Origin of the sequence: Eikenella sp. HMSC071B05 (assembly GCF_001811325.1) — a bacterium.
GTDB classification, from domain to species: Bacteria; Pseudomonadota; Gammaproteobacteria; order Burkholderiales; family Neisseriaceae; genus Eikenella; species Eikenella corrodens.
Genome location: NZ_KV804539.1, coordinates 172,362 through 229,286, shown reverse-complemented (window position 1 = coordinate 229,286; position 56,925 = coordinate 172,362). Strand labels below are relative to the sequence as shown.

Here is a 56,925-nt window from a genome sequence, read left to right as displayed (position 1 = left end):
ATGCACATCAGCCCCAGCCGGGTGTCGGCATCGCGCGAGAAGAGCACCAGCACGAAGGCGAGGAAGGCGAGGCATACCCACACCATGGCGGTACCACCGGGCAGCTTATAGATGGATTTTTCGTGCAGATGCGGGCGGGTTTTGCGGTATTTGAGGTAAGCCAGCAGGATAATCGCCCACACGAAAATGAAGCCGATACTGGAGAGGGTGGTGACCACGGTGAACATGGCCATAATGTCTCCCTCCTGATACAGCAGGAATACGGCCACAATCAGGTAGAGGCAGGAATAGAGCAGGCCGGTGGCAGGCACGCCGTTGCGGTTGAGGCGGCTGAACATGCGCGGAGCCACGCCGGCTTCAGAGAGGCCGTAGAGCATGCGGCCGGTGGAGAACATGCCGCCGTTGGCAGAAGAAAGGGCGGACGTGAGCACCACGAGGTTGACCAACCCGGCGGCAATCGGAATGCCGATAAGGGTAAACATATTTACAAACGGGCTCTTAGCGGGGTCGATTTCGTCCCAGGGCGTTACCACCATAATTACGCTCAAGGCCAGCACGTAGAAAATAATCACGCGCACGGGAATGCGGTTGATGGCTTTGGGCAGGTTGATTTCCGGGTCTTTGGTTTCGGCGGCAGCCGTGCCCACCAACTCAATGCCCACAAAGGCGAACACGGCAATCTGAAAGGCGGAGAAGAAGCCGCCGATGCCGTTGGGGAAAAGACCGCCATGATTCCAGAAGTGGCTGAGCGAAGCTTTTTCGCCGGAGGTGGGATCAACAAAACCGCTGACCACCAAAAAGCAGCCCACGGCAATCAGGGCAACAATGGCCACGATTTTCACCAGGGCAAACCAAAATTCCATTTCGCCAAAGAGTTTTACCGTGAGCAAATTCATACTGGCCATGAGGATGATGCACAACAGCCCGGGCAGCCACAGCGGCACATCCGGCCACCAGAATTGGGTATAGCCCGTAATGGCGATGATGTCGGCCATGCCGATTACTACCCAACAAAACCAATAGGTCCAGCCCACAAAAAAACCAGCAGCCGGCCCGAGCAAGTCGTGGGTGAAATCGGTGAAGGATTTGTATTCGAGGTTGGAAAGCAGCAGCTCGCCCATGGCGCGCATGATGAAAAACAGGAAAGCGCCGATGATGATGTAGGCGAGAATAACGGAAGGGCCGGCCAGATGGATGGTTTTGCCCGAGCCCATAAACAGGCCGGTGCCGATGGCGCCGCCGATAGCGATAAGTTGCAGGTGGCGGTTTTTCAGGTTGCGTTGCAGGCTATGCGGGGTTTCTTGGTTAGTGCTCACGGGTATTCCTTTGTACTTCCTATCGCGGATGAAGTTTGCACTTAATCCGCTCTAACTTAATCGGTCGCCGCAGCATTGCGGCAGCCAGAAGCGGAATATACTCCAGCAAATAGCGCACAGGCAACTGATTTTTATAGATAATATCAAATTATCGCTGTTTAAAAACCCTTTCCAACCCGTTTTTTGGTATTCATTTCCCCTAAAAAATATAATTTCGCATGAAAAATGCCGACCAGAATCACTGGTCGGCAGGGATTTTCAATGCTTAGCTTAATTTGTTAAGCAATCCGTTTGAGCAAATCCAGCAAAATGCGCCAGCACTCCTCCACGGTATCAATCTGCACCCGCTCTTTGGGCGAGTGAGCGCCTTTGATGGTGGGGCCGAAGGAAATCATTTCGGTGTGCGGCAGGTGTTTTTGCATCAGGCCGCATTCCAGGCCGGCGTGTACTACTTCGATTTGCGGCTGCTGCCCGCGTACGGCGGCAAAGGATTCGATGGTTTTTTGCAGCAATGCAGACGACATATGCGGCTCCCAGCCGGTGTAGTCCTGTTCGGTTTGCAGCGTGGCGCCGGAGAGGCGTGCGATTGAGCCGAGCAGGCGGCAGAAGTCGTCTTTCGGCCGTTCGCGCAGCGAACGCAACAGCATAGAGGCGGTAAATTTGCCGTCTTTCGTGTGCACCACGCTTAAGCAGTTGGAGGTGTCCACCACGCCGTCGAACTCTTCGCTCCATTTAAGCACGCCGCTGGGAACGGCAGCGAGCAAATCAATCATGCGGCGGCTGTCGGCATGGCTGGCAGCTTGTGCACCCTGGCCGAGCGGGGCTACCTGAATCGCCAATTTATCGGCAAATTTGCCCAATTCGTTTTGCGTTTCAGCGCGCACGGTATCGGCCAGTTCGGTCAGCGCACCAACAAATGCCTGGGGCAGCACGATTTCAGCTTCTGCCTCGGAGGGAATCACGTTGCGCAACGCACCGCTGTGGAAAGCAGCCAGCCGCCAGCCGCTTTCTTCCGGCAGGCGTGCCAACAGGTCGGTCAACACCTTGATGGCGTTGCCGTGGCCGCGGTGAATATCGATGCCGGAATGCCCGCCCAGCAAACCGGACACGGTAATGCGCACATGCTGGCCTTCGGCGGCTTCGGTGGCAAAAGGCAGGCGCAAATCGGCATCGCGACCGCCGGCACAACCCACATACACGCAACCGGCTTCTTCGGTATCCAAGTTGATCAAATAGCGGCCTTGCAGCAAATCACCACGCATTTGGCGCGCGCCATCCATACCGATTTCTTCTTCCACCGTGAGCAACACTTCCAAGGGCGGGTGCTCGATATCGTCGGCAAAAGCCACAGCCAAACCCATGGCCGAACCGAGGCCGTTATCTGCACCCAGCGTGGTTTGCGTGGCGTGTACCCAGCCGTCGATGATTTGCGGCCGGATGGGGTCGGTGGCGAAATTGTGCGGCGAATCGGGAGTCTTTTGCGCCACCATATCGATGTGCCCCTGCAAAATCACGCCGGGCTTATCGGCCATGCCCGCACCATGCGCCGGCTTGCGGATATAAATATTGCCCTTTTCGTCTTGCTGCACCGCCAGGCCTTTTTCCTTGGCGCGGGAAACAATCATTTCGGCCAGCGCGGCTTCTTGATAAGTGGGGTGTGGAATGGCGCAAATATCGGCAAACCACTGCCAAACAGCCTGCGGCTGCAAAGAATGAAGCGGATTCATGGGGTCTCCTTTGGGGAATGATGGGCTACCTGAAAATGTAGCCGAAGCAAGAGCCGATACCATTTGGCAAACGCATCGGCGCGAATAAACAGCTTGAGTTTAAACCTGCAGCGCACGGCAGGCAAGCCGACAAAAGGCTACCTGAAACCGATGTTTTACCCAAGCCAAGGCTGAGTTTCTGCACAGCTAAAGCATAAATTTCAGCGAAATAAGCAATATCTTGGCGCTACTACGCCTGCGTTTCTATGCAGTTAAAACCCCAGCGCCAACACCATGAACCCATTTGGGCTTTTAATCTCGTTCGAGCCCATGCTTTCAGGTAGCCTTCCCGCCATTGGCTTGCCCGCCCCCTTTTCCATTACAATACTGCCCAAACCGCTCCAACCCATCCCTAACGCCATCCCCATGCGCACCCTCGTTTTCTTCCTCTTCCGCACCCTGGCCGCACTGCCGCTGGCCACGCTGCACTTCATTGCCAACTGCGCCGGCGGCCTGCTTTATTGTTTCGCCCACGCCGACCGCGAACGCATCCGCAACCACCTGCACACCGCCGGCCTGCCCAACGATGCTGCCCACATCCGCGCCGTGTTCCGCGAAACTGCCAAAGGCGCGCTCGAGCTGCCGCTGGCCTTTTTCCGCAGCCCCGAGCAGGTGGCCGCTCTATTCGTGGAAACCCACGGCTGGGAACACATCCAGGCCGCCCTCGATGCCGGCAAAGGCCTGCTGCTCATCACCCCCCACATCGGCAACTACGACCTCGCCGGCCGCTACATTAGCCACCGCCTGCCCTTCCCGCTCACCGCCATGTATAAGCCGCCGAAAATCAAAATCCTCGACAACATCATGCAGGCCGGCCGCGTGCGCGACAAAGGCCGCACCGCCCCCACCAACCTGCACGGCGTGAAGCAAATCATCCAAGCCCTGCGCCAGGGCGAAGCCACCATCGTCCTGCCCGACCACGTGCCCGACGAACACGGCGACGGCGTATGGGCGCCCTTCTTCGGCCGCCCCGCCTACACCATGACCCTGGCCGGCCGCCTCGCGCAAGTAAAAAACGTACGCCCCCTGTTTTTCGCCGGCATCAGGCTACCTGAAAACCGCGGCTTCGCCCTGCACATCGAGCCCGTGGAAGGCAGCTTCAACGGCGACAAAGCCCACGACGCGGAAACCATCAACCGCAACGTGGAAAACTGGGTGCGCCGCTTCCCCGAACAATACCTGTTTGCGTACAACCGCTACAAACATCCCGCCGGCGCCCCGTTGCCGCCGCAGGAATAATCAACGCCTTCGGCCTGCCATACAAAAAGGCTACCTGAAAAACCTTTTCTGTTTTCAGGTAGCCTTTCTCTATTTTCAATTTATTGTTTCTAACCAAAGAAACCCATGCGCACTTGAATCAGTTTTTCCAACTCGCTCACCACGCGGCGGCGAGCCACGAACAAGATGATGTGGTCACCGTCGGCCAGCTGCACGTCTTGATGCCCCATAAACACTTCTTCATCGCGCACTACGGCAGCAACGTGGCAGCCGTTGGGCCAGCGCACGGCACTCACGCGGCGGCCGACCAGCTTGGACGTGTCTTTGTCGCCGTGTACCACGATTTCGATGGCTTCGGAATTGCCGCCACGCAGGGGGTGGACGGCTTCCACATCGCCGCGCCGGATGTGCGCCAGAATCGAGCCGATGGTCACCAAGTGGGGCGATACGGCGATGTCGATGGTATTACCTTGCAGCAAATCCACATAGCTGGAACGGTTAACGATGGCGATAACGCGTTTCGCACCGAGGCTTTTGGCCAGCATGCCGGCCATGATGTTGTTTTCGTCGTCGTTAGTGAGCGCGCAGAATACGTCGATTTCGTCGATGTATTCGCCTTCCAGCAGGCTTTCGTCGGCGGCGGAGCCGTGCAGCACCAGGGTGCTGTTGAGGTTTTCCGAAAGCCATTCGGCGCGTTTTTCGTTGATTTCGATGATTTTCACATCGAAGCGGTCTTCCAGCTGGCGGCTGAGGCGGAAGCCGATTTGGCCGCCGCCGGCAATCATCACACGCCGCGTGGGCTGCTGCTGCGGGCGCAATTCGCGCAACACTTCGGCCACTTGCGAAGTGGCGGCCGCCACGAATACTTCGTCGCCCTGCTGAATCACGGTTTGCGGTGTGGGCATAATCAGCTTGTTGTTGCGGTAGATGGCGCAGATTTGGCAGTCGGTGCCTTCGGGCAGGTGTTCGTGGATGGTGTGGATGGGCTGCCCCAACAGCCGCCCGCCGCTTTGCGCACGCACCACGAGCATGCGCACTTTATCTTCGGCAAAGGTGAGCACCTGCAAGGCGCTGGGGTGGCAGAGCAAATCAGCCAGCCGCTCGGTAACCAGCTGTTCTGGGCAGATGGATTCGCTCACGCCGAACAAATCGAGCGTGCCACGGCCGTCGTTATCTTCTTCGGCGTCGGGACCGGTGAATTCCAAATAATCGGAAAGGCGCACGCGGGCGATGCGGTTGGGGATGTTGAACAGGCTGGAAGCCAGTTTGCAGGCGGCCAGATTGGTTTCGTCGTGGCGGGTGAGGGCGAGCAGCAGGTCGGTGTCGTAGGCGCCGCCTTCGGCCATCACGGCGGGAGAAGAGCCGTTGCCCAGCAGGGTTTGCACATCGAGCTTGCTGCCGATGTTGCGCAGGGCTTCGGGATCGTTGTCGATAATGGTCACGTCGTGGTTGGGGATTTCCACCAAATTCTGTGCCACGGCAGTGCCCACTTGGCCGCTACCTAAGATGAGGATTTTCATATTGGAAAATTGGGCTTGGCAAGCATAGTTTCAGGTAGCCTGCCAAGCGGTTGGGAAATAAAGATAAATCCAGGATGCCGCTTTAAACCACAGCAGGCTGGAGGCCGGAAGCCAGCTGCTTGAGCCGCTCGGGCTTGAGCAGGCGGATATGTTTGTATTCCACTTCAATCAGCCCTTCTTGGCTGAATTTGGAGAGCGTGCGGCTCACTGTTTCCAGCTTCAGCCCCAAATAGCTGCCGATTTCCTCGCGCGACATGCGCAAAATAAAATCATTGGCCGAGAGGCCGCGTTTTTTCAGCCGTTGCGACAAATTCAGCAAAAACGCCGCCAGCCGCTCTTCGGCGCGCATATTGCCCAAAAGCAGCATCACATTTTGATCGCGCACAATTTCCTGGCTAAACAAGCGGTAGAAATGCAGCTGCAATTCCGGCACCGCCGCACAAAGCTCCTCCATGCTGGCATAGGGCAGCTCGCACACTTCCGTGTCTTCCAGCGCCACCGCATCGCAGTAGTGTATTTGGTTGCAGATGCCGTCCATGCCCACCAGTTCGCCCGACATAAAAAAACCGGTAACCTGATCGCGCCCGTCGTGGCTGGCGATAACCGTTTTCAGGAAACCGGTGCGCACCACAAACAGCGAATCAAACCCGTCGCCGTTGCGAAACAGGAAATCGCCCTTTTTCAGGCGGCGGCTGCGTTTGATAACCGCATCAACACGCTCTACCACCACCGCAATCGCGGCATTGGGCTGGCATAGCTCTTTAAAAACGCAGCGCGAGCAAGTTGTGGAGTGGGGCATGGCTTTCATGTGTGTGCTAACTTTCTAAGCAATCTGAGCTTATGAAGCGGCGGCAATTATCGTTTATACTTACCGCCCGGCAATAGTCGGAGCAATTTGCCAAACACCGGCATTTTACCCGATTTCACAAACAAAACCTATTACCGCATATTTATCAAAAAATAACAGCAATCTAACCACTACCATGTCTGCCAACCGTACCCAAGAAATCATCTTCGACCGCAAGCTTATCGCCTCCCTGCCTGCCAACGGCCCGCGCTACACCTCCTACCCCACCGCCGACCGCTTCCACACAGGCTTTACCGCCGAAGACTACATCCAAGCCGTGCAAAACCGCACGCCCGGCCCCCTCTCGCTCTATATCCACATCCCCTTCTGCAACACCATCTGCTACTACTGCGGCTGCAACAAAATCATCACCAAAGACACCACCCGCGCCGATCAATACCTAGGCTACCTGAAAAAAGAATTCGCCCTGCAGGCCGAACTCCTGCAAGGCAAGCCCGAATTGGCGCAGCTGCACTTCGGCGGCGGCACCCCCACCTTCCTCTCCGATGCCCAGCTCAATTTCGTATTCAGCCTTATCCGCGAGCACTTCACCCTGATGCCGCAAGGCGAATACTCCATCGAAATCGACCCGCGCAAAGTAAGCCGCGAAACCGTGCTGTTTCTCGGCTCGCTCGGCTTCAACCGCATGAGCGTGGGCATTCAGGATTTCGACCAGCAAGTGCAGCAAGCCGTAAACCGCATCCAGAGCGAAGAAGAAACCCGTGTGGTGATCGATGCCGCCCGCGAAGCCGGCTTCCAATCCGTGAGCGTCGATTTGATTTACGGCCTGCCGCACCAAACCCCCGCCACCATGCAGCAAACGCTGGATAAAGTGCTCGCCCTCGCCCCCGACCGGCTGGCAGTTTACCACTACGCCCACCTGCCGCACATCTTCAAACCCCAGCGCCGCATCGACACCAATGCCGTGCCCGACAGCAACACCAAGCTCGACATGCTCCAGCAAATCGTGCAGCGGCTGGGCAGCGAAGGCTACGTCTTCATCGGCATGGACCATTTCGCCAAGCCCCAAGACGAACTCGCCGTTGCCCTGCGCGAAGGCCGCCTGCAACGCAACTTCCAAGGCTATTCCACTCACGCCGATTGCGACCTCATCGCCGTCGGCCTCTCCTCCATCGGCAAAATCGGCCGCATCTACAGCCAAAACCAGCGCCAGCTCGAAGCCTACTATGCCGACCTCGATGCCGGCCGGCTGCCCTTGTTCCGCGGCTACCTGCTCGACGAAGACGACCTGCTGCGCCGCCGCCTCATCCAAGACCTCATGTGCCGCTTCGGCCTCGAGTTTGCCGATTACGAAGCCGAATGCCGCCAGCCCTTCGCCCAATATTTCGCCGCCGAGCTGGCCGATATGACCACCCTCGCCGCCAAAGGCCTGGTTGAGCTCCATGCAACCGGCCTAACCGTCACCCCAAAAGGCCGCTTCCTCATCCGCAACATCGCCATGGTGTTCGACTGCCACCTACGTTCCCGCGACACCGCCGCCAAGTATTCGCAAACCGTGTAAATAAGGTTTCAGGTAGCCTTTATCTGGTAAACAAAGGCTACCTGAAAACATAAGCTGCAAGGCAAGCAAAGCATAGTGGATAAAACGAATGGGCTAGGCAGCGAGCCGCAGGCAGGCCAGCCGGTATGGCAAGGCAGCAGCATCCTTATTTTCATTCGCTATAATCCGCCACTTTTCAGGTAGCCTCTCGCAAACCGCATAGAGGCTACCTGAAAATCATCTATTGCCTGCGCCGCACCGCCAAACCCGATATAATCCCGCCATCATGAGCAAACCCACCGCCAAACCCCGCAAGATCCCGAAGCCCGATCCGCGCCGCGCCCGGGCCGGCGAAGAGCTGCAACGCCATCTCGGCCACAGCTTCCAAAATCCCCGCCTCTTCGAGCAGGCGCTTACTCACCGCAGCTACAGCGCCCAAAACAACGAACGCTTCGAGTTTGTCGGCGACGCCATCCTAGATTACAGCGTGGCCAAAATGCTGTTCGACGCCTTCCCCGGCTATAGCGAAGGCGAACTCTCCCGCCTGCGCGCCAATTTGGTCAACCAAGACGTGCTCGCCGAAATCGCCCGCAGCATGGGCGTGGGCGACGCGCTTTATTTGGGCGTGGGCGAACTCAAAAGCGGCGGTTTCGACCGCCCCTCCATCCTGGCCGACGCCGTGGAAGCCCTGCTGGCCGCCATCAGCTTCGATGCCGATTTCGCCGCCGCCGAGCAAACCGTGCGCCGCCTGTTTGCCCGGCGCATTGCCAACATCGACTTAAGCAACCAGGGCAAAGACCCGAAAACCCTGCTTCAAGAAGCCCTGCAAGCCCGCCGCCTGCCCCTGCCCAAATACCGCATTGAACACCAGTCCGGCGAGGGCTGTGATGCCCGTTTCGATATCGCCTGCGATCTGGGCGAACTCGCCCACATCACCCGCGCCCAAGCCGCCAGCCGCCGCGCCGCCGAACAAGCTGCGGCCAAAGAGGCGCTGGATTGGCTGCAGGAACATCACCCCCTGCCCGGCAAAAACAAAAAACACCGCCAATCCCGTGCCTGAATCGCTGCTGATGCCGCTATCATTCAGGCCAATAATATTTGAGCTAATACAAACAAGCCTTACAGGCAGGATTTACCGACAGAAAACGGCATGCTATATATTAGCCACTCATTTTCAACTTAATAAAGGATTCAATCATGGTTTTTGTGTTCAGCGTCTTATTCGGCGCATTTATCGGCATTTTCTTCCTATGGTTCTCCTCCAAAAACGCGGTAAAAGACTATCCCGAGCTGCGCATCCACGTGCCGGAAGGTGCGGAAAACTCACCCGAATGGCAAGCTTGGGCACAGGAGAACGGCTATAAACTGAACGACAAAGGCGTGTGGGCCAAAGGCACCGGCATGCTCACCAGCGCCACCGAAATCCGCTTTGAAGGCAACGATATGTTGGTGCAGGAGTGCATCAACTTCCTGCTCGGCATCAACCGCTTCGCCATCAACGCCCCCATTCTGGCCGGCAAACCCGTGCGCATGGTGAAAATCAAAGCGCTGAACAAACTCATGGCACAGTGGAATCTGCCCGAAATCGTGTTCGGCAACCCAGAAGACAAAGTTCGCATTAAAAACTAAGCCGCTACATTTTAGCTTTGTTGAAGCCCACGTTTTCAGGTAGCCTATTGAGCATTCCGCACAGGCTACCTGAAAATATATCCATATGAACAACATGAATTATTCCAACACCAAACATCCAACCGCCTTCCGCTGCGGCTTCGTGGCCATCGTTGGCCGGCCGAACGTGGGCAAATCCACGCTGATGAACCACCTCATCGGCCAGAAAATCAGCATCACCAGCAAGAAGGCCCAAACCACTCGCCACAAAATCACCGGCGTTTATACCGATGAGCGCAGCCAGTTCATCTTCGTGGACACCCCCGGCTTCCAAACCCGCCACCGCAACGCGCTCAACGACCGGCTCAACCAAAACGTTACCGAAGCCATCGGCGGCGTAGATGTGGTGGCTTTCGTGGTGGAAGCCATGCGTTTCAGCGAAGCCGACCGCGCCGTGATCCGCCTGCTGCCCAAACACCTGCCCGTGATTTTGGTGGTAAACAAAATCGACCGCGCCAAAAGCAAAGCCGAGCTCGACGACTTTATCCAGCAGCTGCAGCAAGAATTCAATTTTGCCGGCGTAGAAGCCGTGAGCGCCAAACACGGCCTGCGCATCGGCGAGCTGCTCACCATCCTGCGCCCCCATCTGCCCGAGGGCGTGCCGCTCTACCCCGAAGACGCGGTAACCGACCGTTCCGCCCGCTTCCTGGCCGCCGAAATCGTGCGCGAAAAACTGTTCCGCCACCTCGGCGAAGAGCTGCCCTATGCCGCCAACGTGGCAGTGGAACAGTTTGAAGAAGAAGACGGGCTATACCGCATCTACATCGCCGTGTTGGTGGATAAAGACGGCCAAAAAGCCATCATCATCGGCAAAGGCGGCGAAAAACTGAAAAAAATCTCCACCGAAGCCCGGCTAGATATGGAAAAACTGTTTGAAACCAAGGTATTCCTCAAGGTTTGGGTGAAGGTGAAGTCCGGCTGGGCGGATGATGCCCGCTTCCTGCAGGAATTCGGGCTGTAGAGCTGCTTCGTTGAAGCGCACGCTTTCAGGTAGCCTCAACATTTCTGCCCGCCCGCCGCCCATATCAACCAAACACCGCCATTTCATCCTACCATCCCCACCGGAGGCAATATGTCGAACCCCATCACTCTCGAAGCTGCTCAAGAGCGCATCGACCGCATCCAAGCCCTCTACCGCGAATGGGAGCACCTGCTGCCCGAGTTGGAAGCCGCTCAGGAGCAATGGCAGCACGCCATGCAGCTGATGCGCGAAATGTCTGATTTTTACGACCGTGAATACATGCCGCTGCACCAAGCCATCGAAGGCGGCCTGCCCGTTTCCCTCGCCACCGAAGGCGAATTCAGCATCATGAGCGAAGACGCCCTGTGGAACGCCTTCCAGCAGCAACACGACCTATCCTGGGCCTGGCTGCGCGCCGCCACCCACGAGCTCGATCCGCAAAACCGTTTCCGCTACGACCCGGCAACAACCGAGGAATAAACAAAGGCTACCTGAAATTTCAGGTAGCCTTTTTGTTGATTGCCAGCAATCGGCCTTAAATCCGCTTGGCCAGCTCTTCCGCTTTGCCCACATACAGCGCAGGAGTGAGCGTAAGCAGGCGCTCTTTGGCTTCTTCGGGGATGTCTAGGCGGCGGATGAAGGATTGGAGGGTGGCGGGCGTGATGCCGTCTTGACCGCGGGTGAGGGCTTTGAGCTGCTCGTAGGCCTGCGGCACGGCGTGGCGGCGCATCACGGTTTGGATGGGCTCGGCCAGGAGCTCCCAGGTGGCGTCGAGGTCGGCCTGCATGGCGGCGGGATTGGCTTCGAGTTTGTTCAGGCCGCGCAGATGGGAGGCCCAGCCGAGCAGGGTGTAGCCGGCGCCCACGCCCATGTTGCGCAGCACGGTGCTGTCGGTCAGGTCGCGCTGCCAGCGGGATACGGGCAGTTTCTCGGCCATGAAGCCGAGGATGGCGTTGGCGGTGCCGAGGTTGCCTTCGGAGTTTTCAAAATCGATGGGGTTCACTTTGTGCGGCATGGTGGAGGAACCGACTTCGCCGGCCTTCACTTTTTGTTTGAAATAGCCGAGCGAAATATAGCCCCACACGTCGCGGTTGAAATCGATGAGGATGGTATTGATGCGGCTGAGGGTTTGGAAAAACTCGGCCATGTAGTCGTGCGGCTCGATTTGGATGGTGTAGGGGTTGAAGGTGAGCCCGAGCGACTGTTCGACAAAGCGGCGGCAATGCGCTTCCCAATCTATATTGGGATAAGCGGAGAGATGGGCGTTGTAGTTGCCCACGGCGCCGTTGATTTTGCCCAAAAACTCCTGCTTCTCCAGCTGGGCGGTTTGGCGCTGCAAACGGGCGAGCACATTGGCGATTTCTTTGCCCAAGGTGGTGGGGGTGGCAGGCTGGCCGTGGGTGCGGCTCATCATGGGTTGGGCGGCCAGGCTGTGTGCCATTTGGCGCAGTTTGGCGGCGATTTCGGCCAGTTTGGGCAGCAGCACGCTATCGCGGGCTTCGCGCAGCATCAGGGCGTGGGAGAGGTTGTTGATGTCTTCGCTGGTGCAGGCAAAGTGGATAAATTCGTTTGCCTTTTGGATTTCAGGTAGCCTTTCGAAGCGCTGTTTGAGCCAGTATTCCACGGCTTTCACGTCGTGGTTGGTGGTGGCTTCGATGGCTTTCACTTCGGCGGCGTGTTCGGGCGAAAAACCGGCAATCACGGCATCGATTTCGGCCAAGGTGGCGGCAGAAAAAGGCGGCACTTCGCTAATTTCGGGCGCGGCCGCCAGCGATTTGAGCCATTCCAGCTCCACGCGCACGCGGGCGCGAATGAGGCCGTATTCGGAAAAAACGGGGCGCAGGGCTTCAACGGCGGCGGCATAGCGGCCGTCGAGCGGGGACAGGGCAAGCAGGGCAGACATGTGGTTTCCTATGAAAAAAGGCCGACAAAACGACGGTATTCTACCCGAAAAGCGGAAAGGCTACCTGAAAGCGATGGTTTGGCGCATTCTGCGAGGCTTAAAGCGGTAGAATACGTTTTCACTTGATGCTTTCAGGTAGCCTCACACATGAGCCGCTTTATCCGCCAAACCCTAACCAGCCCGGATGCCCTCGCCATCAGCGTGGATTTATCCCGCATCAAAACCCCGCACAACCTGATGCAGCGCATGCAGGAAGCCTTCGAGCTGCCCGCCTATTTTAGCGGCGGCCTCGATTCGCTCAACGACTGTATGCGCGACTTGGGCTGGCTGCCGCAACGCGAAATCCACATCTCCTTTTGCGGCCTGGCCGACCTCAAGCAACGCCAGCCCAAACTGTTTGCCAGCATTGCCGACTGCTTGGAACTGTACCGCGATTATTGGCACGGCAACCCGCAGGAGCATAAAATCGTGCGGATTTCGATAGCGGATTAAACCGCCGCCTGCTCCCCATTAATTAACTTCATTGAAGCTCACGCTTTAGCGCCCAAACACCGTTTTTCAGGTAGCCTGTTATGACCTTTACCCTCCCCATCCTGCTTATCGCCTGCTTCGCCGCCGCCCTACTGTGCGCACTCATCGTTTGGCTGTGGCAAAACGCCCGCCACCAAGCCGCGCAACACCGCCACCAGCAAGAAGCCAACCGCCTGCAACATCAGCTCACCCTACAACAGCAAGTCTGTCAGCAAAACGAACAGCAACTCGGCCACACCGCCCAAAGCCTGGCCGACAGCCAACAGCAGCTTTCTGCCGCCCGCCAAGCCGCACAGGATTACCAAACCCGCGCCGCCGCCGCCGAGCAATCAGTGCAACATTTCACCAACCGCCTAACCGAAGCGGCCGAACGGCAGCAGCAGCTATTGCGCGAGCTCGCCGCCGCCAAGCAGCAATCCGCCGCCGGGCAGGAAGAAGCCCAAAGCTGGCAAACCCGCGCCGTAGCTGCCGAACAGTCCAAACAACACCTCGACCGCAGCTTGGCCGAAGCCGCCGAGCGTCAACAGCAACAGCAGCAAGAGCTGGCCGCGGCCAAGCAGCAGCTCGTCGCCGAACAGGAAGAAAGCCAAAGCTGGCAAACCCGTGCCGCCGCCGCCGAAAAATCCGTGCAACACCTCAACAGCCAACTGGCCGAAGCCGCCGAACGGCAACAGCAGCTCCAACAGCGCTACGAAACCGCCCGCCAAGAGCTGGCCGCCAGCCGCCTGCAACACGAGCGCGTGCAAACCCAAATCGAACAGCAGCAGCAAGCCCACGCCGAACAAATCGCCCTGCTCAACCAAGCCCGCCAAAACTTGGGCGAACAATTCCAAAACCTCGCCAACCAAATCCTCGAAGAAAAAAGCCGCCGTTTTTCCGAGCAAAACCGCCAAGAGCTCGACCAACTGCTCAATCCCTTGAGCGAAAAACTGCAAGGCTTCAGCCAACTCGTACAAAATACCTACGAAAAAGAAGCCAAAGAGCGGCTCACGCTGGAAAACGAGCTCAAACGCCTGCAACAGCTCAACGCCCGCCTGCACCAAGACGCCCAAGCCCTCACCCAAGCCCTCACCGGCAGTCGCAACAAAAGCCAGGGCAACTGGGGCGAGATGATTCTGGAAAAAGTGCTGGAAAACTCCGGCCTGGTGAAAGGGCGCGAATACTTCGTGCAAAGCGGCGGCCGCCAAACCGACAGCGACGGTGAAAGCCGCTACCTCCAGCCCGACGTGCTCATCAACCTGCCCGACAACAAACAAATCATCGTCGATTCCAAAGTATCGCTTACCGCCTACGTGCGCTACACCCGCGCCGAAAGCCCCGAAGCCGCCGAAGCCGATCTCGCCGCCCACCTCGCCTCGGTACACCAGCACATCAAAGAGCTCGCCGCCAAACGCTACGATGAAATCCAAGGCCTGGTATCGCTCGATTTCGTCTTCATGTTCGTGCCCGTAGAGCCCGCCTACCTGCTCGCCCTGCAGCAAGACCCCGAGCTCTTCCAAACCTGTTTTGACCAACGCATCATCCTAGTCGGCCCCAGCACGCTGCTGGCCACCCTGCGCACCGTGGCCAACATCTGGCGGCACGAATACCAAAACCGCCACGCCCTGCAGATTGCCAGCGAAGGCGGCAAACTCTACGACAAATTCGTCGGCTTCGTGGAAACGCTGGAAAAAGTGGGCAAAAACCTCCAGCAGGCGCAAGATAGCTACCAAACCGCCTACAAACAGCTTTACAGCGGCCGCGGCAACCTGGTCGACCGCGTGGAAAAACTGCGCCAAATGGGCGTGAAAGCCGGCAAACGGCTCGACGCGCAGCTGGTGGAGCAAGCCGACAGCGACGGGGCGGAGATGCTGGCAGACAAAACAGATGGCGGGCAGTAAGAGGCTCCCTGAAAAATATAATCCTATAGGGAGGACACGATTTGGCTATCCACCTCTTTCTCCTATCCTGACAGACATCACATGCAGCGCGGGAACAGTTAGCAGTATTGTTGGGAAGTTAATAGCTGAAAAATGACTTCAACAGATAATAGAAGGAAAATAAGAAAGCATTGAATGAATAAGAGAATGATTGTATTTATAAGTACTCTTGGTAGCTGTTATTTTTGCATACTAATTCCAATTATAATTGGGGCAATTTTTATTATTTTTTTGGATATTTTAAATGGCCAACTTGGGATTGATACCATTATTGATATATTTTCATTTTTTAAAGACCCTTGGGTATATAAGATGATACTTATAGGAGTTCCTTTTATTTCTATTGTTATGGCTATACTTAATACGGATTAGTATATATTTATAGATAGAAAATCCGCGTAAAGCAGACATTTTCAGGTAGCCCCTCAGCGGTACATAAAGGCTACCTGAAAAAGCAACAATGTCTTGGCAAAGCCAACGCGCAAGCTGCAACGGAGCGAAAACAATCCCATCCGATTTTCAGGTAGCCTTTTGCCCCTTTTGTTAAAATCCCGTTTTTTCCACCGTTTCCCGCCTCATCATGAAACTCCTCGCCGTCATCCCCCACTACCGACATCTCGGCACGCTGCCGCAGGTGGTTTCCGCCCTGCGAGATTGCGGCCTGCCCGTTTTGGTGGTGGACGACGGCTCGGGCGAAGACTGCCGCGCCGGTTTGGAGGCCTTGCGCGGCGAGGGCGTTCAGGTAGCCTTCCGCCCGGTGAACGGCGGCAAGGGCAGTGCGATGAAATGGGGTTTCAAATTGGCGGCGGAGCAAGGTTTCAGCCACGTTTTGCAGATTGATGCCGACGCGCAGCACAGCTTTGCCGACATCCCGCGCTTTGTCGAAACCGCGCAGTCGCAGCCGCAGGCGGTAGTGTGCGGGCGGCCGGTGTACGGCGGCGACGTGCCCAAATCGCGGCTCTACGGCCGCAAAATCACCGATTTTTGGAACGTACTGCACACTTGGTCGTTCGACATCAAAGACGGCATGTGCGGCTTCCGCGTTTATCCGCTGGATGCCGTGCTGCCCATCCAATACGGCGGTGCCGTCATCGGCGAGCGCATGGATTTCGACAACGAAATCCTCATCCGCCTGCATTGGGCGGGTACGCCTTTCATCTGGCTGGACACGCCCGTGCGCTACGAAGCAGGCGGCGTGTCGCACTTCAACCTGCGCCGCGACAACCTGCTCATCAGTAAAATGCACGCCCGCCTGTTTTGCGGCATGGTTGCCCGCCGCATCGGCCGCCTGTTCAAACGGCCTCAAACGGCACCAACCGAACAGGCGCATTGGTCGGCACAGCGCGAACGCGGCCACCGCCTCTTCCTCAAAATTACCGAATGGCTGGTGCGCTACCTGCCCCTGTGGCCGGTGCACGGCATTGCCGCCCTCGTTGCCGCCTATTTCTACCTCACCTCTGCCGCCCAACGCCGCAGCGTACGCCAATATCAAGGCTACCTGAAAAACAGTTTTCCCGCCGCACCGCTGCCCGCGCGTTTCCCCGTATACCGCCAATTCGCGGCCTTCGGCCAAGCCGTGGCCGACCGCTTCGCCGTGTGGCAGCATAAAATCACCGTGCCCGACCTCGTGGTGGAAGACCCCGACAACCTGTATGCGGATGTGGATAACCACAACGCACGCGGCCAAATCCTCATCTGCTCGCATCTGGGCAACATCGAAGTGTGCCGAGCCCTCGTCTCCCACCATCAAGGCTTCAAACTCAACGTGCTGGTGCACAACGCCCACGCCGAAGATTTCAACCGTGCCCTCAAAGCCGCCGGTGCCAGCGATTTGCAGCTGATTCAGGTAGCCGACCTCGACGCGGCAAAAATGCTCCAACTCTCGCAAAAACTCGATGCCGGCGAATGGCTCGCCATTGCCGCCGACCGCACCCCCGTGCGCGGCAACAAAACCGTGCCCGTGCAATTCCTCGGCCACACCGCCCATCTGCCGCAAGGCCCCTGGCTGCTCGCCGGCCTCTTACGCGCGCCCACCAACACTGTCTTCGTGTTAAAAGAACAAGGCCGTTATCATTTATGCCTGAAGCGTTTTCAGACGGCCCCAAGCTGGACGGCCGCCACGCGCAAACAAGTGATTGAAAATATGGCGCAACAGTATGCCGACGTTTTGGCCACCCACGCCGCCCGCGCGCCGCTGCAATGGTTCAACTTCTATGACTTCTGGAGCAACACCCCTCATGGCTAAACACATCTACTGCCGCCACCACACCGAGATCGAAGTCCCCTTTTTCGACGTAGACGTGATGCAGATCGTCTGGCACGGCCACTATGTCAAATACCTCGAAATTGCCCGCTGCGCCCTGCTCGACGCCATCGGCTACAACTACACCGTCATGCTCAAACACGGCCATGCCTGGCCAGTGGTGAAGCTCGATCTCAAATACATCCGCCCCGCCCGCTTCGGCCAGAAAATCCGCGTGGAGATGGCCGTCACCGAATACGAAAGCTGCCTGCGCATCGACTACATCCTGCGCGACGCAGAAAGCGGCACCAAACTCACCCAAGCCCACACCACCCAAGTCGCCCAACGCATCGACAACGGCGAAATGCAATTCCAAACCCCCGCAAGCTGGCAACAGGCCGTGCGGCAGTTTGCAGGGTTTGCGCCCTTGGCCAAGGATTGAGGCTACCTGAAAGGCTATTAAAATAATGGTTTCTGCTATAGAAAACAGGCGATGACAGAAAGTCATCGCCTGTTTTGTTGGCCAATCGCCAATTAAGCGTTGCCGGCAGCCGGAGCGTTGGCGGCGGCTTGTTGCTGTTCGTACATGGCTTCGAAGTTGATCGGCATCAATACCACGGGCGGGAAGCCGGCGCGGGTGATGCAAGAAGACACAGCTTCGCGGGCGTAGGGGTAGAGGATGTTCGGGCAAGCAATGCCGAGCAATACTTTCACGTCTTGCTCGGGAATGTTTGCCAAACGGAAAATGCCACTCTGCGCCACTTCGTTCAAGAATAATACCTTGCCATCAGGCAGTTTGGCGGTAACGGTTACGGTAACGGTTACTTCGTGGTGTTCTTCTTCCAGTTTCTTAGAATCGGTGTGTACTTGGATTTCCACGTTCGGAGCATCCTGGCTGAGGAATACTTCCGGTGCGTGCGGTACTTCCAAAGACAAATCTTTTACATACAGTCTTTCTACATTGAAAATCGGTTGCTGTTGTTCTTGTTCGCTCATGGTTTACTCCTGCGAAAGGGGTGGAAAAATCAAAATGGAGATCTGGCGGATTGATCCGCTATAAACTGCATTAGGCTACCTGAAAATGCTTCGCTTTGCCAGCTTTTCCTTGAGGGATAAGGTATTCGGCAGCTTTCCCGCTGCATTGCCGATTATTGGGCGGGTACGGTTTGAACGTTATCCAATCTATCGGCATCGTGCACAATCCGGCGCACCATGGCATCCATATCGGGCAGGTAGCCGCCGGAACGGTGGCTGTTAATAATCACCACCACGGCCAGCTTGCGCCCATTGGGTGGCAGCCAGTAGCCGGCCAATGCACGCACATCGCGCAGGGTGCCGGTTTTCATGCGCAGCGAGCGGCCGAGCTGGCGGAATCGGCCGCGCAGAGTACCGTCGGTGCCGGCAATCGGCAGGGTGTGGATGAAGGTGTCTCGGAAAGGAGAGCGGTAGGCCTGAAACAGCATACTGCCGAGAAAACGGGCGGTAAGCCGCTCGCGGCGGGAAAGGCCGGAGCCGTTTTCCAATACCAGCGCTTCGTCGTCCAATCCGGCAGAAACCAGCTGCCGCCGCACAGCGGCCTCGGCATTTTGTACGCTGTGCGGTCCGTTTGCTTGGTGGCCAAGAGTGAGAAAAACGCTGCGTGCAATCAGATTATTGGAATGCTTGTTCATATCGGTCAGCACTTCGCCCAGCGGCTTGGAAAAGTGCGTGGCCAAAATGCGGCTATTGCTGGGGGCTGCTCCCCGGCCAAAGCCATAGAGGCCACCCAAGCCCTGTGTAAGCCAATAGCCGCGAAAACTTTCTTCGGCAAAGCGTGGAGCATCGAACAAATTGATGAACATTTTCTCGCCCATACATGCAGCTGGCAGGCGGCCACGAAACACCAGCACGCCGTTTTCAAATTTGGCGGAAACGTGATTGGAAAGTTTACCGCAGCGGCCGTCTGTTTCGGCAAGTTGGCTGAGATCGGTTTGAATGCCGTAGAGTGGCGGGTTGAGCAAAAAAGCAGGCTGCCCAGTCTCATTGCGGGCGGCAGTAATCCAAAGGGCTTTGTAGGCAATCATGTGGGGGTCTGGCGGCACAACAAAGCTTTCGTCAGCATCGTTTTCAAAACCTTCTGCGCTGGCAAGACCGCCCCAAACGCGCCGATCCAGCACCACTTTACCGTTTAATGACACAATGCCCTGCCGGATCAGCTGTTGCTGCATATCCAGTAGATCGGGCTGGTCGAAGGCAGGATCACCGCTACCCACCCAATATAAATCGCCTTGCAGTGCACCATTAGCCACGGTACCGCTGCTGCGCCACTGGGTTTGCCAGCGGTAATCACCACCCAACCCACGTAAGGCAGCGAAAGTGGTCACTAACTTCATGGTGGAAGCGGGATTCATAGAAACATCGGCTCGATGCGCAAGCAACACTTCGCCGCTGTCGAGGTCTTGCACATAAACCGCAGCCTCATCCGGCTGAATACGGCCGAAATCGATAGCAAAGGCTACCTGAAAATAGAAGAAGAGCGCGAATGCTAATAGCAGGCGAGAACAGTATTGGCAGAGAAGTAGAAGTTTTTCCAGCATAAGATTATTTTTAATAAAATATTTTCCAGCAGGCGAATTTTGCGCCATCGCACCTGTATAGGCAATGGGAAATGTAGTTCAAGCAGCTATTTCTTTATGTTACCTCTAGCTACAAGTAGTACGCACGAAAAAACCGGACTTTGTATAAAGTCCGGTTTCTCAGTATTGAACGCTAATCAGTTAGCGATTACTGAGCAGGCTGTTCAACCAGAGTGCGGATGCGAACGTCTACACGACGATCCGGCTCGATACATGCAATCAGAGCGCTACGTTTGCGAGCGGCAGAAACGCGACGACCCAAGTTGCGAACTTCTTGCTGACACTGTTCAGTCATCTTAGCTTGAGATTCGCCCAAGCCAACGGCAGAGATTTTCTCAGCCGGTACGCCACGGCCAACCAAGTACTCGCTAACAGTGTTAGCACGACGCTCAGACAGGCGTTGGTTGTAGGCATCGCTACCCATGAAGTCAGTGTTACCTTCAACACGTACAGATTGTACGTTGCTGCCGGTCAGGCGCTGAGCCAGCTCATCCAAAGTGGTGCGAGCTTCAGGGCGCAGATTGAATTTGTCAAAACCAAACAGGAAGTTGGATGACAGAGATACCAGCTCTTCGCGTACTTGCGGTTCAGCAGGAGCAGGAGCTTCTGCCTGACGGTCACCACACTCTACCAAGCCCAAGCGATCTACTTCAGCGTTCAGGAAGCTGTTTTCCCAGCATTCGTGAGCACCTTTAGGCTCATAGTTAGAGCGAACCACTTCGCGAGACTGCTGGCTAATGGTGTAGCCGTATTTTTCATTGTTGAAGCTGCTGTCCGCCATGGCGGCACCGGAAGCAACCAAGGCCAAGAACAAAGCGCCTAATTTAAGCTGTTTGGTCATGTTATTCCCTCATCAAAAAGTTTGTTATGCGCAGACTTGGCAAGCTTTGCAGCATGCCGGCCTTCACAAAAATCACCATATACGGACCGCCCAAATACTGCGGTAATCCAAATATATTCGGGGTACCACTATAAAAAACCGTGCCCGAACTGTCAATAAGGAATTGGTTACCCGCTGCACGGGCACCTCCGTTTCCTACGTGCCCAATCATGCCCAAAATTACCCTAACTGTCAGCAGGATAATGGCAAAAGAAAGGGATATTCCCCTATAAGTTGCTAAAAAACAACAAATCCTGCCGCAAATTACCGGCATGCGGCAAAATAACGATGGCGGGCTATGATACCATCCAGCCCTCACTGGTTTCAGGCGAAGCCGGTGATTTCGACGGCACTTTGGCGGTTGGCCTGTCGCATAAATCCGACAAATATCACTTGGATGCATCATGAAACTGCAACAGCTGCGCTATTTTTTGGAAGTTTACCGCTGCAATCTGAATATTTCGGAGGCAGCGGAAATTTTGTTTACGTCCCAACCGGGCATTTCCAAACAGATAAAACTGTTGGAAGACGAGCTGGGTGTGCAGCTGTTTGTACGGCACGGTAAACGTATTGTGGCGGTTACCCCGCCGGGGCAGGCTGTGCTGGAAATTGCCGAGCGCATCTTCCGCGATGTACAGAGCATTCGCAACATCGGCACCGAATTTGCCGAACAGGACAGCGGCCACTTAACCATTGCCACCACCTACACGCAGGCGCGGCATGTGCTGCCGCCTGTGGTGGCCGAATTTTTCCGACAGTATCCGAAAGTGGGCTTGTCGCTAGTGCAGGCCGAGCCTTCGGCTGTAGATAGAATGGTGGCCGAAGGTTTGGCTGATTTCGCCATCAATTCGGAAGCGGATGCACGCCATTCCGAGCTGCGCCACATCAGCGCGCGGGCTTGGAACCGCTGCGTGCTGGTGCCGCAGGGGCATGAATTGGCGGATAAAACCCGCATCAGCCTGGCAGACTTATCGTCCATGCCGCTCATCGGCTACACCGAGGCCGGGCAGGATACGGCTTTGCAGCAGGCCTTTTCCGGTAGCGGGCTGGCTTTACCGCAGGTGGTGCTTTCCAGTATGGATGCAGGCGTGATTAAAACCTATGTGCGTACCGGTTTGGGCGTGGGGCTGCTAGCCGATGCTGCCTACGACCCGCAGCGCGATGCCGATTTGGTTTGCCTGCCGGCCGACCATCTGTTTAAGCCGTCGTTTACCTATATCGTGGTGCGGCAGGATGCCTATCTGCGCAATTACGCCTACGATTTTATGCAGCTCTACCTGCCCGGTCTCACCCGCGACCGTATCGAGCAGGCGCTATACGAGCCGATTCGCGAAGACTTCTCAATTTAATGATTGGCTATTTCACTTCAGTCTTACACAAGCCAGGTTGGAGCCAATATTTCAGGTAGCCTGTCAGTCATACTAAAGGCTACCTGAAACGATGTCTTGGCAAAGCCAAAACACAAGCTTCACCAAAATTAAAACCGGATTCCTTTATAATCGCCCCGTCTTGTCACTATCGATTTGCCGATGGATACCCAGCCCACCGAACTCGTTTCCAGCCCCATCCCCCAGCCCATACCTGCTGCACCACCCACCAAAAAACGCCCCGGCTTGTTGCGCCGCTGGTTTAAGCGCTTGGTGTGGAGCATCATCCTCCTCCTACTGGGCTTCCACCTGCTGGTTCTCCTGCTTTTAGCCTATTGGAAAGGCCAGCCCGTGCACACCAGCGCCTTTATGCTGCGCCACAACCTCTCCACCTTTTCCCGCGTGCAGCAAACCTGGGTGGACGACAGCCAAATCGCCCGCGTGGTGAAACAGGCGGCCATCGCCAGCGAAGACGCCCAGTTCAGCAACCACGACGGCTTCGACTGGAACGGCATCGAACACGCCATGCGCCGCAACCAGCGCAGCGGCACCATCCGCGCCGGCGGCTCTACCATCAGCCAACAGCTGGCCAAAAACCTGTTTCTGTTTGCCGAACGCTCTTATGTGCGCAAAGCTGAAGAAGCCGTGATTACCGTGATGATGGAAAGCATGTGGAGCAAAGAGCGCATCCTCACCGTGTATCTGAACGTGGCCGAATTCGGCGAAGGCATCTATGGCATCGAAGCCGCCGCCCAGCATTATTACCACAAGCCGGCATCCCGCCTGCGCGCCGGTGAAGCTGCTTCACTCATCGCCATGCTGCCCAACCCCAAATACTTCCAGCAACACCGCAACGACCGCCGCCTGCGCAATAAAACCCGCATCATCCTGCGCCGCATGGGCAGCGCCGATTTGCCGCCGGACGAAGAATAGTTTGGTATCTGTCAATCAAAGGCTACCTGAAAAACCCATTCCGTTTTTCAGGTAGCCTTTTTCATGCAGTGCATGGATGCAGTATTTCAGCGAAGCTTCCGATGCTCAAAACCGACGTTCCACTTCGATAAACCATTGGCGGCTGCGTCGTTGGTAGAGTTCCGGAATGTTGCTGTTGATATTCAGATAGCGGTAGGTTAGGCGGGGCATCAGGCCGTGCCATTGCAGTTTGGGATGCCACAGCGACAAGTTGAGCTGGGTTTCTTGGTCGGAGCGCACCACGGGGAAAAAGAAGTGCGTTTGGCGGAACTGCCGCCTGCCCAAGCGGATGTCTGCACGCAGGCCAAATTGCGGCCATTCCCGCATCAGGCCGAAGCGGATGCCACGTCGGACGGAGGCTTCCGATGGGTCACGGGTTTGGTGTTCCAGCCAGTCTAAACCGATATAGAGCAGGCTGTTTGCGATAGGCATCCAGGCGGCGGTGGCGGTTAATTGGGTTTGCGGGCCGTTGTAGCTTTGTGCAACGTTTGGGCTGCGGTAATGCCGCCAACTGCGGGCGGCCATCACGCTGATTTTCCATTTTGAGCCGATTTGGCGGCTATATTGCCCCTGTATGCCGTATTGGCGGCTGTATGGGCTACCTGAAAACCAGCTGAATTCGGTATAGGGCTGTATCTGCCAGCTGCTGCGGATATTGCGGAAGCGGTAACCAGCCTGCACACGTAAGTTTTCTTCGTTGTACTCGCGCCGATCCCAGTAAAACACACCGTCCAAACCAACGCCGCCGGTGAGGAAGTGGTTGCCGCCGATGTTCACGGCCCGGTCGAGTGCGGCACTGTAACGCAGGCCGGTGGCTTTCTGGGGCAACGAGGCTTCATCACGCACCCACACGCGTGAGCCCAAGCGCAGTTCGCGGGCAGAGGAGGCGTTATTGACGTTGTCGTTCCGTTCGTATTGCAACGAGGCATCGGCTTGCCACGCCTGCCGTTTTTGCATGGTTTGGCGGTATTGCGCCACCAGTTGTTTTGCTTCGGGCAGCAGGTCGGACTGTTCCAATTGTTCGGTCTGTTGGTCGGCTTGGCGGTATTGGTGGTTTTCAAACAACATCGCCATGTAGTCGAACCGGACATAAGACAGTTCCGGCCGCCGCTGCACAATGGCGGCATAATGCCTGATTGCCTGCTCAAGCTTGCCCTGCCCGCGCAATAAGGCACCTTTGCCGTAATCGTACAGCACGGTATCGTGGTTTGGCATGGTTTGATATAAATCCAGCAGGTCAGCCAGCAAATCCCATTGGTGATTGAGAATGGCCTGATTGATTAGGTGTTCGGTCAGGGTAGGATTGGCGCGCAGATCGGTTTCGGTCAGGTGCTTGGAGGGTTGGGGGTCTCTTGGGGGTGTTTTCGGGGCGATGCTGTCGCTAGTTTGAATGGGCTGGGGTGGCTGCGGCCATGGCGGATTGTCATCGTGCGGCACGAGGGTTGTCGGTGCGGCCATCGTGCAGAATGGCAGCAGGCAGAGCATCAGAATGGCCGGATGGCGGAAGAGGGATATCATAACGGCTGAAACAAAATATAGATGGCAGATGTTAGATGAATGACGGCTACAGGCTACCTGAAACTCTATCGGGCTGTTTTCAGGTAGCCTGTAGCCATGCTTTACTTAACTGCTTTGTCGCGTTTCTTTCCTATGCGGAACGGCTGTACAAAATATTCGGCAGATTATTGCTTGGTTCCGCTGAATCCGACATGCCACTGACCATTGGGGCCGCTGCGGCTTCCTTCTACTAGGCCTGCCACTTCTTCAGCATTTGGCCCGAAGATGGAAAGGTAGTATTGATAGGCGTTCATGCGGTCGGAAACGGCGTTGCCGCTAATGCCTTTAGTGCGTTCGGCAGCCGACAGCATTGGATTATAGGGTAATGCGCCGCTGATACGGCCTTGGCGCAATTCGATATCGCCGGTGGAAGCCATGCCGGTAATACGGCCGCTACCGGTTTTGTCGGTGAAATTGATGCTGTAGTTAAACGCACCTTTTTCCACGCCCGATCCAAAATTGGCAAACGATTCGCCGCTGTAGTTAAACGTATTGCCGCTGAGACGGGTGATGGTAGCATCGTTCACGGGCAGGCCGCTCACTAACTGTACGCGCATAGTATCCGGTCGGTTGAGTCGGTTGTTCGGATCGTTAGCGCCATCATAGCGATAGGCACTGGGCAAAGTGGCCAACACCATGGAGTATGGGCGTTGGTAGATATACATTTTTCCTTGCTCTTCCACTTTCACATCGCGGCTGTCTGGGTAGGAGACTTTCAAAGATGTCCATTCGGCTTTGTAGGGTAGCTCGAGCAGGCCGTCCGGCAGTGCGGTGATATTGATACGGTCGTTCAGGCCGTAGCTGCGGCCGTTAAGGGTGAGAGTGAGGTCTTTCTCACCGCGTGTGTTGTTACCGGCCTGTGGTCCCATCAGGGTTTGGGCGGCAATCACACTCTTGCTGCTGACCACTCCGGCATAATTGCGGCGGTAGTCTAAGCTGGAACGGTTTTTAACGGCGGAAGACTCGGCATCGGGCGACGCGGCGGTTTGAGGCGTGTTGTTTTGCACGGAAGGGGGGCCGCCGCCACTGCTGCCGCAGGCAGCCAAGCTGAGAGCGATAATGGTGGTGCTGAGCAAATGTTTCATTGTTGGTAACTCCTACTTTATTTTTAAGTTTTAAAATTTGTTAAATTTTGAAGTTTTGCAGTCTAGCAGGCAGGAGATAGGGGGTTCATTCAGCCGTTAGTAGTAGCCCGATCGGCTAACTTTGGCCGAATAATCGTGGAATTCCTGTAACCGACTCCGGCAGCGAAGTGGTTTTCTGTAAAAACCGGTCATTTGCTTTACAATCCTATTACAGGTAAAGTGATTCGGTCTGCAAAGAATTGGCGGCGGCAATCCTGCCCGGCTGCCAGCAACTAAAAGGAGTGGCAAAATGTATCAACGGATTTTCGTTCCGATAGACGACAGCAAAACCTCTCTCTACGCCCTGGAACAGACCTGCCGGCTGGCCAAGGCAACCGATGCCGTGTTGGTGGCCGTGCATGTGGTGGATTTAAGCGACCTCAAGCGCGAAGCCAGCCGCCTGCCCAATTCCGAAGAGCTGTATGCGGCCGAAATGCAGGTGGCCGAGCATGCTGAAACCATCATGCAACAAGCCGGCGTGAAATACGAAGTGGACACCCTGGAAAACGACGGCATGCGCATTTCCGACGTGCTGATTAAAGAGGCCGTGCGCCAAGAGTGCGACCTCATCGCCATGGGCACCCACGGCTTCTCCGGCCTGCTGCATCTATTGATGGGCTCCGTGGCCGAAGGCGTGCTGCGCCAAGCCCCCATGCCCGTGCTGCTGTTCCGCCGTCCGGACAGCGAAGCCTAGCTTCAATATATTTTCAGGTAGACTCCTGCCCGTGCAGAAAGGCTACCTGAAAACGTCATCTAATACTCCACAACCCTAACCCAAATGGAAAACGTCCTATGGCAATCCCCGCTTACAACGAAGAGATGAAAAAATTCATCCACGGCCTGCTCAACCACTTGGTGCAGAGCAAAGGCTCCGACCTATTCATCACTGCCGGCTTCCCCCCGGCCATGAAGCTCGACGGCAAGCTCACCCCGATTACCGACAAACCGCTCACCGCCGACCACACCGCCCTCATCGCCCGCGCCCTGATGGACGACAAACAGGCCGAAGAATTCGATAACACCAAAGAATGCAACTTCGCCATCAGCCTGGCCGGCGTGTCCCGCTTCCGCATCAACGCCATGGTTCAGCGCGGTGCCGCCGCCCTCGTGTGCCGCGTGATCACCAGCCAGATTCCCAAGTTCGACAACATGAACCTGCCGCCGATTTTGAAACAGGTGGTGATGGAAAAACGCGGTCTCGTGATTTTTGTGGGCGGTACCGGCTCCGGCAAATCCACCTCCCTGGCCGCCATGATCGACTACCGCAACGAAAACAGCCACGGCCACATCATCACCATCGAAGACCCGATCGAATTCGTGCACCCGCACAAAAACTGCATCATCACCCAGCGCGAAGTGGGCGTGGACACCGAAAATTGGTTTGCCGCCCTCAAAAACACCCTGCGCCAAGCCCCCGACGTGATCCTCATCGGCGAAATCCGCGACCGCGAAACCATGGACTACGCACTGGCCTTCGCCGAAACCGGCCACCTCTGCATGGCCACCCTGCACGCCAACAACTCCAACCAAGCGCTCGACCGCATCATCAACTTCTTCCCCGAAGAGCGCCGCACCCAGCTGTTGAACGACCTCTCGCTCAACCTCAAAGGCTTCATTTCCCAGCGCCTCGTGCCCAAGCCCGACGGCAAAGGCCGCGTGGCCGCCGTGGAAGTGCTGCTCAACTCCCCGCTGATTGCCGAGCTGATTTTGAATGGCGACATCCACGGCGTGAAAGAAATCATGGCCCGCTCCCGCGACTTGGGCATGCAAACCTTCGACCAATCCCTGTTCGACCTCTACGAAGCCGGCCACATTGCCTACGAAGACGCCCTGAAAAACGCCGACTCGGTGAATGATTTGCGCCTCAACATCCAGCTCAACAGCAAACGCGGCCGCAACAACGAAAAATCCGGCATCGACAGCCTAGCCATCGTCGGCATGGATGAAGCTGACGAAGTCTAAGGTGGGAAAGGCTACCTGAACGCGTAGCTTCAGCAAAATGGATCAATGGTCCTGGTACAGCCAAGACTAGGCTCCAAAACGCCAAAGTGTCAGCCTCAACACAGTTAAACAGATACCTTACGCCATGACCAAAAGGCTACCTGAAATTTTTCAGGTAGCCTTTTCTATTCAGCGTTTAAGCTGCCGAACGCTTATTTCTTCTTGCGCTGCGGCGGCAAATCGGTGCAAGTGCCGTTGGCCACTTCTGCCGCCATGCCGATGCTTTCGCCCAAGGTGGGGTGCGGATGGATGGTTTTGCCGATGTCGGTTGCATCGCAGCCCATTTCGATGGCTAGGCAGATTTCGCCGATCATGTCGCCGGCGTGGGTGCCGACGATGCTGCCGCCGATAATCAGGCCGCTTTCGGCATCGAAAATCAGCTTGGTGAAGCCTTCGTCGCGGCCGTTGGCGATGGCGCGGCCGCTGGCAGCCCACGGGAATACGGCTTTGGTGATTTTGATGCCGTCGCGTTTGGCGATTTCTTCAGTAACGCCCACCCAAGCGACTTCTGGGTCGGTATAGGCCACGCCCGGAATCACGCGTGCGTCGAAGTAGGCTTTGTGGCCGGCACAGTTTTCGGCAGCCACATGGCCTTCGTGTACGGCTTTGTGCGCCAGCATGGGTTGGCCGATCACGTCGCCGATGGCGTAGATGTGCGGCACGTTGGTGCGCATTTGTTTGTCCACTTCGATGAAGCCGCGTTCGGTAACGGCCACGCCGGCTTTTTCGGCGGAGCAGAGTTTGCCGTTCGGCGCGCGGCCGGCAGCCACCAGCACCAAGTCGTAGCGTTGCGGCTCTTTCGGCGCTTTTTCGCCTTCAAAGGTCACATAGATGCCATCTTTTTTGGCTTCTACCGCCACGGTTTTGGTGTTGGTCATGATGTTGTCGAAGCGGTGGGCGTTCATTTTCTCCCACACTTTCACCAAGTCGCGGTCGGCGCCCTGCATCAGGCCGTCCATCATTTCTACTACGTCCAAGCGTGCGCCAAGCGTGCTGTACACGGTGCCCATTTCCAGGCCGATGATGCCGCCGCCGATGACCAGCATTTTTTCCGGCAGTTTGCCGCCGTTTTGGCGCAGTTCCAGCGCGCCGGTGCTGTCCACAATGCGCGGGTCTTCAGGAATGAAGGGCAGTTTCACCACGCGGCTGCCCACGGCGATGATACAGTTTTTGAAGGCAACGGTTTTTTTCGCGCCGGTTGCGGTGGCTTGTTCGTATTGGGTGGATTCGGTGAGCGACACTTCGATATGGTTTGCACCTACGAATTGGCCGTTACCTTGAATAACGTCCACTTTGCGGGCTTTGGCCATGCCTGCCAAGCCGCCGGTGAGTTTGGCGATCACTTTTTCTTTGTAGCCGCGCAGTTCGTCTACATTGATTTCGGGTTCGCCGAATTTGATGCCGTTTTTCACCAAGTGTTTCACTTCGTCAATCACGGCTGCGTTGTGCAGCAGTGCTTTAGACGGGATACAGCCCACGTTCAGGCACACGCCGCCCAAGGTGCTGTATTGCTCGATGATGGCGGTTTTCAGGCCTTCGTCGGCCGCGGCGAAGGCAGCAGAATAGCCGCCGGGGCCGCCACCCAATACCACCACGTCGTATTCGGCATCGGCAGAACCGGCAAACTGTGCCGCTTGCGGTTCGGGCGCAGCGGCTTTGGGGGCTTCCGGCGCCGGCGCGGCGGCAGCTTTCGGTGCTTCGGCAGCGGCAGCCGCACCGGCGGCTTCTATTACAGCAATCACGCCGCCTTCGGAGATTTTGTCGCCCACTTTCACTTTCACTTCTTTCACCACGCCTGCGGCTTCGGCCGGCACGTCCATGGTGGCTTTGTCGGTTTCCAGCGTAATCAGGGTGTCGTCGATAGCGATGGTATCGCCTGCTTTGATTTCCACAGCGATGATGTCTACATTTTCGTGCCCGCCGATATCGGGTACTTTCAATTCGATTAAGCTCATTGTGTTGTGCCTTTCTTGAGTATTAGATTAATTAACAAAGGGCTACCTGAAAAATGGAATGCGGCCAAGTTTTCGGCATTCAGCCCGATTAATTGCTCGACGGGGCGGATTATAACGCACTTCTTTGCCTTTCCCGCAGCTTTATCAACACGGGTTTTACTGCTGCAGGCACAGCGATGTCGGGATAGGTATATAATAGCCTCCTACATTATCAAGTTTTCAGGTAGCCTCAAATGACCCAGCCACTCCCCCCCGAACAGCCCGCCAGCCGCCTTGAAGCCTTCCGCCAAAACAGCATCTACCTACTGCCCAATTCGTTTACGCTGACGGCCTTGTTTTGCGCATTTTTCGCCATTACTCAATCCATGCACGGCCACTACGAGACGGCGGCAGTGGCGGTATTTGTGTCGATGCTGCTCGACGGCATGGACGGCCGCGTGGCGCGCTGGACCAACAGCCAAAGCGCGTTCGGCGAACAGCTCGACAGCTTGGCCGACATGGTGAGCTTCGGCGTGGCGCCCGCGCTGATTGCCTATAAGTGGCAGCTTTTCGAGTTCGGGCGCATCGGCTATTCGGTGGCCTTTATCTATTGCGCCTGCGCAGCTTTGCGCCTAGCCTTGTTCAACACTTTAATCGGCAAGGTGGACAAACGCTGGTTTATCGGCATTCCGAGCCCGACGGCAGCTGCCTTGGTAATCGGGCTGGTGTGGATGGATCACAACCTGGGCGGCCTGCCGCTGGCGCGTTGGTGGTGCTTGATCATCACGCTGTTTGCCGGGCTTTCGATGGTGGCGCAGGTGCGGTTTTGGAGCTTTAAAGAAATCAACGTGCGGCGCAAGGTGCCGTTTTTCGGATTGCTCTTGGCCGTGATCGGCTTTTTGGTGATTACTTGGGAACCTTCGTTGGTGTTGTTCCTGCTGTTTTTGGCCTATAGCTTGTCGGGCTATGTGATGTGGTTTTGGCAGCGTGACCGCAAGCAGAAAGAACAACAGGAAGCAGAAAAAGAAACAGAGGCTACCTGAAAAGTGGTAACAACCTGAATTTATAGGTAGGCAAGTGCCAAGCCAAATTGGTCTGAACGGCTAAAGGCTACCTGAAATTTCAAAAATGAAACGCCGCTGCCGATTTGCTTTCCGGCAGCGGTTTTATATAGCCAAGCAAATGAATTTCCGATACAAGGTGGGAACGCCATAGCGGCGGCTTAAGTTGATTGGCTGGAGTGGAGGCAAAACAATGTGGAGCATGGAAGTATTGCTGCCGCTGGCATCGGTGGGCGCGATAGCAGGATTTTTGGCCGGACTGCTGGGCATCGGCGGCGGGATGATTATTGTGCCGATTGTGCTATGGGCACTGGGCAGGCAGGACATCACTGGCGATCACGGCCAGCATTTGGCGGTGGGCACGTCGATGGCGGTGATGGTGTTCACCACCTTTTCCAGCGCGTGGGCACAGCAGAAAAAAGGTGCGGTGCGCTGGGAGTTTGTGCGGCGCATGGCGCCCGGGCTGGTGGCGGGCAGCCTGCTGGGTTCGCTGGTATCGAACCGGATTCCCACCTTCGGCCTGCAGGTGCTGTTTATCGTATTTTGCTATTCGGTGGCAGCAAAAAACCTGCTTCAACTCAATCCGAAACCGGCAGCCACGCTGCCCAGCGGGCGGATGCAGGCGGGAATTGGCGGGCTGTTCGGGCTGCTTTCCAGCTGGGTGGGCATCGGCGGCGGGTCGTTGTCGGTGCCGTTTATGATGTATTGCCGCGTGCCGGTGCACCAGGCGGTGGCCACTTCCAGCGTGCTGGCCTGGCCGATTGCGGCAGCTGGGGCGCTGGGCTATCTGTTTTCCGGCTGGAATGTGCCGGGGCTGCCTGCGGGTGCAGTGGGCTTTTGGTATGTGCCGTGCATTGTGGTGCTGGGTGCGTGCACGGTACTGTTCGCGCCCTTGGGCGTAAAAGCGGCACACCGCCTGCCGCCGGCCGGTTTGAAGCGGGCTTTCGGGGTGTTGATGGTGGTAATTGGCAGCCAGATGCTGTGGAAATTGCTGCACGGAGCATAGGGCCAGACGCCGTCATTCTGCATAAGTTTTCAGGTAGCCTTCAAACCGAGTATGCCAAGCTAAAACCGATAAATGCAAAAATCCGTATCCGAACAAGCAATCGCGCGGAAAACTTGCTAAAATGCCGTCCGCCAGCCGCACGCCTTTGGGCGGGATAAAAATCCGTAGCGGCCAATATATTGATAGTGAATTAGATTGGAGAACCAAATGGCCGTTGAACGCACCCTTTCCATCATCAAGCCCGATGCCGTGGCCAAAAATGTTATCGGCAAAATCTACAGCCGTTTTGAAAGCAACGGCTTGAAAATCGTGGCTGCCAAAATGAAGCACCTCACCCGGGAGGAAGCCGAGGGTTTCTACGCTGTGCACAAAGAGCGCCCGTTTTTTGCCGAGCTGGTGAAATTCATGACCAGCGGGCCGGTGATGGTGCAGGTGTTGGAAGGCGAAAACGCAGTGGCTAAAAACCGCGAGCTGATGGGTGCCACCAACCCGAAAGAAGCCGCTCCCGGCACCATTCGCGCCGATTTTGCTTCCTCTATCGATGCAAATGCCGTGCATGGTTCCGACAGCTTGGCCAATGCCGCCATCGAAGTGGCCTATTTCTTCGGCGAGCAGGAAATCTGCCCGCGTTAAACCAGCCAAGCTGCAGGCTACCTGAAAGTTTCAAACGTGTTGAAACGCAGTTTTCAGGTAGCCTTTAAGCCTTTATATACAAATCATAAAACCTAAGAACACAACCAGCCGATTTGCGGCGCTCATATGAAAACCAACCTGCTCAACTACGACCTCGCCGGCCTCACCGCCCATTTCGCCCAAATGGGGGAAAAACCCTTCCGCGCCCGCCAAGTGATGCGCTGGATGCACCAAGGGGCAGCCGGCGATTTCGATGAAATGACCGACCTGGCCAAATCGCTGCGCGCCAAGCTCAACGACAGCGCGCAAGTGGGCGTGCCCGCGCTGATGGCTGCGCAGGAAAGCCGCGACGGTACGCGTAAATGGCTGTTGGATGTGGGCACCGGCAACGGCGTAGAAACCGTGTTCATCCCCGAAACCGACCGCGGTACGCTATGCATTTCCTCGCAGGTGGGCTGTGCGCTGGAATGCACTTTCTGCTCCACCGGTCGCCAAGGCTTCAATCGCAACCTCTCCACCGCCGAAATCATCGGCCAATTATGGTGGGCGAACAAAGCACTGGGCGCCACCCCCAAAGACGAACGTGTGATTTCCAATGTGGTGATGATGGGCATGGGCGAGCCGCTGGCCAACTACGATAATGTGGTTACCGCGCTCTCCATCATGTTGGACGACCACGGCTACGCCCTCAGCCGCCGCCGCGTTACCGTATCCACCTCCGGCATGGTGCCGCAGATGGACAGGCTCAAAGAAGATATGCCGGTGGCGCTGGCTGTGTCGCTGCATGCCCCCAACGACGCCATCCGCAACGAAATTGTGCCGCTTAACAAAAAATATCCGCTCAAAGAGCTGATGGCCGCCTGCCAGCGCTATCTGGTCAAAGCCCCGCGCGACTTCGTTACCTTCGAATATGTTATGCTCGACGGCGTAAACGACAAGCCCGAACACGCCCGCGAGCTGTTGGAATTGGTTAAAGACGTTCCCTGCAAATTCAATCTGATTCCGTTTAACCCCTTCCCCAATTCCGGCTACAACCGCTCCAGCAATGAGAATATTCGTGTATTCCGCGATATCTTATATCAGGCAGGCTTGGTGGTTACCGTGCGCAAAACGCGCGGTGACGACATCGATGCAGCCTGCGGCCAGCTGGCCGGACAGGTACAAGACAAAACCCGCCGCCAACAAAAATGGCTGCAATTACAAGTTGTGAAAGGTTGATTATCATGAAAAAAAGTTTAATTGCCTCCCTGACGACGCTCGCTTTGCTTGCCGGCTGCGGCGGCATCACCATCCACACCGGCAACAAAGAAGTGCGCAACCGGCCGGAAGAAATTGCCGCCATCAAAACCCAGCTGGCCATCGAATACATGAATTCGCACGACTACCGCGCCGCTGTATCGGCGATTGAGGAAGCCTTGCAGGTTCAGCCACGTAACGAAAACGCCTGGCTGGTGCGTGCTGAGATTTATCAATATCTGAAAGTACCAGAGAAAGCGGAAGAAAGTTTCCAACGCGCCCTGTCTATCAAACCCGACAGCGCAGAAATCAACAACAACTACGGTTGGTTCTTATGCAATTCCGGCGGCCGTGCAAACCAGGCCCTGGCCTATTTCGACCGCGCCTTGGCCGACCCCACCTATCCCAGCCCGCAGGTAGCCTACATGAACAAAGGTATCTGTAGCGCCCGCTTGGGGCAATACAATCTGGCTATGGCCTATCTGGAACGCTCCCAGGCTGCCGATCCTAGCTTTGCGCCCGCACAGAAAGAAATGGCGCGCGTACGCATGATGGAAGGCAATCTAGGCGAGGCCGACCGCCAGTTCCGTCAATATCAAAGCAAGGTAGACCGCCTCAGTGCCGACGACCTGCTGTTGGGCTGGAAAATTGCCCGCACCCGCGGCCAAACCCAGGCTGCCTATGAATATGAAGCGCAGCTGCGCACCAACTATCCGTATTCGCCCGAACTTCAAGAAATTACCACAGGAAGACCCCAATGACCGAGATCTCAACCCCCCAACTGGCTGCCGCTGAAGAACTGGGCAAATTGTTGCGCCAAAACCGCGAACAGCAACAACTGTCGCTTGGTGATGTGTCGGAACACCTCAAGCTGCCCGCCCGCCAGGTGGAGGCGTTGGAAAACGCCGATTTTAGCAAACTGCCCGAGCCCGTGTTTGTGCGCGGCTTTCTGCGCAGCTACGGACGCTACCTGAATTTGGACGAAGCCGTATTAAACAGCTATTTGGAGCAGATAGTTGCCCCCAGCCAATTCCAAAGCCCCTTGGCCAAAGAAGATGGCAATGTGAAGATGACCTACCACAACGCTCCGATTAAAAAGCCCTTCCCGCGCTGGATTTTCGGCGTGGCCGCCGCTGCCGCGATTGTGGGCGTGGTGGTGTTGTGGCAGATGAAGTCCAACACCGAACATCAAAAACAAAATGCCCAAACCAGCATTCCGGAAAACCAAATCCTGCCGCCCAATTTAGACAGCAGCAATGTGCAGGTGTTGCCGCTGCAAGAAGCCTCCGCACCTGCCGCCTCCCTGCCCGCGGTTTCAGGTAGCCAGCCGCAACCGTTAGAAAACCCCGCTTCTGTACCGGCCGCCGCTGCAGGCATCCAATCGGCTCAGGGCGAATTGGTGCTCAAACTGCGCTTCCGCTCTTTCCTCACCGTAACCGATAAAGACGGCCAAATGCTGGTAAGCAAAATCGTGCCGGCCGGCAGCGAATACCGCTTCTCCGGCAACGGCCCCTACCGCGTACGCATCGGCTTTGCCAAAAACAGTTTAGCCAGCTACAGCGGCCGCGACATCAATGTGGCCGAGCACATGGTCGACCAAAAAACCGCCGCCTTCACTGCCGGCGGCCAAGACGATGCCGCCCAATAACCATACCTCTTTATGAACACAACCCTTCCTTCCCGCCGGCGCACGCATCAGGTAGAAATCGAACACATCACCGTCGGCTCCGGCTCGCCGGGGGTGGTGCAGTCGATGACCAACACCGACACCGCCGACGCCGAAGCCACCGCCTTACAAGTGAAAGAGCTCAGCGAAGCCGGCTCGGAAATGGTGCGGATTACGGTAAACAACCCGCAGGCCGCCGCCAAAGTGGCCGAAATCCGCAGCCGGCTCGACGACATGGGCTGCCCCACCCCGCTCATTGGTGATTTCCACTTCAACGGCGAACGCCTCTTGGCCGAGTTTCCCGAATGCGGCAAGGCCTTGGCCAAATACCGCATCAATCCCGGCAACGTGGGCAAAGGTACGAAAGGCGATGAGAAATTCGCCTTTTTAATCCGCACCGCAGCCGAAAACGGCAAAGCCGTGCGCATCGGCGTGAATTGGGGCAGCCTCGACCAAAGCCTGGCCAAACGCCTGATGGATGCCAACCGCAACCGCCCCGAGCCGCTGCCGCCCGAAGCCGTGATGAAGGAAGCATTGGTGCTCTCTGCGTTGGAATCCGCACAAAAAGCCGTGGATTTGGGGCTACCTGAAAACAAAATCATCCTGTCGTGCAAAGTTAGCGCCGTACAGGATTTGATTCAGGTATACCGCGACTTGGCCAGCCGCTGCGCCTATCCGCTGCATCTGGGGCTCACCGAAGCCGGCATGGGCAGCAAAGGCATCGTGGCTTCCACCGCCGCACTGTCTGTATTACTGCAAGAAGGCATCGGCGACACCATCCGTATTTCGCTCACTCCCGAGCCAGGCAGCTCGCGCACGCAGGAAGTGATTGTGGCGCAAGAAATCCTGCAAACCATGGGGCTACGCTCCTTCACACCGATGGTTACCGCCTGCCCCGGCTGCGGCCGCACCACCAGTACAGTATTCCAAGAGCTGGCGCGCGATATCCAGCTGCACCTGCGGATGCAGATGCCGGTGTGGAAACACAAATATCCCGGCGTGGAAAGCCTGAACGTGGCCGTGATGGGCTGCGTGGTCAACGGCCCCGGCGAAAGCAAACTGGCCGATATCGGCATCAGCCTGCCCGGCACCGGCGAAACCCCAGTTGCCCCCGTGTATGTAGACGGCGAGCGTGCAGTAACGCTCAAAGGCGACAATATGGCTGCTGAGTTTTTGCAGATTGTGGAAAACTACGTGGCCGAAAACTACGGCGAAGGCGGTAAAAAACGCCTCGGCCAAGCCGCCAAAATCATTCCCATCCGCCAAGTTTAGCCGGATTGGCATACAAAAAATAAAACCTTTGCTTCGCTGGCAAAGGTTTTTTATTTTCAGGTAGCCTCGTTACGGCTACAAACATTGCAGGCTACCTGAAACACCGTAGAAGTAGTATGGCAAGACAAGTCAACACAGCAGCATTCTTATTAATTCACTAAAAATATGCTACGGCTATCGCTTTAATATCCGCAGATTGGCTATAATGCCCACCAACCGCAGCTATAGCGGGCACACAAAGGGAAACATCATGGCCGCAGACCTCCGTCAGCTTCTGCTCAAACTCTATCTAATCAACAATTTCAAACTCGAACACAAGGTTTACATCTACACCTATCGCGGCGTAACCGATGTGGCCACCAACCCCTTCCAATACGTGAGCGGCGATGTGGCCGAAAACGTGAAGAAAAGCCTGATCCTGCAAAACCTGGCCAGCGGCGAAATGCTGCAGGCCTTCATTGTACCTACGCCCGATAGCAAAGGCAAAACCCACAGCGCCTACGAAATTGAAAACACCGTGCTCTACGGCAACAAAGCCGGCGTCATCATCGAAATCGGGCTCGATAAGGATAAAATCGAAAAAACCGACAAATACCGCCAGTTCAGCCACTTGGCCGTGAGTATGTTGCGGCAGTTTGTCGACTAAGCCACAACCCAAGCCCATACAGGCTACCTGAAATTCAGGTAGCCTTTTTCACACCCCAAAGGCTAGCTGAAAAACATCCGACCACCTGCCCGGCTTTGCGGGGCGAATAGTAGGACTGCTATAATGCACAGTTTCCAAAATTATTTTCCGCACCCGCTGCGGCAACAAACTAACATGAAAAACATTCGTAACATCGCCATCATCGCCCACGTCGATCATGGCAAAACCACACTCGTAGACCAGCTCCTGCGCCAATCCGGCACCTTCCGCGCCAACCAGCACGTAGATGAACGCGTGATGGACAGCAACGACCTCGAAAAAGAACGCGGCATCACCATCCTGGCTAAAAACACCGCCATCGAATACGAAGGCTACCACATCAACATCGTCGACACCCCCGGCCACGCCGACTTCGGCGGTGAAGTAGAACGCGTGCTCGGCATGGTGGATTGCGTGCTGCTGTTGGTGGACGCGCAAGAGGGCCCGATGCCGCAAACCCGCTTCGTCACCAAAAAAGCCCTCGCGCTGGGCTTGAAACCCATTGTGGTGATCAACAAAATCGACAAGCCGACCGCCCGCGCCAGCTGGGTGATCGATCAAACCTTTGATTTGTTCGATAACCTTGGCGCCAGCGAAGAGCAGCTCGATTTCCCCATCGTCTATGCTTCCGGCCTTTCCGGCTTTGCCAAGCTGAACGAAGAAGACGAGAGCAGCGATATGCGCCCGCTGTTCGACACCATCCTCAAATACACCCCCGCACCTTCAGGTAGCGCCGATGCGCCGCTGCAGCTGCAAATCTCCCAGCTTGATTACGACAACTACACCGGCCGCCTCGGCATCGGCCGCATCCTCAACGGCAAAATCCGCCCCGGCCAAACCGTGGCCGTGATGAACCACGACAAACAAATCGCCCAAGGCCGCATCAACCAGCTGCTCGGTTTCAGCGGGCTGGAACGCGTGCCGATGCAGGAAGCCGAAGCCGGCGACATCGTGCTGATTTCCGGCATCGACGAAATCGGCATCGGCGTAACCATTTGCGACAAAGACAACCCCATCGGCGTGCCAATGCTGAGCGTGGACGAGCCCACCCTCACCATGGACTTCATGGTCAACACCAGCCCGCTAGCCGGCACCGAAGGCAAATTCGTTACCAGCCGCCAAATCCGCGACCGCCTGCAACGCGAGCTGCTCACCAACGTTGCCCTGCGGGTGGAAGACACCGCCGATGCCGACGTATTCCGCGTGTCTGGCCGTGGCGAACTGCACCTCACCATCCTGCTGGAAAACATGCGCCGCGAAGGCTACGAGCTGGCCGTGGGCAAACCGCGCGTGGTGTACCGTGACATCAACGGCCAAAAATTCGAGCCATATGAAAACCTTACCGTGGATGTACCCGACGAAAACCAAGGTGCCGTCATGGAAGAACTCGGCCGCCGCCGCGGCGAACTCACCAATATGGAAAGCGATGGCCACGGCCGCACCCGCCTCGAATACCACATTCCCGCGCGCGGCCTCATCGGCTTCCAAGGCGAATTCATGACCCTCACCCGCGGCGTCGGCCTGATGAGCCATGTGTTCGACGACTACGCCCCCGTGAAGCCCGATATGCCCGGCCGCCGCAACGGCGTGCTGGTGTCGCAAGAGCAAGGCGAAGCCGTGGCTTATGCCCTGTGGAATCTGGAAGAGCGCGGCCGCATGTTCGTATCGCCCAACGACAAAATCTACGAAGGCATGATCATCGGCATCCACAGCCGCGACAATGACTTAGTGGTAAACCCGCTCAAAGGAAAAAAGCTCACCAACGTGCGCGCCAGCGGCACCGATGAAGCCGTGCGCCTGACCACGCCGATTAAGCTCACGCTGGAAAGCGCGGTGGAATTTATCGACGATGACGAACTGGTGGAAATCACCCCCCAATCCATCCGCCTGCGCAAACGCTACCTGAGCGAACTGGAACGCCGCCGCCACTTTAAAAAATTGGACTAAGGCTACCTGAAAAGCCTCAGGCCATATCAACAAAGGCTACCTGAAATCCGCCCGCCGGTTTTCAGGTAACCTTTTTCATATCAGCCGAAGAGTATGGCAGAATCGGCTATAATGCCGCCGTTTTCAATTCTTGATTTCAGGAAAGGCATCATGAGCGATTTTCGGCAGGATTTTCTGCGCTTTGCGCTGGAGCAGGATGTGCTGCGCTTTGGCGAGTTTGTTACCAAAGCCGGGCGGCTTTCGCCCTATTTTTTCAATGCCGGGCTGTTTAACGACGGCGCCTCCACCCTTGCGTTGGCGCGGTTTTATGCGCGTTCGATTCTCGAGAGCGGGGTAGCGTTCGATATGTTGTTCGGCCCGGCTTATAAAGGCATCGTGCTGGCTTCGGCCACGGCGATGATGCTGGCCGAAGCTGGGCGCAACATGCCTTTTGCCTACAACCGCAAGGAAGCCAAAGACCACGGAGAAGGCGGTACGTTGGTGGGTGCGCCGCTGGCCGGGCGGGTGTTGATTATCGATGATGTGATTTCCGCCGGCACTTCGGTGCGCGAATCGGTGCGCCTGATTGAGCAGGCAGGCGCTACGCCGGCCGGGGTGGCGATTGCGCTCGACCGCATGGAAAAAGGCACGGGCAACCAATCGGCGGTGCAAGAGGTACGCCAGCAATACGGGCTGCCGGTGGTGCCGATTGCCAGCCTGGCCGATTTGCTCGCGCTCTTGCAAGACGATGCGCAGTTCCGGCAACACCTCGAGCCGGTGCAGGCCTACCGCGACCGCTACGGGGTGGCGGATTAAGAATAAAGGCTACCTGAAATTGGGAATGTGGGTTTCAGGTAGCCTTTTTTGCAGTCCTCGAAACGGCTTTAAGGCTACCTGAAAGCGATGTCTTGGCGAAGCTAAAGCGCCAGCTTCAACGAAGTTAAAACAGGCCTTGGCACAGCCAAGGTGGTGTTTCTGCGAAGCTAAAATTTTCAGGTAACCTTCAACGTTTCAGCCGCCCGCAGCCACATTCTTCGGTACAATACCGCATCTTCATTTTCCAGCCGTTCCCACCATGAACACTTCCCCCCTTATCGCCCTGTGTGCCGGCGAAGCTTCGGGCGACTTGCTCGGTGCACACCTGATTGAGGCCATCCGCGCGCGCTGCCCGCAGGCACGGTTTACCGGCATCGGCGGCCCGCGTATGCAGGCGGCTGGGCTAAAAAGCCTGTTCGACCAAGAAACGCTGGCGGTGCGGGGCTATGTGGAAGTACTGAAAAACCTGCCGGCGATTTGGTGCATCCGCAAAGGCTTGATTGCCGAAATGAAACGACAGCGGCCAGATGTGTTCGTGGGCATCGACGCACCGGACTTCAACCTGGGCGTGGCTGCCGCGCTCAAGGCTGCGGGCATCCCCACACTGCATTATGTGAGCCCTTCGGTGTGGGCGTGGCGGCGCGAGCGGGTGCATAAAATCGTGCAGCAGGCAGATGAAGTGCTGTGCCTGTTTCCGATGGAGCCGGAGCTATACCGGCAGGCCGGCGGGCGGGCGCGGTTTGTGGGACACCCGTTGGCGCAAACCCTGCCTTTGGAAGCCGACCGCGCCGCCGCACGCCGCGAGTTGGGGCTACCTGAAACACAGCCCGTATTCGCCCTGCTGCCCGGCAGCCGCGTGAGCGAAATCGACTATATGGCACCGCTGTTTCTGCAAGCTGCTCAGCTGGTTCGGCAACAAATTCCCGAGGCGCAGTTCCTGCTGCCCTACGCCACCGAAGCCACCCGCACGCGCCTGCAAAGTCTGCTCGGCGCCGAGCCGTATTGCCGCCTGCCCTTGCAACTGCTCCCGGGCGGCACGGCGCAAGCCTGCACGGCGGCGGATGCGGTGTTGGTCACCAGCGGCACCGCCACGCTGGAAGTGGCGCTGTGCAAACGGCCGATGGTAATCAGCTACAAAATCTCGCCGCTCACCTATGCGCTGGTGAAGCACAAAATCAAAGTGCCCTATGTGGGGCTGCCCAACGTGCTGCTCGGCCGCGCCGCCGTGCCGGAGCTGCTGCAGCACGATGCCGAGCCGGAAAAGCTGGCCGCCGCGCTGCTGGATTGGTATCGCTCGCCGGAGAAAACCGCCGCGCTGCAGCAGGATTTCACCGAGCTGCACCATTTATTGCGCAAAGACACCACCGCCGAAGCCGCAGCGGCAGTATTGGCCGCCGCGGGGGCAACCCCATGATTTGGCAGGCCGGTGTGGACGAGGCCGGACGCGGGCCATTGGTCGGCAGCGTGTTTGCCGCCGCAGTGGTGTTGCCAAACGAATACGATTTGCCGGGGCTTACCGACTCGAAAAAGCTCAGCGAACGCCGCCGCGACGAGTTGGCGGTGTTGATTAAACAGCAGGCGTTGGCTTGGTGCGTGGCCGCCGCCTCAGTGGAAGAAATTGACCGGCTCAACATCCTGCACGCCACCATGCTGGCGATGCGCCGCGCCGTACACGGGCTGGAAAGGCTACCTGAAAAAGTGTGGATAGACGGCAACCGCGTGCCGCCCGATTTGGGCTGCGAAGCCGAAGCCGTAATAAAAGGCGACAGCAAAGTCATCCAGATTTCCGCCGCCTCCGTGCTGGCCAAAACCGCGCGCGACGCGGAAATGTATGCCCTGGCCGAACGCTACCCACAATACGGCTTCGAACGGCACAAAGGCTACGGCACCGCCGAACACCTCGCCGCCCTGCAACGCCACGGCGCCCTGCCCGAACACCGCCGCAGTTTTGCTCCGGTGCGGGAAATCCTGGCGCAGAGGCGGCTGTTTGAGTGAATCAGGTTTGCGCCCGCAGAAACTTAGCTTTGCCTTCGTCAAACCATCGCTTTAGCTTCGTTGAAGCTTGCGCTTTAGCTTCGCAGAAGCGCATCCTTGGCTTCGCCAAGACATCGCTTTCAGGTAGCCTGCTGGGCAGAACAGCCAAATTGCGCAAACAAAATTAATCAAACAATGCAGGCCAATAGCCTTTATGTGGTGCACAAACTTGACAAGCTCCGCCAAGACGCGTATAGTCCACCTTCCCTGACGCGGGGTGGAGCAGCATGGTAGCTCGTCGGGCTCATAACCCGAAGGTCGTAGGTTCAAATCCTGCCCCCGCAACCAATTCCAAACCTCTCGGCAAATTGCTGGGAGGTTTTTGCATTCCGGCAATTTTATGCCCGCATATAACTCAAAAATAAAACGATGTGTCGCAGTTTGGCCGAGGGCTGGCAATCTGTTGGAATTTTACCAATCCTAACATTACCAACCCCAGCTGTTTTGGCCGCTGGGTTTTATTTTTGTACAAAATTTCCTGTAGAATAGTTATTCAACGTTAATAGCCAAACAACTGCGAAAGGATGCAGATGTTTAGCTATATGGCGTAATGTTTCAGGTAGCCCCTTTATCAAGGCTACCTGAAAATATGCCTGTGAACCGATAAATATCTTAATTTCTTCAACCAAATAGATCATGACAACCCGCCATTTCTCCCGCCTAGCCCTGTTGCTGGCCGCCGCTTTTTCCACCCAAGCCTGGGCCTCCGGCTACCATTTCGGCACTCAATCCGTGAGCAGCCAATCCACGGCCAACTCCTCCTCCGCCGAAGCCACCGATCCTTCCACTTTGTTCCACAATCCCGCCGGCCTCACCAAACTCGAAGGCACGCAAGTCAGCATCAACGTCAACCTTGTTGCGCCCAGCGTGAAATACAGCGATGCCGAAGCCTACTACCCCGGCACCAACCAACCCGTGCAAGGCGCCACTTCCGGCAACATCCGCCCGAAGAGCATAGTGGTTGCGCCACATTTTTATTTGTCGCACCGCCTAAACGATAACCTTGCCCTGGGCTTGGGCATGTACGTTCCCTTCGGCTCCGGCACCGAATACCAGCATGATGCCGTTTTACGCTACAACCTAAACGAGTTGAGCGTGAAAACCATCGCTATCCAGCCCACCGTTGCCTATAAAATCAACGATCAGCACTCTGTTGCCCTCGGCCTGGTGGCTCAGCACACCACTGCCAATTTGCGCCAATACGCCAACTTCGGCGCCTTCCCTCCGCTGCGCCGCAACGGCTTTGCCGATGGTTATGCCAGCGTGGAAGGCAGTGATTGGGGCTTCGGCTACAACCTCGCCTGGCTGTGGGACGTAAACGACTCCTTGCGTTTGGGCGCAAACTACCGCTCCAAAGTCAGCCACAATCTGCGCGGCGATGCCGAATGGAAACTGGTGGGCGCAGCCTTCCAAACTCCGATGGGCGGCACAATTTCCAACGCCATCCGCGCCAATGGCTACGCCGAATCCGAAGCCGCCAACGTGCGCATCGTTACCCCCGAATCCTTCTCCCTGCACGGCATGTACAAACTCACGCCGCGCTGGTCGCTCTATGGCGACGCCACCTGGACACGCCACTCCCGCTTCGACCGTGCCGAGCTGAATTTCGGCAACACCAAAACCGTGGCCAACCCGCAAAACCCTGCTGCCCCTGGCCGCAGCAATCAAACCATCCTCACCCCCCAGTGGCGCAACACTTATAAACTCTCCCTTGGTGCGTCTTACCAAATCACCGACCCCCTGCAACTGCGCTTCGGCATCGCCTATGACCAATCCCCCGTACGCGGCGCCAACACCCGCATGAGCACCCTGCCCGATGCCGACCGCCTCTGGCTCTCCTTTGGCGGCAAATACGACATCAATCAGCAGCACAGCCTCAACCTCGCCTACAGCTATGTGCACGTGAAAAACACCTCTGCCAACGTAAACGGCTGGTGCGGCGGCACAGCCTCCGGCCCCGGCTCGCAAGCCTGCGTGTCCAGCCGCACCCACGGCTCCGCCAAATTCAGAAGCCATTCCCATATCTTAGGCTTGCAGTACACTTATAAATTCTAATTCGATTCATGGCGGCAAAAAGGCTACCTGAAAGCATGGCTTCAGGTAGCCTTGTCTAATCCTCCCATCCCTAGTAAAAAAGCAGGCTTTTCAGCCTGCTTTATCTATGCCCGATTGGGCGGTTCAAAGCTTATTCGATGCTCACCTTGCCGCTGGGTTCGGCGCGGTGCTGTTGTTTTTTCTCTTTGTGTTTGAGTACGGCGCGGTCGAGTTTGTCTACCAAGAGGTCGATGGCGGCATACATGTCTTTGTCGGTTTGGTCGAGGTGCAGGTCTTTGCCGGCCATATGCCAATCCACTTCTGCTTTTTGCACCAGTTTGTCCACCGATAGGGTAACGGTGGCGGAAATCACGTTGTCGCTGTGGCGGACGATGCGTTCGAGTTTACCGCTGATGTAATCTCTCAGGGCTTCGGTAACCTCGATGTTGATTCCGTTGATTTTCAGGTTCATAGCTCACTCCTTTACAGGTGGGTTGGCTGCGCGCGGCGGCAAGCTAGGCTTTCTGCTTGCGTTGGTGCGCAGGCGGGAAATTGAGTTCTTCGCGATATTTGGCCACGGTGCGTCTGGCGAGTACGATGCCTTGCAGGGCGAGCCGCTCGGACATGGCTTGGTCGGAGAGCGGTTTGCGTTTGTCTTCGCCGGCAATCAGGCTTTCGATTAGGGCTTTCACGGCGTTGGCGCTGATGCCGTCGCCGTCTTCTTCGCTGCTGTAGGCGGCTGCCTGGCTGAAAAAATAGCGTAGCGGAAATATGCCTTGCGGGCAAGCCAAATATTTTTGGTTTACGGCGCGGGACACCGTGCTTTCGGCCAGGCCGAGGTTGGTGGCGGTTTCTTTAATGGTCAGCGGCACGAGGCCGATGGCGCCGAAGGAAAAGAAATCGGCCTGACGCTCCAAAATGGTTTCGGCCAGCCGCAACACGGTACTTTTGCGCTGCTCCAGCGAGCTTAGCAATACTTTAGCCTCATTGAGCTTTTGTTTCAACTCCGGCGCTTCGCTGCCGTATTCGGCGAGCAGGTCGGAATATTCCTGATTGAGCTGCACCTGCGGCCAGGCCTGGCGGTACATGCCCACCGTCCATTTGCCGGTTTCGGGGTCGGGGCGGATCCACACGTCGGGATCGACGTATTCGGTGTGGCCGGAGCCGGAAAGGCCGTAGGCGGGGAAAGGATTGAGGGAGGCGACGAGGGCCTGGGCGGCTTCGATGGTGGCGGCGCTGTATTGGGGGAGTTTTTTGCGCACTTGCTGCGGCAGGCTGCTTTTGGCGATGTCGGGCAGGAAGTGTTTCACCAGCTGCACGGCGCAGAATACGGTGTCGTCCGGCTGCCGCCGCGCCAGCTGGAGCAATAATGATTCGCCCAAATCGCGCGCGCCCACGCCGGCGGGATCGAACTGCTGCAAATGGCGCAGGGCTTCGGCCATGTCGTCTTCATCGAGCATCCATTCCAGCGGGGAGTTTTCCACGATGTCGGTGAGGCTGTCGTTCAGGTAGCCTTGGTCGTCGAGGTAGTCGATGAGCAAATGCACGCGGGCGGCCTGGTCTTCGTCTAGCGGGTGTTCGCACACCTGCTCGTGCAGCATGCGGCGGAAATCGGCTTCGTCGGCCACGGTTTCCCACACGTCGCCCTCTTCCATGCTGTTGGTTTTGCGGGTAACCGGTATGGCGGCGGAATAATGGGGTTCGGGCTCGCCGCTGTCGGCCGGATCGTGTTCCGGCCGTTCGAGCAGGGGGTTGTCGGCCAGCCAGCTTTCCACTTCTTCGGCCAATTCCAGCGACGACATATGCAAAATGCGCAAAGATTGCTGCTGCTTCTGATTGAGCTGCTGGGTTTGGCGCAGTTTGAGTTTGACGGATTGCTGGGTCATTTTAGGCTACCTGAAACCTTAGTAATCGAAGTTCTCGCCCAGATACACAGCACGTACTTCTTCGTTGCCCACCAACTCTTCGGGGCGGCCGCTGGCCAGCACGGCGCCGTTGTTGATGATATAGGCCCGGTCGCAGATGCGCAGGGTTTCGCGCACGTTGTGGTCGGTAATCAGCACGCCGATGCCGCGCTGTTTGAGGAAGTTGATGATATTTTGAATGTCGATCACGGCAATCGGATCAACGCCGGCAAAGGGTTCGTCCAACAGGATGAAACGCGGACTCATGGCCAGCACGCGGGCAATTTCCACGCGGCGCCGTTCGCCGCCGGAGAGGGCGGGGGCGGGACTTTGCCGCAGGTGGGTGATGTTCAGGTCGGCCAGCAGGTCGTTGAGGCGCGATTCGATGGTATGGCGGTCGGTTTCGTGCAATTGCAGGATGGCACGGATGTTTTCTTCCACCGTCATCTTGCGGAAAATCGAGGCTTCCTGCGGCAGATAGCCCAGGCCTAAGCGGGCGCGCTGATACACGGTCATGTGGCGCAGCTCGTGGCCGTCGAGACTGATGGTGCCGTGGTCAGCGGCCACCAGGCCGACAATCATGTAAAAGCTGGTGGTTTTGCCCGCGCCGTTGGGGCCGAGCAGGCCAACCACTTCGCCGCTTTCGATATCGAGCGAGAAATCCTGCACCACTTGGCGCTGTTTGAAGCTTTTGCGCAGCTGTTTAACGCTGAGGCGGCTGTGCGGTGTGGTCATTATGTTGTTTTCCCTTGGGTTGGTTGGGTATCACGGGCAGCGCTGAGGCTACCTGAAAAATAGGGCTGCCATACGCGGGTTCAATGCGTAGCAGGGTTTTGCAGCTGCATTATTTGGTCGCGTTGCACCTGCAACACGCCCGGCACGCACTCCAAGCGGTGGATGGCCTGCTCCATCTCCTGCTGCGGCGGGATGCGGGCGGCGATGCCGTTGATGTTTGTATAACGGTACACCAGCTCGGCCTGCATTTCGCGCACGGCCTGAAGCAGCGGCTCCGCGCCGACAGCGGAGTCGTATAACACAATCAGCACGCGGTTGGCGGCTTGCTGTTCCGGCTGGGCACTGAGTGCACTTGGCGCGGCGGTTGGCGGCGGGGCAGCGCAGGCGGTAAGCATGGCTAGGCAGGAGAGGAGGAGGGCACGGATATTCATGGTTGCTTGGTTTTCGGTTTCAGGTAGCCTGTGCGGCGTGGGGCTACCTGAGCATCATTATGTCAGCGATGCAAAAGGTGTTTTATTTTTCAGGTAGCCTCAAATGCGGGCTACCTGAAACCGGTATCGCAGGCTTTCAGGTAGCCTGTTTTCTGATCTTGGCTTTGCCCTGCGTGAGGCGGAAGCTGTCGTCAATCAGTTGGCGGATCAGCGCGTCGTCGGCCTGTTCCAATTCGATGCTCAGCCAGTGTTCTTTGCTCATGTGGTAGGCGGGCAGGATGCTGGCTTGGGCGCGCATGGCACCGATGTGTTCGGGGCGGCATTTCACGTTGAGCAGGGGCACGGTGCGGCCGGGGGCGCGCCCGAGTTTTTCCGCCGGCACAGGCAGGTACACGCCAAACCATTTGCGGCTGCCGCTGTGGCGGAATACGGCGTATTCGGGGAAGCGGGAAAAGGGATGGTCGGGCGCGGCGCGGTAGCGTTCGACCATTTCGGCAAACAGGGTTTCGGCCTTCATCCCGCCTCCGTTATTTCTGCTGCGGCTGGATGGTGATACTCACGCGGCCTTTGTTGGCGTTGCTGCGGCTGCCGCCCAGCACGGTATAAACTTCGGTGCGGGTGTTGTAGGTAATGGTGTCGCCGCTGGCCCGGTCGCCGCCGCGCTCGAGCTTGGCGCCGCCGCTGAGTTTCACGATGCCGGTGGCGGATTGGTATTCCACGCGGGCGGCCTGACCTTTCACGGTGCCTTGGCGGTCAAGCTGCTGGCCGAAGTGTACCGGGCTGCCGGAGGCGGTCATGGTTTGCGCGCCGTCGGCGGCTTTCACCACGCGCACCTTGGCGGCGCGGATATACATGGTGCCCTGCTGGATAACCACGTTGCCGGAAAATTCGGTGCTGCGGTTGCCTTGGTCGAGCGAGCCTTGGTCGGCTTCGATTTGGATGGGTTGGTTGCGGTCGGAGGTGAGCGCAGAAGCCGCGGCTGGCAATAGCAGGGCGGCGGCGAGGAGAAGGGCGCGGGCGGGTTTAATGTTGTTGTTTGGGGTCATAAATCACGGCCTTAATACGGGAGGAAAGATTGAGCAATCCTTGTTTGTGGTTGTAGGTCATGCCTTGGGCGGTGCCGTGGGAGGCGCCGTATTGATAGTTCACCAAATCTTGGGTATGGGCGGTTTGGGTTTGGGTGTTGACGGTGAGGCTGTCGGTTTTGAGGCGGCCGGCAGGCTGGCCGTTTATAGCGGGTTTGTCAAACACCACGTTTTTCTCAAATACCACTTGGTTTTCGCCGCCGATATAGTGTGCCTGATCGGCGGTGATGCGGTACACCATCTGCCCGCCTTGCGAAAACATCACATTAGGTTCGGCCAAATAACCGTCTTGGCGGTTGGGAAACTGCCAGGCGCGGGTGGCCGTGAGCTGCTGGGCCAGGCTGCCGTCGGCGGCAAAGCGGCGGCCTCGGATGCCGAAAATCTGGTATTGCGGCTCGTGCGGATCGAGCGGGGTTTCTTCGGTTTCGAGCTGGCTGATGCGGTCGAGCCAGAAGCTCACGCCGCCGAGCGCGAGTGCCAACACCAGCGGAAACCACCAGCCGCCGAATCGTTTAATCATTCTGTGTATTGCTCCCAAGCGGTTTTCAGGTAGCCTTTGGCCTGCATGATGACTTCGCACAATTCGCGCACGGCACCGGCGCCGGCCGGGCGGCGGGTGATGTAGGCAGCGTGTTGCAAAACCCATTCGTGCGCCTCGGGCACGGCGGCGGGCAGGCCGCAGCGCACCATCACGGGCAAATCCACCACATCGTCGCCGATGTAGGCGCATTCGTGTTCGGCCACGCCGGCGGCTTCGCGCAATTCGGCGTAGGCGGCGCGTTTGTCGCTGATGCCTTTGAAGTAGTGATGGATGCCGAGCTGTTTGGCGCGCACGGCCACAGAAGGGGCGTCGCGGCCGGTGATGATGGCGGTTTGCACGCCGCATTGATGCAGCATTTTGATGCCGTGCCCGTCGAGCGTGTGGAAGGCCTTGATTTCTTCGCCGTTGTCGCGGATGAAGATGCGGCCGTCGGTGAGCACGCCGTCCACGTCCATAATCAACAGTTTGATTTCGGCGGCGCGGCGGCGCAGGTATTCGGGCAATTCGGGCAGAATAGGGCTCATGCGGGCAATCTCAGTTTCGAATTAGACCCATGATAACATGCTCTAGCACGGGCACAAACCCGTTCGGCATGGTTTTTGCTTGGCGCGGCGGAGCAAAGAAAAGGCTATCTGAAAACATCAAATGGTTTTCAGGTAGCCTTTTTTGGGTTTGAGTTGTAGTAATAATATGATAACAATAGGAAATATATTTCCATCTAGCCTATTCGGCCTAGTATCTTGCTTGTGCGGACCACTTCAGCAGCAATCGGCTTGACGCCTGGCGTACTTCATCCGAGCTTGCGCTTTCATCTCATCAAAATACCAGCCTGAGCTTCATCAAAACATCGGTTCAGTTCGTTAAAACTTTGTTTTCACCCTATTGAAGCCTGTGTTTTCAGGTAGCATTTTTCATTCTCAATTGTATTTATTTTGTTCTCCTTCCGCAGGTTATTTGCAAGCTTCTTTACGCATATTGACTTATTCTGTTGTTTTCCAGTATAAGCAAAACTAGGTTGCTCGTTTTTACAGCAGGCGGCCATAGCTGAAGCACTTATTTTTTCATACCAGGCGGCGAGCCGAAGACAGTACGAGCAGTATGGCAAGGCAAGCCGACGCAGTAAGAAGAAATAGGTGCTTTAGCGATACACCATCAAACCGCCACGAGGCGGTTTAGGAAATCAAAGATAACAACAAGGAGCAGCTCATGAACCCGATGTATATCACCTTCGGCATCTATTTGGTTGCCGTTCTGTTAATCGGCCTCGCGGCCTATTTTTCCACCCGCAATTTTGACGACTATATCCTCGGCGGCCGTAGCTTGGGCCCGTTTGTTACCGCCATGTCGGCCGGGGCTTCGGATATGTCCGGCTGGCTGCTGATGGGCCTGCCGGGCGCAGTGTATTTGAGCGGCCTGAGCAAATCTTGGATTGCCATCGGCCTGATTATCGGCGCGTATCTCAACTGGCTCTTGGTGGCTGGACGGCTGCGCGTGCACACCGAATACAACAACAACGCGCTCACCCTGCCCGATTATTTCCACCACCGCTTCGGCGCGCAAGGGCAGGCGATGAAAGTGATTTCCGCGTTCATCATTCTGTTTTTCTTCACCATTTATTGCGCCAGCGGCATTGTGGCCGGTGCCCGCCTGTTCCAAAGCCTGTTTACCGACATGAGCTACACCAGCGCTATGTGGCTGGGTGCGGGCGCCACTATTGCCTACACCTTTATCGGCGGCTTCTTGGCGGTGAGCTGGACAGACACTGTGCAGGCCACGCTGATGATTTTCGCCCTGCTGCTCACGCCGGTGATGGTGTATTTGGGCGCGGGCGGCGCAGATGAAGTTTCCGCCCTCATCCAAACCGCCGCCGCTGCCAACGGCAAGGAATACGGCAGCCTGCTGCACGGCACAACCTTCATCGGCATCATTTCCACCGCCGCCTGGGGCTTGGGCTACTTCGGCCAGCCGCACATTCTGGCGCGCTTCATGGCTGCCGAAAGCGTGAAATCGCTGGTGGGTGCTCGCCGCATCGGCATGACTTGGATGATTTTGTGTTTGGGCGGCGCAGTGGCCGTGGGCTATTACGGTATCGCCTACTTCGGCGCCCATCCCGAGCAAGCTGCTGCCATGCAGGGTAACCACGAACGCGTATTCATCGCCTTGTCCACCCTGTTGTTTAACCCGTGGATTGCCGGCGTGATTTTGAGCGCGATTCTGGCGGCCGTGATGTCCACCCTGTCTTGCCAGCTTTTGGTGTGTTCCAGCGCCATCACTGAAGACTTCTATAAAGGCTTCCTGCGCCCGAACGCGCCGCAGAAAGAATTAGTGTGGATTGGCCGCATCATGGTGCTGGCCGTGGCCGTTATCGCCATCCTGATTGCCGCCGACCCCGACAGCAAAGTGCTGCAACTGGTGGAATTTGCCTGGGCAGGCTTCGGCGCGGCATTCGGCCCCATCGTTATCCTTTCCCTGTTCTGGAAACGCATGACCGCCAACGGCGCATTGGCAGGCATGATTGCCGGCGCTGCGGTGGTGGTGCTGTGGGTACAGGTGGTGAATCCTGCGCTGGCCAACGCCGGCATGGCTACGCTGTATGAAATCATCCCCGGCTTCATCGCCTGCGGCCTGACTGCCGTAGCTGTATCGCTGGTTGGCAAAGCACCTTCTGAGGAAATCTGCCAACGCTTCGAAAAAGCCGATGCGGATTACCGCGCCGCAAAATAAAGGGCGGCAAAAGGCTACCTGAAAATTTTCAGGTAGCCTTCAAACTGCCCGTATCAAAAGGTTTTAGGCTAGCTGAAACTGCCTCCGGCCTGTTCAGCCAGCCCTTAAGCGATTAACCAAGCCCCTTCCTTGCCAAACATTCTTTCACATTATCCGCAGTTTGGTTTATGATGCCGTTTTACCGAAGTTCAAACCAAGCAGCTATTCATAACGAAACAGAGGCTACCTGAAAAGCGGTTTATCGGGCAGCCCCACCAACCACGGAGACCAACCATGTTCCAGTTTGCCCATCCCCAACAAACCAGCCTGCGCCAAGCCGTTACCGATGCCTACCGCCGCGACGAAGTTGAAGCCGTGCAGGATATGCTCGAACGCGCCCAGATGAGCCAAGACGAGCGTACCGCCGCCGACCGGCTCGCCCGCCGGCTGGTGAAGCAGGTGCGCGAAGAGCGCCGCCGTGCCAGCGGGGTGGACGCATTGATGCATGAGTTCTCCCTTTCCAGCGAAGAAGGCATCGCCCTGATGTGTTTGGCCGAAGCCCTGCTGCGTATTCCCGATAAAGCCACCCGCAACAAACTTATCCACGACAAAATCTCTGGCGGCGACTGGAAAAGCCACCTCGGCAACAGCCCCTCTTTATTTGTAAACGCCGCCGCCTGGGGCTTGCTGGTTACCGGCAAGCTCGCTGCCGCCCCCAGCGGCCAAAGCCTCGGCAACGCGCTCACCCGCATCGTGAGCAAAGGCGGCGAGCCGCTCATCCTCAAAGGCGTAGACTACGCCATGCGCATGCTCGGCAAACAGTTCGTTACCGGCCAAACCATCGAAGAAGCCCTGAAAAACGGCAAAGAACGCGAAAAACTCGGCTATCTCTATTCCTTCGATATGCTCGGCGAAGCCGCCATGACCGAAGCCGATGCCGAACGCTACTATCAAGACTACGTCAACGCCATCCACGCCATCGGCCAAGATGCCGCCGGCAAAGGCATTTATGAAGGCAACGGCATTTCCGTCAAACTCTCCGCCATCCACCCGCGCTATTCCCGTGCCCAACACGACCGCGTGATGAGCGAGTTGCTGCCGCGCCTGAAAGAATTGTTCCTGCTCGGCAAAAAATACGACATTGGCATCAACATCGACGCCGAAGAAGCCAACCGCCTCGAACTCTCACTCGATTTGATGGAAGCCCTAGTTTCCGATCCCGATCTGGCCGGCTACCACGGCATTGGCTTCGTGGTGCAGGCTTATCAGAAACGCTGCCCCTTCGTAATCGACTATTTGATCGACCTCGCCCGCCGCAACAATCAGAAGCTGATGATCCGCCTGGTGAAAGGCGCGTATTGGGACAGCGAAATCAAATGGGCGCAAGTGGACGGTATGAATGGCTATCCCACCTACACCCGCAAAGTCCACACCGACATTTCCTACTTGGCCTGCGCGCGCAAACTGCTGGATGCGCAAGACGCCGTGTTCCCGCAATTCGCCACCCACAACGCCTACACCCTGGCCGCGATTTACCAGATGGGCAAAGGCAAACAGTTCGAACACCAATGCCTGCACGGCATGGGCGAAACCCTGTATGACCAAGTGGTCGGCCCACAAAACTTGGGACGGCGCGTGCGCGTGTATGCGCCGGTGGGCACGCATGAAACCCTGCTCGCCTACTTGGTGCGCCGCCTGTTGGAAAACGGTGCGAATACCTCGTTTGTCAACCAGATTGTGGATGAAAACATCAGCATCGACACCCTCATCCGCAGCCCCTTCGACACCATTGCCGAACAAGGTATCCACCCCAACAACAGCCTGCCGCTGCCGCGCAATCTGTATGGCAACGAACGCCTCAATTCGCAAGGCCTCGACCTGAGCAACGAAAGCACGTTGCAAGAGCTGCAAACCGTTATGAACAATGCCGCTGCCACGCCCTTGCATACCGTGCCGCTTTTGGCCGTGCCTGCCAAAACTCAGGCCGCGCATGAAGTGCGTAATCCGGCCGACCACAGCGAAGTGGTGGGCAGTGCCGCCTTCGTAGAGGCCGCCGCCGTGCCGGAAATCATCGCCGCCGCCAAAGCCGCCGAAAGCAGCTGGTCTGCCGTTTCCGCCGCCGAGCGCGCCACCATGCTGCGCCGCCTGGCCGACCTGATGGAAACGCACATGCCCGAGCTGATGGCCTTGGCCGTGCGCGAAGCCGGCAAAACGCTGAACAACGCCATTGCCGAAGTGCGCGAAGCCGTGGATTTCTGCCGCTACTACGCCGACGAAGCCGAACACACGCTACCTGAAAACAGCCGGGGCGTGGGCACCATCGTGACCATCAGCCCGTGGAACTTCCCGCTGGCCATCTTCACCGGCGAAGTGGTGGCTGCATTGGCTGCCGGTAACACCGTGGTGGCCAAACCCGCCGAACAAACCAGCCTGATCGCCTACCGCGCCGTGCAGCTGATGCATGAAGCCGGTATTCCGCGCAACGTGCTGCAGCTTGTGCTTGGCGCGGGCGATGTGGGTGCCGCCCTCACGCAAGACGAACGCATCAACGGCGTGGTGTTCACCGGCTCTACCGAAGTGGCCCGCCTCATTAACCAATCGCTTGCCCGCCGCAGCGGCCAACCCGTGCTGATCGCCGAAACCGGCGGCCAGAACGCCATGATTGTGGACAGCACCGCGCTGGCCGAACAAGTATGCGTTGACGTGCTCGCCTCTGCCTTCGACAGCGCCGGCCAGCGTTGCTCCGCCCTGCGTATTTTGTGCGTGCAGGAAGACGTGGCCGACCGCATGGTGAACATGATTCGAGGCGCGATGGACGAATTGCGCGTGGGCAACCCCGCCGAGCTGAGCACCGATATCGGCCCGGTAATCGATGCCGAAGCGCAGGCCAATCTGCAAAGCCACATCGACCGCATGAAAGGCATCGCCAAATCCAGCCATCAAATCAGGCTACCTGAAAATGCCGATAACGCCACCTTCATCGCGCCCACTCTGTTTGAATTGAACAATTTGAACGACTTGCAGCGCGAAGTGTTCGGCCCGATCCTGCACGTTATCCGCTACCGCGCCGACGAGCTCGACCAGCTCATCGACCAAATCAACGCCAAAGGCTACGCCCTCACCGGCGGCATCCACAGCCGCATCGACGGCACGGTGGAACACATCCGCCGCCGCATCGAAGCCGGCAACCTTTATGTGAACCGCAACATCGTCGGTGCCGTGGTGGGCGTGCAGCCCTTCGGCGGCCACGGCCTCTCCGGCACCGGCCCCAAAGCCGGCGGCCCCTTCTACCTGCAACGCCTCAGCCGTCTCAACAGCTGGCGCACGCCCCCGCTCACCCGCAGCGGCCAAGCCGATGAAGACGCGCTCAACCGCCTGCAAACCCTGCTGCAAAGCCTGCCGCTCACCCAAGAGCAGAAACTGGACTTGGCCGGCAGCCTCGGTCGCGCCCGCGTACACACCCTGCGCCAAGCCGAGCAAGTGTTGCGCGGCCCCACCGGCGAGCACAACGTATTGAGCTGGCATGCGCCCAAACGCGTATGGCTCTACGGCGGCAGCCTGCTGCAAGCCTTCGCCGCCTGGATTGAGCTTGCCGGCTCCGGCATCACCGCCCTCGTGTCCGACCAGCATCCATTGGCCGCCTACGCCGAACAGGCTCCCGACCTGCTGGAAACTTCCGCCACGCCCGCTTCCGCCGGCATCAGCCATGTGGTTGCCCTGGAAGAATTGCCGGTGGAACTCAAACAGACACTGGCCGGCAGCGACGGCGCACTGGTGCGCATCATCAACGCCCAACACGGCGTGGACGTGCTGCAGCTGTTTGAAGAAACCTCCTGCAGCATCAACACCACCGCCGCCGGCGGCAACGCCCACCTGATGGCCGCAGGCGATTAAACCAGCGTTTGTGTAAGCTAGAAAAAGGCTACCTGAAAGTTTCAGGTAGCCTTTATTTGTAGGAAATCGTCGCGTTGTTTACACTTTTTCTACGGCGGACAGCTTTTGTTTTTTCTTGAATGATTCTTAGGCAGCCATCCGTCATTATCAAGAACAGAGCGGTTTTCCCGTGTCTATCGACATTCTTGACAATGCCGGATAGCTGCTCAAACGGGTCTTCAAGCAAAAGCCGAAAGTGTAAACAACGCTGTTGATTTCCACACTTTATTACTGTGCAAATGGGAATGGAGCAAGGCAGTAAGCCTCAGATAATACAGCTAGAGCAACCAAGCGAGCCAAGGCACTAGCATTCTTATTTTAATTCGCTATATTGAAAGAATCGAATGCTTTGCCGGATATTAAGCATCCAACCCAGATAAGAAAAAGGCTACCTAAAAACGCAGCGCAACAAGGCTTCTGCGAAGCTAAAAGTTTCAGGTAGCCTTTCTATTGTGCTATGTACTAACTCAATCCTGCCGCCGCTTTTCCCACAGCTTCATCAGCGGCAACACCACCGCGCAGGCAACCGCGCCCACGACGAGGCCGGTGATTAGGTAGGCAAGCGTGCTGGTGAGGCCGCTGTCCCAGTGGTGTTCGTGCAGCCAATGGTGCAGCGCGCCCCAATTGTGGGCAAAAATGCCGCCGCCCACGAGGAACATGGCCAGCGTACCCACGATGCTGACGCCGCGCATGAACCACGGCATAAACAAAATAAGGGCTTTGCCAACCGCAGCGGTAGCCGGGCGACGCATCAGGGCGAAGCCGAAGTCGTCGGCCTTCACGATTAACGCCACGATGCCATACACAAACACGGTAAGCCCGATGCCGATGAGCAGCAGGCTGATGATTTGGGTGGTGAGGCTGGATTCGGCCACCACGCCCAGGGCGATGATGACGATTTCGGCGGAGAGGATGAAGTCGGTGCGGATGGCGCCTTTGATTTTGGTGTTTTCGTCGATCAATTCGTCGGGCACGCTGTGTGCGCTGCCGTCGCGGCGGTGCATCAGCTTGTGCAGCAGTTTTTCCACGCCTTCAAAACATAAATAACCGCCGCCGAACATTAAAAGCGGCGTAATCAGCGCAGGGGCAAACACGGAAAGCAGCAGGGCGGCGGGAATCAGAATCAGCTTGTTCACCAGCGAGCCCTTGGCCACCGCCCACACAATGGGCAGCTCGCGGTCGGCGCGTACGCCGGTTACCTGGTTGGCATTGAGCGCCAAATCGTCGCCCACCACGCCGGCGGTTTTTTTGGCGGCCACTTTGGTCATCAAGGCCACGTCGTCGAGCACGGAGGCGATGTCGTCGAGCAGGGTGAGGAGGGAGGAGAAAACCATTTTGAATCCTTGTGATATATAGTGGATTAAATTTAAATCAGGACAAGG

At 57.0% G+C, this 56,925-nt stretch carries 49 protein-coding genes, 1 tRNA gene and 1 pseudogene (1 of these 51 cut by a window edge); 31 read left to right on the top strand and 20 right to left on the bottom strand.

Annotated features, from left to right (window positions below):
• Positions 1-1,316 carry the 5' portion of an amino acid permease gene (locus HMPREF2796_RS02005; RefSeq protein WP_070630547.1) on the bottom strand. The gene continues 91 nt to the left of window position 1, outside the view, so only the first 1,316 of its 1,407 coding nucleotides appear in the window; the start codon lies at positions 1,314-1,316; the stop codon falls past the left edge of the window.
• 278 nt (positions 1,317-1,594) lie between these two features.
• Complete coding sequence (locus tag HMPREF2796_RS02000) at positions 1,595-3,043, bottom strand: aminoacyl-histidine dipeptidase (RefSeq protein ID WP_070630544.1); 1,449 nt, start codon at positions 3,041-3,043, stop codon at positions 1,595-1,597.
• Positions 3,044-3,448: 405 nt separating this feature from the next.
• On the opposite strand from HMPREF2796_RS02000, the gene HMPREF2796_RS01995 reads away from it, so the two are divergent.
• Positions 3,449-4,321, top strand: a complete 873-nt coding sequence (locus HMPREF2796_RS01995) for a lysophospholipid acyltransferase family protein (protein WP_070630542.1) — start codon at positions 3,449-3,451, stop codon at positions 4,319-4,321.
• A gap of 89 nt (positions 4,322-4,410) precedes the next feature.
• Here the strand turns inward: HMPREF2796_RS01995 and trkA are convergent, their stop codons facing one another.
• Both trkA and HMPREF2796_RS01985 read right to left on the bottom strand, forming a co-directional pair.
• A complete protein-coding gene (gene trkA, locus HMPREF2796_RS01990) occupies positions 4,411-5,820 on the bottom strand; it encodes a Trk system potassium transporter TrkA (RefSeq protein WP_003823641.1) in 1,410 nt (469 codons plus the stop codon).
• Positions 5,821-5,902: 82 nt separating this feature from the next.
• Positions 5,903-6,628 (bottom strand): helix-turn-helix domain-containing protein, encoded by a 726-nt coding sequence (locus HMPREF2796_RS01985; protein WP_003823642.1) that lies wholly within the window; start codon positions 6,626-6,628, stop codon positions 5,903-5,905.
• 175 nt (positions 6,629-6,803) lie between these two features.
• Between HMPREF2796_RS01985 and hemN the strand changes: the two genes are divergently transcribed.
• The 5 genes from hemN (at position 6,804) to HMPREF2796_RS01960 (ending at position 11,277) form a co-directional block, all read left to right on the top strand.
• Entirely contained in the window at positions 6,804-8,189 is a 1,386-nt protein-coding gene (gene hemN, locus HMPREF2796_RS01980; protein ID WP_070630540.1) for an oxygen-independent coproporphyrinogen III oxidase, read from the top strand.
• A gap of 265 nt (positions 8,190-8,454) precedes the next feature.
• Complete coding sequence (gene rnc / locus HMPREF2796_RS01975; protein ID WP_003823645.1) at positions 8,455-9,228, top strand: ribonuclease III; 774 nt, start codon at positions 8,455-8,457, stop codon at positions 9,226-9,228.
• A 137-nt stretch (positions 9,229-9,365) separates the two neighbouring features.
• Positions 9,366-9,797 (top strand): hypothetical protein, encoded by a 432-nt coding sequence (locus tag HMPREF2796_RS01970; RefSeq protein WP_003823646.1) that lies wholly within the window; start codon positions 9,366-9,368, stop codon positions 9,795-9,797.
• Positions 9,798-9,882: 85 nt separating this feature from the next.
• The gene (era, locus tag HMPREF2796_RS01965; protein ID WP_070630537.1) at positions 9,883-10,797 is read left to right on the top strand and encodes a GTPase Era; all 915 of its coding nucleotides are present in this window, start codon (positions 9,883-9,885) and stop codon (positions 10,795-10,797) included.
• Positions 10,798-10,908: 111 nt separating this feature from the next.
• The gene (locus HMPREF2796_RS01960) at positions 10,909-11,277 is read left to right on the top strand and encodes a DUF4298 domain-containing protein (RefSeq protein WP_070630534.1); all 369 of its coding nucleotides are present in this window, start codon (positions 10,909-10,911) and stop codon (positions 11,275-11,277) included.
• A 55-nt stretch (positions 11,278-11,332) separates the two neighbouring features.
• Here HMPREF2796_RS01960 and purB read toward each other — a convergent pair whose 3' ends face one another.
• Complete coding sequence (gene purB, locus HMPREF2796_RS01955; protein WP_070630533.1) at positions 11,333-12,700, bottom strand: adenylosuccinate lyase; 1,368 nt, start codon at positions 12,698-12,700, stop codon at positions 11,333-11,335.
• A gap of 147 nt (positions 12,701-12,847) precedes the next feature.
• Here purB and HMPREF2796_RS01950 point away from each other — a divergent pair, with 147 nt between their 5' ends.
• From HMPREF2796_RS01950 to HMPREF2796_RS01930, 5 genes and pseudogenes are all read left to right on the top strand, one after another.
• Positions 12,848-13,192 (top strand): barstar family protein, encoded by a 345-nt coding sequence (locus HMPREF2796_RS01950; protein WP_070630531.1) that lies wholly within the window; start codon positions 12,848-12,850, stop codon positions 13,190-13,192.
• Between the two features lie 80 nt (positions 13,193-13,272).
• Positions 13,273-15,111: a DNA recombination protein RmuC gene (rmuC, locus tag HMPREF2796_RS01945; protein WP_070630529.1), complete on the top strand. Its 1,839-nt coding sequence runs from the start codon at positions 13,273-13,275 to the stop codon at positions 15,109-15,111.
• A gap of 619 nt (positions 15,112-15,730) precedes the next feature.
• A pseudogene (locus HMPREF2796_RS11630) lies at positions 15,731-16,144 on the top strand (glycosyltransferase family 2 protein); the annotation flags it as partial.
• A 108-nt stretch (positions 16,145-16,252) separates the two neighbouring features.
• Entirely contained in the window at positions 16,253-17,395 is a 1,143-nt protein-coding gene (locus HMPREF2796_RS10700) for an LpxL/LpxP family acyltransferase (protein ID WP_246826835.1), read from the top strand.
• Positions 17,388-17,834: an acyl-CoA thioesterase gene (locus HMPREF2796_RS01930; protein WP_070630525.1), complete on the top strand. Its 447-nt coding sequence runs from the start codon at positions 17,388-17,390 to the stop codon at positions 17,832-17,834. Before HMPREF2796_RS10700 ends, HMPREF2796_RS01930 begins: the two co-directional genes overlap by 8 nt.
• A gap of 92 nt (positions 17,835-17,926) precedes the next feature.
• On the opposite strand, the gene secB is transcribed toward HMPREF2796_RS01930, so the two are convergent.
• From secB to HMPREF2796_RS01915, 3 genes are all read right to left on the bottom strand, one after another.
• A complete protein-coding gene (secB, locus tag HMPREF2796_RS01925; protein WP_003823659.1) occupies positions 17,927-18,388 on the bottom strand; it encodes a protein-export chaperone SecB in 462 nt (153 codons plus the stop codon).
• Positions 18,389-18,540: 152 nt separating this feature from the next.
• A complete protein-coding gene (dacB, locus tag HMPREF2796_RS01920; protein WP_210385336.1) occupies positions 18,541-19,968 on the bottom strand; it encodes a D-alanyl-D-alanine carboxypeptidase/D-alanyl-D-alanine endopeptidase in 1,428 nt (475 codons plus the stop codon).
• Between the two features lie 187 nt (positions 19,969-20,155).
• Complete coding sequence (locus HMPREF2796_RS01915) at positions 20,156-20,848, bottom strand: OmpA family protein (protein ID WP_023887437.1); 693 nt, start codon at positions 20,846-20,848, stop codon at positions 20,156-20,158.
• 443 nt (positions 20,849-21,291) lie between these two features.
• Between HMPREF2796_RS01915 and HMPREF2796_RS01905 the strand changes: the two genes are divergently transcribed.
• The gene (locus HMPREF2796_RS01905; RefSeq protein ID WP_070630523.1) at positions 21,292-22,236 is read left to right on the top strand and encodes a LysR substrate-binding domain-containing protein; all 945 of its coding nucleotides are present in this window, start codon (positions 21,292-21,294) and stop codon (positions 22,234-22,236) included.
• A 180-nt stretch (positions 22,237-22,416) separates the two neighbouring features.
• Complete coding sequence (gene mtgA, locus HMPREF2796_RS01900; protein ID WP_210385335.1) at positions 22,417-23,187, top strand: monofunctional biosynthetic peptidoglycan transglycosylase; 771 nt, start codon at positions 22,417-22,419, stop codon at positions 23,185-23,187.
• Between the two features lie 105 nt (positions 23,188-23,292).
• On the opposite strand, the gene HMPREF2796_RS01895 is transcribed toward mtgA, so the two are convergent.
• Together HMPREF2796_RS01895 and HMPREF2796_RS01890 are read right to left on the bottom strand one after the other, a co-directional pair.
• On the bottom strand, positions 23,293-24,744 hold the full coding sequence (locus HMPREF2796_RS01895; RefSeq protein ID WP_070630522.1) for a surface lipoprotein assembly modifier: 1,452 nt from the start codon (positions 24,742-24,744) through the stop codon (positions 23,293-23,295).
• Between the two features lie 164 nt (positions 24,745-24,908).
• Entirely contained in the window at positions 24,909-25,868 is a 960-nt protein-coding gene (locus tag HMPREF2796_RS01890) for a factor H binding protein domain-containing protein (protein ID WP_070630520.1), read from the bottom strand.
• Between the two features lie 289 nt (positions 25,869-26,157).
• On the opposite strand from HMPREF2796_RS01890, the gene HMPREF2796_RS01885 reads away from it, so the two are divergent.
• Positions 26,158-26,601: a universal stress protein gene (locus HMPREF2796_RS01885; RefSeq protein WP_070630518.1), complete on the top strand. Its 444-nt coding sequence runs from the start codon at positions 26,158-26,160 to the stop codon at positions 26,599-26,601.
• Between the two features lie 125 nt (positions 26,602-26,726).
• Positions 26,727-27,869 carry a PilT/PilU family type 4a pilus ATPase gene (locus HMPREF2796_RS01880; RefSeq protein WP_246826836.1) on the top strand — a complete coding sequence of 381 codons (1,143 nt, stop codon included), beginning with the start codon at positions 26,727-26,729 and terminating at the stop codon, positions 27,867-27,869.
• A gap of 191 nt (positions 27,870-28,060) precedes the next feature.
• Here HMPREF2796_RS01880 and lpdA read toward each other — a convergent pair whose 3' ends face one another.
• Positions 28,061-29,863: a dihydrolipoyl dehydrogenase gene (gene lpdA / locus HMPREF2796_RS01875; RefSeq protein WP_070630512.1), complete on the bottom strand. Its 1,803-nt coding sequence runs from the start codon at positions 29,861-29,863 to the stop codon at positions 28,061-28,063.
• Between the two features lie 233 nt (positions 29,864-30,096).
• Here lpdA and pssA point away from each other — a divergent pair, with 233 nt between their 5' ends.
• From pssA to HMPREF2796_RS01805, 14 genes are all read left to right on the top strand, one after another.
• Complete coding sequence (pssA, locus tag HMPREF2796_RS01870; RefSeq protein WP_003823673.1) at positions 30,097-30,885, top strand: CDP-diacylglycerol--serine O-phosphatidyltransferase; 789 nt, start codon at positions 30,097-30,099, stop codon at positions 30,883-30,885.
• 211 nt (positions 30,886-31,096) lie between these two features.
• Complete coding sequence (locus HMPREF2796_RS01865; RefSeq protein ID WP_070630509.1) at positions 31,097-31,909, top strand: sulfite exporter TauE/SafE family protein; 813 nt, start codon at positions 31,097-31,099, stop codon at positions 31,907-31,909.
• Positions 31,910-32,116: 207 nt separating this feature from the next.
• A complete protein-coding gene (ndk, locus tag HMPREF2796_RS01860; RefSeq protein WP_023887445.1) occupies positions 32,117-32,542 on the top strand; it encodes a nucleoside-diphosphate kinase in 426 nt (141 codons plus the stop codon).
• A gap of 126 nt (positions 32,543-32,668) precedes the next feature.
• Positions 32,669-33,760, top strand: a complete 1,092-nt coding sequence (gene rlmN, locus HMPREF2796_RS01855; RefSeq protein WP_070630507.1) for a dual-specificity RNA methyltransferase RlmN — start codon at positions 32,669-32,671, stop codon at positions 33,758-33,760.
• 5 nt (positions 33,761-33,765) lie between these two features.
• On the top strand, positions 33,766-34,539 hold the full coding sequence (gene pilW / locus HMPREF2796_RS01850) for a type IV pilus biogenesis/stability protein PilW (RefSeq protein ID WP_070630505.1): 774 nt from the start codon (positions 33,766-33,768) through the stop codon (positions 34,537-34,539).
• The gene (locus HMPREF2796_RS01845) at positions 34,536-35,426 is read left to right on the top strand and encodes a helix-turn-helix domain-containing protein (RefSeq protein WP_070630503.1); all 891 of its coding nucleotides are present in this window, start codon (positions 34,536-34,538) and stop codon (positions 35,424-35,426) included. Before pilW ends, HMPREF2796_RS01845 begins: the two co-directional genes overlap by 4 nt.
• Before the next feature lie 12 nt (positions 35,427-35,438).
• Positions 35,439-36,716, top strand: coding sequence for a flavodoxin-dependent (E)-4-hydroxy-3-methylbut-2-enyl-diphosphate synthase (ispG, locus tag HMPREF2796_RS01840; protein WP_070630501.1), 1,278 nt, complete (start codon positions 35,439-35,441; stop codon positions 36,714-36,716).
• A gap of 250 nt (positions 36,717-36,966) precedes the next feature.
• On the top strand, positions 36,967-37,362 hold the full coding sequence (locus HMPREF2796_RS01835) for a hypothetical protein (protein WP_035573809.1): 396 nt from the start codon (positions 36,967-36,969) through the stop codon (positions 37,360-37,362).
• A 174-nt stretch (positions 37,363-37,536) separates the two neighbouring features.
• Positions 37,537-39,348, top strand: a complete 1,812-nt coding sequence (gene typA / locus HMPREF2796_RS01830; RefSeq protein WP_070630667.1) for a translational GTPase TypA — start codon at positions 37,537-37,539, stop codon at positions 39,346-39,348.
• Positions 39,349-39,498: 150 nt separating this feature from the next.
• Positions 39,499-40,143 carry an orotate phosphoribosyltransferase gene (pyrE, locus tag HMPREF2796_RS01825; RefSeq protein ID WP_070630499.1) on the top strand — a complete coding sequence of 215 codons (645 nt, stop codon included), beginning with the start codon at positions 39,499-39,501 and terminating at the stop codon, positions 40,141-40,143.
• A gap of 259 nt (positions 40,144-40,402) precedes the next feature.
• Positions 40,403-41,557, top strand: coding sequence for a lipid-A-disaccharide synthase (gene lpxB / locus HMPREF2796_RS01820; RefSeq protein WP_070630498.1), 1,155 nt, complete (start codon positions 40,403-40,405; stop codon positions 41,555-41,557).
• A complete protein-coding gene (rnhB, locus tag HMPREF2796_RS01815; protein ID WP_070630496.1) occupies positions 41,554-42,138 on the top strand; it encodes a ribonuclease HII in 585 nt (194 codons plus the stop codon). The genes lpxB and rnhB overlap by 4 nt, the downstream gene beginning before the upstream one ends.
• Positions 42,139-42,388: 250 nt before the next feature.
• A tRNA-Met gene (locus HMPREF2796_RS01810) sits at positions 42,389-42,465 on the top strand.
• A 348-nt stretch (positions 42,466-42,813) separates the two neighbouring features.
• The gene (locus HMPREF2796_RS01805; protein ID WP_070630494.1) at positions 42,814-44,232 is read left to right on the top strand and encodes an OmpP1/FadL family transporter; all 1,419 of its coding nucleotides are present in this window, start codon (positions 42,814-42,816) and stop codon (positions 44,230-44,232) included.
• Between the two features lie 130 nt (positions 44,233-44,362).
• Here the strand turns inward: HMPREF2796_RS01805 and hpf are convergent, their stop codons facing one another.
• The 8 genes from hpf to HMPREF2796_RS01765 form a co-directional block, all read right to left on the bottom strand.
• Complete coding sequence (gene hpf / locus HMPREF2796_RS01800; protein WP_003824407.1) at positions 44,363-44,683, bottom strand: ribosome hibernation-promoting factor, HPF/YfiA family; 321 nt, start codon at positions 44,681-44,683, stop codon at positions 44,363-44,365.
• Between the two features lie 43 nt (positions 44,684-44,726).
• Positions 44,727-46,097, bottom strand: a complete 1,371-nt coding sequence (gene rpoN / locus HMPREF2796_RS01795) for an RNA polymerase factor sigma-54 (protein WP_070630491.1) — start codon at positions 46,095-46,097, stop codon at positions 44,727-44,729.
• A gap of 18 nt (positions 46,098-46,115) precedes the next feature.
• Positions 46,116-46,850, bottom strand: a complete 735-nt coding sequence (gene lptB / locus HMPREF2796_RS01790) for an LPS export ABC transporter ATP-binding protein (RefSeq protein WP_023887455.1) — start codon at positions 46,848-46,850, stop codon at positions 46,116-46,118.
• A gap of 80 nt (positions 46,851-46,930) precedes the next feature.
• Positions 46,931-47,281, bottom strand: coding sequence for a hypothetical protein (locus tag HMPREF2796_RS01785; RefSeq protein WP_070630489.1), 351 nt, complete (start codon positions 47,279-47,281; stop codon positions 46,931-46,933).
• Positions 47,282-47,417: 136 nt separating this feature from the next.
• On the bottom strand, positions 47,418-47,798 hold the full coding sequence (locus HMPREF2796_RS01780; protein WP_070630487.1) for an MmcQ/YjbR family DNA-binding protein: 381 nt from the start codon (positions 47,796-47,798) through the stop codon (positions 47,418-47,420).
• Positions 47,799-47,808: 10 nt separating this feature from the next.
• Complete coding sequence (gene lptA, locus HMPREF2796_RS01775; RefSeq protein WP_088383463.1) at positions 47,809-48,327, bottom strand: lipopolysaccharide transport periplasmic protein LptA; 519 nt, start codon at positions 48,325-48,327, stop codon at positions 47,809-47,811.
• On the bottom strand, positions 48,305-48,886 hold the full coding sequence (gene lptC / locus HMPREF2796_RS01770) for an LPS export ABC transporter periplasmic protein LptC (protein ID WP_070630485.1): 582 nt from the start codon (positions 48,884-48,886) through the stop codon (positions 48,305-48,307). Before lptC ends, lptA begins: the two co-directional genes overlap by 23 nt.
• Positions 48,883-49,431, bottom strand: a complete 549-nt coding sequence (locus HMPREF2796_RS01765) for a KdsC family phosphatase (protein WP_070630482.1) — start codon at positions 49,429-49,431, stop codon at positions 48,883-48,885. Before HMPREF2796_RS01765 ends, lptC begins: the two co-directional genes overlap by 4 nt.
• A gap of 682 nt (positions 49,432-50,113) precedes the next feature.
• On the opposite strand from HMPREF2796_RS01765, the gene putP reads away from it, so the two are divergent.
• A complete protein-coding gene (gene putP, locus HMPREF2796_RS01760) occupies positions 50,114-51,631 on the top strand; it encodes a sodium/proline symporter PutP (protein WP_049257664.1) in 1,518 nt (505 codons plus the stop codon).
• A gap of 273 nt (positions 51,632-51,904) precedes the next feature.
• Positions 51,905-55,504, top strand: coding sequence for a bifunctional proline dehydrogenase/L-glutamate gamma-semialdehyde dehydrogenase PutA (gene putA / locus HMPREF2796_RS01755; protein ID WP_070630481.1), 3,600 nt, complete (start codon positions 51,905-51,907; stop codon positions 55,502-55,504).
• 506 nt (positions 55,505-56,010) lie between these two features.
• Here putA and HMPREF2796_RS01750 read toward each other — a convergent pair.
• Positions 56,011-56,877, bottom strand: coding sequence for a DUF808 domain-containing protein (locus HMPREF2796_RS01750; RefSeq protein WP_070630479.1), 867 nt, complete (start codon positions 56,875-56,877; stop codon positions 56,011-56,013).
• Positions 56,878-56,925: the final 48 nt, after the last annotated feature.

Excerpts from the sequence above, each read along its gene's own strand:
- HMPREF2796_RS02000 (WP_070630544.1), bottom strand. The coding sequence starts at position 3,043 with ATGAATCCGCTTCATTCTTTGCAGCCGCAGGCTGTTTGGCAGTGGTTT.
- HMPREF2796_RS01995 (WP_070630542.1), top strand. The coding sequence starts at position 3,449 with ATGCGCACCCTCGTTTTCTTCCTCTTCCGCACCCTGGCCGCACTGCCG.
- trkA (WP_003823641.1), bottom strand. The coding sequence starts at position 5,820 with ATGAAAATCCTCATCTTAGGTAGCGGCCAAGTGGGCACTGCCGTGGCA.
- HMPREF2796_RS01985 (WP_003823642.1), bottom strand. The coding sequence starts at position 6,628 with ATGAAAGCCATGCCCCACTCCACAACTTGCTCGCGCTGCGTTTTTAAA.
- hemN (WP_070630540.1), top strand. The coding sequence starts at position 6,804 with ATGTCTGCCAACCGTACCCAAGAAATCATCTTCGACCGCAAGCTTATC.
- rnc (WP_003823645.1), top strand. The coding sequence starts at position 8,455 with ATGAGCAAACCCACCGCCAAACCCCGCAAGATCCCGAAGCCCGATCCG.
- HMPREF2796_RS01970 (WP_003823646.1), top strand. The coding sequence starts at position 9,366 with ATGGTTTTTGTGTTCAGCGTCTTATTCGGCGCATTTATCGGCATTTTC.
- era (WP_070630537.1), top strand. The coding sequence starts at position 9,883 with ATGAACAACATGAATTATTCCAACACCAAACATCCAACCGCCTTCCGC.
- HMPREF2796_RS01960 (WP_070630534.1), top strand. The coding sequence starts at position 10,909 with ATGTCGAACCCCATCACTCTCGAAGCTGCTCAAGAGCGCATCGACCGC.
- purB (WP_070630533.1), bottom strand. The coding sequence starts at position 12,700 with ATGTCTGCCCTGCTTGCCCTGTCCCCGCTCGACGGCCGCTATGCCGCC.
- HMPREF2796_RS01950 (WP_070630531.1), top strand. The coding sequence starts at position 12,848 with ATGAGCCGCTTTATCCGCCAAACCCTAACCAGCCCGGATGCCCTCGCC.
- rmuC (WP_070630529.1), top strand. The coding sequence starts at position 13,273 with ATGACCTTTACCCTCCCCATCCTGCTTATCGCCTGCTTCGCCGCCGCC.
- HMPREF2796_RS10700 (WP_246826835.1), top strand. The coding sequence starts at position 16,253 with ATGGATTTCGACAACGAAATCCTCATCCGCCTGCATTGGGCGGGTACG.
- HMPREF2796_RS01930 (WP_070630525.1), top strand. The coding sequence starts at position 17,388 with ATGGCTAAACACATCTACTGCCGCCACCACACCGAGATCGAAGTCCCC.
- secB (WP_003823659.1), bottom strand. The coding sequence starts at position 18,388 with ATGAGCGAACAAGAACAACAGCAACCGATTTTCAATGTAGAAAGACTG.
- dacB (WP_210385336.1), bottom strand. The coding sequence starts at position 19,968 with ATGCTGGAAAAACTTCTACTTCTCTGCCAATACTGTTCTCGCCTGCTA.
- HMPREF2796_RS01915 (WP_023887437.1), bottom strand. The coding sequence starts at position 20,848 with ATGACCAAACAGCTTAAATTAGGCGCTTTGTTCTTGGCCTTGGTTGCT.
- HMPREF2796_RS01905 (WP_070630523.1), top strand. The coding sequence starts at position 21,292 with ATGAAACTGCAACAGCTGCGCTATTTTTTGGAAGTTTACCGCTGCAAT.
- mtgA (WP_210385335.1), top strand. The coding sequence starts at position 22,417 with ATGGATACCCAGCCCACCGAACTCGTTTCCAGCCCCATCCCCCAGCCC.
- HMPREF2796_RS01895 (WP_070630522.1), bottom strand. The coding sequence starts at position 24,744 with ATGATATCCCTCTTCCGCCATCCGGCCATTCTGATGCTCTGCCTGCTG.
- HMPREF2796_RS01890 (WP_070630520.1), bottom strand. The coding sequence starts at position 25,868 with ATGAAACATTTGCTCAGCACCACCATTATCGCTCTCAGCTTGGCTGCC.
- HMPREF2796_RS01885 (WP_070630518.1), top strand. The coding sequence starts at position 26,158 with ATGTATCAACGGATTTTCGTTCCGATAGACGACAGCAAAACCTCTCTC.
- HMPREF2796_RS01880 (WP_246826836.1), top strand. The coding sequence starts at position 26,727 with ATGAAAAAATTCATCCACGGCCTGCTCAACCACTTGGTGCAGAGCAAA.
- lpdA (WP_070630512.1), bottom strand. The coding sequence starts at position 29,863 with ATGAGCTTAATCGAATTGAAAGTACCCGATATCGGCGGGCACGAAAAT.
- pssA (WP_003823673.1), top strand. The coding sequence starts at position 30,097 with ATGACCCAGCCACTCCCCCCCGAACAGCCCGCCAGCCGCCTTGAAGCC.
- HMPREF2796_RS01865 (WP_070630509.1), top strand. The coding sequence starts at position 31,097 with ATGTGGAGCATGGAAGTATTGCTGCCGCTGGCATCGGTGGGCGCGATA.
- ndk (WP_023887445.1), top strand. The coding sequence starts at position 32,117 with ATGGCCGTTGAACGCACCCTTTCCATCATCAAGCCCGATGCCGTGGCC.
- rlmN (WP_070630507.1), top strand. The coding sequence starts at position 32,669 with ATGAAAACCAACCTGCTCAACTACGACCTCGCCGGCCTCACCGCCCAT.
- pilW (WP_070630505.1), top strand. The coding sequence starts at position 33,766 with ATGAAAAAAAGTTTAATTGCCTCCCTGACGACGCTCGCTTTGCTTGCC.
- HMPREF2796_RS01845 (WP_070630503.1), top strand. The coding sequence starts at position 34,536 with ATGACCGAGATCTCAACCCCCCAACTGGCTGCCGCTGAAGAACTGGGC.
- ispG (WP_070630501.1), top strand. The coding sequence starts at position 35,439 with ATGAACACAACCCTTCCTTCCCGCCGGCGCACGCATCAGGTAGAAATC.
- HMPREF2796_RS01835 (WP_035573809.1), top strand. The coding sequence starts at position 36,967 with ATGGCCGCAGACCTCCGTCAGCTTCTGCTCAAACTCTATCTAATCAAC.
- typA (WP_070630667.1), top strand. The coding sequence starts at position 37,537 with ATGAAAAACATTCGTAACATCGCCATCATCGCCCACGTCGATCATGGC.
- pyrE (WP_070630499.1), top strand. The coding sequence starts at position 39,499 with ATGAGCGATTTTCGGCAGGATTTTCTGCGCTTTGCGCTGGAGCAGGAT.
- lpxB (WP_070630498.1), top strand. The coding sequence starts at position 40,403 with ATGAACACTTCCCCCCTTATCGCCCTGTGTGCCGGCGAAGCTTCGGGC.
- rnhB (WP_070630496.1), top strand. The coding sequence starts at position 41,554 with ATGATTTGGCAGGCCGGTGTGGACGAGGCCGGACGCGGGCCATTGGTC.
- HMPREF2796_RS01805 (WP_070630494.1), top strand. The coding sequence starts at position 42,814 with ATGACAACCCGCCATTTCTCCCGCCTAGCCCTGTTGCTGGCCGCCGCT.
- hpf (WP_003824407.1), bottom strand. The coding sequence starts at position 44,683 with ATGAACCTGAAAATCAACGGAATCAACATCGAGGTTACCGAAGCCCTG.
- rpoN (WP_070630491.1), bottom strand. The coding sequence starts at position 46,097 with ATGACCCAGCAATCCGTCAAACTCAAACTGCGCCAAACCCAGCAGCTC.
- lptB (WP_023887455.1), bottom strand. The coding sequence starts at position 46,850 with ATGACCACACCGCACAGCCGCCTCAGCGTTAAACAGCTGCGCAAAAGC.
- HMPREF2796_RS01785 (WP_070630489.1), bottom strand. The coding sequence starts at position 47,281 with ATGAATATCCGTGCCCTCCTCCTCTCCTGCCTAGCCATGCTTACCGCC.
- HMPREF2796_RS01780 (WP_070630487.1), bottom strand. The coding sequence starts at position 47,798 with ATGAAGGCCGAAACCCTGTTTGCCGAAATGGTCGAACGCTACCGCGCC.
- lptA (WP_088383463.1), bottom strand. The coding sequence starts at position 48,327 with ATGACCCCAAACAACAACATTAAACCCGCCCGCGCCCTTCTCCTCGCC.
- lptC (WP_070630485.1), bottom strand. The coding sequence starts at position 48,886 with ATGATTAAACGATTCGGCGGCTGGTGGTTTCCGCTGGTGTTGGCACTC.
- HMPREF2796_RS01765 (WP_070630482.1), bottom strand. The coding sequence starts at position 49,431 with ATGAGCCCTATTCTGCCCGAATTGCCCGAATACCTGCGCCGCCGCGCC.
- putP (WP_049257664.1), top strand. The coding sequence starts at position 50,114 with ATGAACCCGATGTATATCACCTTCGGCATCTATTTGGTTGCCGTTCTG.
- putA (WP_070630481.1), top strand. The coding sequence starts at position 51,905 with ATGTTCCAGTTTGCCCATCCCCAACAAACCAGCCTGCGCCAAGCCGTT.
- HMPREF2796_RS01750 (WP_070630479.1), bottom strand. The coding sequence starts at position 56,877 with ATGGTTTTCTCCTCCCTCCTCACCCTGCTCGACGACATCGCCTCCGTG.